Source organism: Pseudomonas sp. NPDC087185, from assembly GCF_044744955.1.
In the GTDB taxonomy this organism is placed as follows: Bacteria; Pseudomonadota; Gammaproteobacteria; order Pseudomonadales; family Pseudomonadaceae; genus Aquipseudomonas.
The window spans coordinates 393,562-448,899 of record NZ_JBIUZK010000001.1 but is presented as its reverse complement, the minus strand read 5'-3'; the positions used below and the strand labels follow the sequence as shown (position 1 = coordinate 448,899).

The window sequence follows — 55,338 nt, the reverse complement described above, 5'->3', positions numbered from 1 at the left end:
CAGGCGTGGGTCGGCGTCCAAAACCGAATCAAGCAGGTCTCGGAGACCTTCGAAGATTTCTCAAGGCAGTCTCAGGCAGTCTTCTCGATCGCGCAGAACTCTCAGTCGTCGCTGGACGCAACTGCGGAGCTCTACCAGCGCATCGCAGCGTCCTCCGGACAGCTTGGCGCAAGCCAAGAGAAGATCGCCCAGGTAACGCAGAACATCAGTAAAGCAATGTCCGCGAGCGGTATTTCTGCGGAAGCGGCCCAGGGCGCCTTGGTGCAGTTGGGCCAAGCATTTGCCTCCGGCGTGCTTCGCGGGGAAGAATTGAACTCTGTCCTTGAGCAGGCGCCAGGCTTGGCTCAGGCGATTGCAGATGGTCTTGGTGTCGCGCGCGAGTCTCTTCGCTCTATGGGTGAGGCAGGAAAGCTGACCTCCAAGGAGGTGTTCGCCGCGATCCTCAACCAGACCCGAGCGATTGATGATTCGTTTGCGCGATCGCAAACCACCATCTCCGGAGCCTTTCAGGTGATGGAGAACAGCGCAATCAAGGTCATTGGCACGCTTGACGAGTCGCTTGGCGTGACGAAGACCTTCGTAAGCGCAGTCCTTGAGCTATCCAAGGCATGGGACACCAACGGCGTTCAAACCTACACCCAGTTGCTGAAAACCGGGCTCTATGTGGCCCTGGCGCGCGTGGCTACCGGGTTCGTGAATTCCAGCGCTGCGAAATGGGCAGATTTCCAGGCCACAAAACAGCAGACTTACATGACATCGGTCGCCGCTGCCGGCGAGCTGCGCAGGGCCGAGGCAGTTCGTGCCGGGGCTGCTGCTGATGTGGAGGCTGCGGCGCGGGCCGTTGCCAGCGCGAAAGCTAGGGTCAGCGCCGATCGCCAGGTACTGGCCTCGGACGTTGCGAGACTGCAGTCGGTACAGGCAGCGTTGGCTGCTGAGAAAGTGCTGGAAGCCCAAAGGCTTCAGGCACAGATCACTGATGTTGGCCGTCAGCAGGCGGTGGCCAGGATGGTTGAGTTGAGGCTGGCTGAGGTTGCGATTACCAATCAGCTTGCAGCGGCAGAGGCAAAGCTGGCAGCCACGACGCTTGCAACATCCGCCCAGATGACTGCGGCGATCAACCAGCAAACGGTGGCCAAGGAAGCGCTGGCAGTGGCAACCACACAGGTTACCGTTGCCCAGACGGCATCGACTGTAGCAATGGGCGCATGGTTCTCGGCCGCAACCACAATGGGCGCTGCTCTCGTGACTCTGCGGACGGCCGGTGCAGCCGTATTGCGCATGGCCGCCGGATGGCCAGGCCTGATTCTGACCGTCGGAGCGCTGGCGCTCTCTTTCATCGACTTCGGCGATAAAGCAGAGGAGGGTGCCGGCAAGGCGGCGAACGCCTTCGAGGATGCCTCGACGCGCATTCGCCAGGCCTCCAGGTCGATGCTTCCGGAGAACCTGAGCACCCAGTCCTACGACCAACTGCAGGATCGGTTGAAGGGGCTGCAGGCCGAGCTCAAGGAAACCGAAAAGCTGCAGGAGCGCTTCCAGAAAGGCGTCGACGACAAGAGCGATGTTCCGTTCGAAACGTCGCTCGACGCCTCGAAGGAGAAGGCTGACGCGCTCAAGCTGGCCATCCAGTCGGTGCAGAAGGAGTTGAACAGCTCCCGCCTGGCGTCTGACAAGGAGGGCAGCACCTACCTCAAGAACCTCGAAAAACAGGCAGTTGTCGCGGGCAAGCTGACCGAGGTCGAGAAGCTGCGGGCGCAGATCGCCGCCGGCGCAATGAAGTTTTCGCCGGACGACGAGAAGAAGGCGTTGAACGCCGCTGCCGCGATTGACAAGGCAAACAAGGCCCTGAAGGAATCGAAGGCTGGAGACAAGGACAGCAAGGCGCTGAGCCGGCGCTTCGAGGAGATGGAGGAGGGGTATCAGCGGCAGATCGAGCTGATCAACACCTCAACCGACAAGCGCAAGAACGCCACCGAAGTGGAGAAGATGGCCTTCGAGGTCTCCACCGGCAAGCTGGAGGGCGTCAACGCTCAGCAGCGCAAGCGCCTGGAAGGACTGGCGGCTGAGCTCGACGCGCTGAAGAAGCTGAAGCAGGCCGAGGAGGATGCCAAAAAGCTTGCCTCCTTCCGCTCCAGCGTGAACGAGGACTACCAGACCGCGAAAAGCGGGTTCGATCAGGAACTTGCTGGCGCCGGCCGCGGCGATGAGTACAAGGAACGCTTGAAAGAGCGCCTGGCGATCGAGGAAGACTTCAACCGCCAGCAGCGCGAGCTGGTGCTGCAGCGCAACAGCGGCGATATCAGCCAGGACCTGTACGACCAGGAAACCCAGGTGCTGAGCGATGCGCTGGCCGAGCGCCTGGAGCTGCAGAACGATTACTACAGCCAGCTCGACGAAGCGCAGAGCAACTGGATGGATGGTGTCACCAGTGCCTGGGAGAACTTCGCGGATGCCGCGACGAACTATTCGGCCATTGCTGCGGATGCGACTACCTCGGTTCTTGGCAGCGCTAGGAGCGAGCTCGGATCGTTCTTGAGTGATGTGGCAACGGGGTCTGAGGATGCTGGTGATGCACTTATGGACATGGTCACCGGCTTCGCCAAGTCGATGATCGATACCCTGGCGGACATGGCCGCGCAGTGGCTGGTGTACCAGGCAGTGCAGTTGCTGGTCGGTAAGAGCACACAGTCGGTTGCAGCTATGGGCATGGTGGCCAACGCGCAGGCGACCTCGTTCCAGGCCCAGCTGGCTGCCTATGCGTCCACTGCCGCGATCCCTATCGTCGGTCCGGCCCTGGCGCCTGGTGCCGCGATGGCCGCAGCCATGGCCACGGCGCCGATGGTGGCCGGCGTGGCATCCACATCCCTCATGGGTATGGCTCACAACGGCCTCGACAACATTCCGCGAGAGGGTACCTGGCTGCTCGACGGCGGGGAACGGGTGCTGAACCCGAACCAGAACCAGGACCTGACCCAGTACTTGCGTAATGCGAACAACGCTGACACCAGCAGCGGAGGGGGCGGCGGTGTCACCATCAACGCCCCTGTCACTGTCCAGGCGCAGCCCGGCATGAGCGACGACGCCGCGCGCCGACAGGGTGAAATGATGGCCAAGGGGCTGGAGGAGCAAATGGAGCAGGCGATCTACAAGGCCACCCAGCAGGGCGGCATTCTCTGGAGACGGTGATGGCGGAAACGTTCAGCTTCTGCACCCGGGTGGGTGCGGCTGGTGAGATCAAGCAGCGGGTGTGGGAGAACGACTTCGGTGACGGTTACACCCAGGCCGGCGGCACCGGGATCAACACCAAGACCCAGGAGTGGTCGCACAAGGCCGTGGGCAGCCTCGACGCCGGCGAAGAACTGCGCCTGATGCGCGACTTCCTCGACCGTCACGAAGGCTACAAGTCCTTCCTCTGGACGCCGCCGGGCGGCACGCAGGGCCGGTACAAGGCCAACGGCTACAAGCTCGACCCGAAGGGTGCCGGGCTGTTTGAGATCAGCTTCACCATGAAGCAGACATTCACCCCCTACTGACCCCGCACTGCGGGGTCTTTCTTTTTGAGGCACCATGACATTCGAATCCGATATCCAGAAGCTCGAGCCGGGCAACCAGATCCGGCTGTTCGAAGTGGACGCGACGCGCCTGGGCGGCAACATCATGCGCTTCCACGGCCACGCCCAAGAGGCCGACATCATCTGGCAGGGCCAGCTGTACTCGGCGATGCAGCTGGAAGCCAAGGGCTTCGACATCCGTGGCGACGGACGGCCCGCCACGCCGACGCTGCAGCTGGTCAACGAAATCAACGGGGTGAGGGGCGCGGTCACCGCGCTGTGCCTGGCCCTGAAGGACCTGGTCGGCTCCAAGGTGAAGGTCATCGAAACCTTCCGGCACTTCCTCGATGCGGCCAACTTCCCCGACGGGAACCCGGAGGCGTCCAACCAGGCGCGGGAAAACCTCTGGTACATCGAGCAAAAGACCGATGAAGACCGCCAGCAGGTGACGTTCCAGCTGTCCAGCCCGCTGGATATGGGCGGCATCATGCTGCCGAGCCAGCAGATCACCAAGTTGTGCCGCTGGGCCTGCCGGGGTCAGTACCGGGGCGAGGCCTGCGCCTACACCGGCGCAGCCATGTACACCAAGCAGGACGAGCCCACCGACAACCCGGCGCTCGACCGCTGCCCGGGGCGGTGGAAGAGCTGCAAGCTCCGCGGCAACACCCGCCGCTTCGGCGGCTCCATGGGCGCGAGCCTGATCGCCAGTTCGAGGTAATCGATGCGCATCAACCAGACACTGCAGGCCGCGATCCGCGAGCATGCCGAACGCGAGTACCCGGCCGAAGCGTGCGGGGTGCTGATCAAGACCGACCAGGGCCGGACCTACGTGCCATGTCGCAACCTGGCGAAGACGCCGCGGGAGAACTTCCGCCTGCACCACGAGGACCTGGCGAATGCCGAAGACCAGGGCGAGTTGCTGGCGATCGTGCACAGCCACCCCGACGCCGCGCCCATGCCGAGCATGGCTGACCTGGTCAGCTGCGAGCTCCATGAGGTGCCGTGGGGCATCGTCGGCTGGCCCGGCGGCGATATGCAGTGGTTCAAGCCGTCCGGCTACCAGGCCCCGTTGCTGGGTCGCGAGTTCGCCCACGGCCTGCTCGACTGCTGGGGCGCCTGTCGCGACTGGTACGCCCGCGAGGCCGGGCTGTTGCTGCCCAACTTCGAACGGGATGACCTGTGGTGGGAGCAGGAGGGCGGCCCGAGCCTGTACGAGGCGAACTTCGCTGGCGCCGGTTTCTACCAGGTGGACGTGCCACAGCGTGGCGACATGCTGGTGTTCATGGTGCCATCGCCTGGCCGGCCGTGCTTCCACCCGAACCACGCGGCCATCTACCTGGGCAGTCAACCGGACCTTACCAGTGAGCCGGCGGCATCACTCGGTGGCAGCGGGCCATTCATCTACCACCACATGGCCGGCAGGGCGTCGACTCGCGAGGTCTACGGCTGGTCGATGGCCAGCCGCTGCCGGCTGATCCTGCGGCACAAGGACTACCAACCATGAAGCGCACGGTGAAGCTGTACGGCGTACTGCGCAAGCACTTCGGCCGCGAGTACGTTCTGGACGTGAACAGCACCCGCGATGCCATTCAGGCCCTTTGCAACATGGTCCCAGGCTTCGAGGAGTTCCTGTCCAACGGTGAAGAGCGGGGCCTGGTGTTCACCGTGTTCTCGGGCACTCGCAACCTCTCAGCGGATGATCTGGACCTGAAGGGCGACGACGCCGGCGATATCCGCATCGCGCCGATCATCCAGGGCAGCAAGCAGGCCGGTTTGTTCACGACCATCCTCGGTGTGGTGCTGATCGTCGCTGGCTACTTCACGTTCGGCACGACCTCCGCCTACGGCGTCGCCATGATCGCGGGCGGGGCGGCGATGGCCGCCTCCGGCGTCGTGCAGATGCTGTCGCCAACCCCAAAAACCGGTGGCTTGGACCGTAACGAGGACGGCAACAACCCCAGCTATGGCTTCGGTGGTGCGGTCACGACGATCGCCCAGGGCAACCCCTACCCGCTGTTGTACGGCGAGCGGGAGATCGGCGGGGCCGTCGAGTCCGGGGGAATTTACACGCAAGACCGGCTGTGATCGCCGGCAACACCTGACCCGCTTCGGCGGGTTTTTTCGTTTTTGGAGAGTGGAATGGGTCAAGCACTGAAGCGCGCGCCGCGGCGCGCCACTGCAGCGAGCAAGCGGCAGGTGGTCGGCAGCAAGGGCGGTTCAGCCAAGCAGAAACAGCCCAGCATCGCTTCCAATAGCGTTCCGTCGATCGCCACGGTGCGCATGCTCTATCTGTGGAGCTGGGGGCCGATCGTGGGCCCGGTGAACGGCCTGCGTTCTGTGAAGCTGGATGGCACGCCAGTCATGGCGGAAGACGGCACCCTGACTTACCCAGGCGTGAAGTGGCAGTTCCGCTCCGGCGAGCTGAACCAGGAGCGCATGACCGGGATCAGCGAGTCGAGCAACGAGATTGCCGTTGGGCAGCAGCTGCTCAGCACCACGCCTTACGTCTACACCATCACCAACTCCATGCTGGACGCCGTGCGCCTGCGGTTCTCGTGGCCACAGCTGCAGTCCCAGGATTCGGGCGGCAACATCGATGGCGTTCGTATCGAGTATGCGGTGGACGTTTCTACCGATAACGGCCCGTTCCAGCAGGTGCTGGCATCCGAGGTCAACCGGAAGAACGTCACCAAGTACGAGCGTTCCCATCGCATCGATCTGCCGACCGGCAGCCGCTGGGCGATTCGCGCCCGCCGGATCACGCCGGAGGCTAACAGCTCGCTGGTGCAGGATGGGATGTACGTCGAGGCCATCGCCGAGGTGGTCGACAGCGATCAGGAGTACCCGCTGACCGCCGTCAGTTGCGTGGAGTACGACGCCGAGCAGTTCGGTGGCGACATCGCCAAGATCGCCGTGCTGATGCGCGGGCGAATCGTGCGCGTGCCCATGAGCTACGACCCGGTGAACCGCACCTACGCCACCAGCGGCCCCGGCACCACCAACGGCGTTTGGGATGGCACCTTCAAGGAGGCCTACACCAACAACCCGGCCTGGGTGTTCTTCGACCTGGCCCTGCACCCGTACTACGGCCTGGGCGATCGCATCGACGCGACCATGATCAATCGCTGGTCGCTGTACCGCATCGGGCAGTACTGCGACCAGCTGGTGCCGGACGGCCTTGGCGGCCAGGAACCGCGCTTTACCTGCAACCTGTACCTGCAGAAGCAGGCCGAGGCCTGGGCGGTGCTGCAGGACCTGGCGGCCATCTTCCATGGCCTGGCCTTCTGGGACGGCAGCCAGATCACCGTCAACGCCGATATGCCGCAGGATCCGGTCTACAACTACACCCTGTCGCAGATCCTCGACGACGGCGCGGTCAAGTACACCGGCAGCAAGCTTCGCGATCGGCACAGCCAGGCCATGGTGTCGTTCGATGACCCAGATCGTGGCTACGACACCGACAAAGAGCCGGTCTTCGATGAAAGCGCCATTGCCGAGTATGGCGTGCGCGAGATTTCTGTGGAGGCTGTCGGCTGCACGTCGCGGGGCCAGGCCCAGCGCGCCGGCCAGTGGGCTCTCATGACCGAGCAGCTGCAGCTGCGCGGTGCCAGCTTCCGCGTCGGCCTGGATGGCTACATCCCGAAGCCGGGCAAGGTGGTCACCCTGTCCGACCCGATGCTGGCAGGCCGCGCCAATGGTGGCCGTATCGCCGCCGTGGCCGGGCGCGTCGTGACGGTCGACCGTGACATCGAGGTGCCGACTGGTGCCCGCCTGCTGGTCAACCTGCCCAGCGGCAAGTCCGAGGCGCGCCAGGTGCGTTCTGTGGCCGGCCGCCAGATCACTGTCATGGCGGACTTCAGCGAGGTGCCGCAGCCTGAATCCGGCTGGGTGCTGGACTTCGATGATCTGAAGCTGATGCAGTTCTACGTGCGCAACGTCACGCGCCCGGAATGGCACCAGTTCCAGCTGGAATGCATCCAGTACGAGCCGAGCAAGTTCGACGCCATTGACTACGGGACGGTGATCGATGACCGGCCGATCAGCGTGCTACCGCCAGGCGTGCAGGAGGCCCCGGCGCGGGTGCTGATCACCAGTCATTCCTCTGTGGACCAGGGTATGGCCGTCACCACCATGACGATCTCTTGGGATGCGGCGCCCGGGGCTGTGGCCTACGACGTTGAGTGGCGCTGGGGGGCGCGGGACTGGGTGAAGGTACCGAGGACTGGTGAGCTTGCTGTTGATATTCGTGGCGTGTACACCGGCCAGTACCTGGCTCGCGTACGCGCGGTCAGCGCCATGGATGTGTCGTCGATACCGGCCACCTCGGTGCTCACCAATGTGGCTGGCAAGACCACGCCACCACCGGCTTTAACGTTCCTGCGTACCAAGTCGGAGATTTTTGGAATTCGTCTGGAGTGGGGCTTCCCGGCGGGAGCTGAGGACGCTGCCTACACCGAGCTGCAGATGGCATCCGAGTACACCGGGCAGAATCCTGAGGCACTGGGCCTCCAGGCCTACCCCACGTCCGGCTACCTGCACAGCGGCATGGCTGCTGGGGTCATACGTTACTTCCGTGGGCGCCTAGTCGACCGCACCGGCAACATCGGCCCCTGGTCCGATTGGGTGTACGGCCAGTCCAGTTCCGATGCGAACGCAATCCTCGACTACATCACGGGGAAGATCACCGAGACCCAGCTGGGCCAAGACCTGCTCAAAGAAATCGAGAAGATCTCGGGCACGGGGCCTGGGTCGGTCAATGGGCGGCTTGAGGGTGTTGCCGAGAGCCTGGAGGAGCGAATCACGCTGGGCGACAACGCCCTGCAAAATCAGCTCGATTCCCTGCAGGCCCAGGTCGCTGACATCGCTGGCGCTCCGGACTGGGAAGCGAATAAGGCATACCTCAGTGGGTCACTGGTAAAGCTCGATGGCAAGATGTACAGGGCCAAGCAGGACGTTCCCGCGGGCACACCGGTAACGAACAACGCTTACTGGGAATACATCGGCGACTACGCCTCGATCGGCGATTTGGTCGCTGCGTTGGCTGTGCGGGTAGATGGAGTCGAAACCAGCGTCGAAGAGATCAACGGCGAGTTGGCGGCCATGGCCACCCGCGTGCTTGGGGTTGAGGCTCAGGTCAACCCAGACATGGCCGGTGGCAGTGAGTGGTTCGCCGGAGGCAAGGCTGTGAAGGCTGGCACCTGGACGGTGTACTCAGCCTTTGCCAATGGGGACATGGCCGTTGCCCGCCAGGTCGATGAGGTCAAGGTCTCCGTGGGCGACGTCGAAGCTTCTTTGTCCCAGGAGAGCTACGCGCGTGCCACTGGGGACGAAGCGCTCGCCCAATCGATCACCAAGCTCGGCGTAAAAGTGGACGACAACGCTGCGAACATCACGCAGGAAGCGGCCACCAGAGCATCGGCTGACGAAGCGATCGCGCAAACCATCACCCAAATGGGCGTAAGGGTAGGGGCTGCTGAGTCATCGATCACCGCCGAAGCGACCGCAAGGGCGAGCGCGGACAACGCGCTTACTCAACAGATCAGCGAGGCCAACTCACGGATCGGCGATGCCGAATCTTCGATCCGGACCGAGAGCAATACCAGAGCCACGGCAGATGAGGCGCTTTCCCAGTCCATCACTCAGATGGGATCACGGGTCGGCAGTGCTGAGTCTGCGATCAGCCAGGAGTCGCTAACCCGGGCGAACGCGGACGAAGCACTGACGCAGCAGGTCACGCAGGCTAACTCACGCATCGGCGCCGCTGAGGCCGCCATCTCCACGGAGGCCACCACCCGCGCAACAGCGGACCAGGCCCTTTCCACGTCTGTGACGCAGCTCAGCAGTCGGGTTGGCAGCACAGAAGCGCTGGTGCAGGACACGTCAGAGGCACTGGTAGACCTGGAAGGCAATGTGTCGGCCACCCGCAACATCAAGGTGGGCGTCGATGTAAACGGTCGCTACTTCGGCGCAGGGATGGGTATAGGGGTCGAGAACACGCCAGGCGGGATGCAGAGCATGGTGTTGTTCCTGGCTGACCTGTTCGCCGTGATGAACCAGCCTGGAGGCGTGCCGAAGTCAGTGTTCGCGATCCAGAACGGCCAGGTCTTCATGAACAGCGCGATCATCAATCAGGCCGACATCATCAACTTGATCGTCACCGGTGAGTTGCGTAGCGCCAACTACGTCGCGGGTTCTACCGGCATCAGAATCAACTTCGTGACCAACGAGTTTGAGATCAACGGAAACGTTGCCGGCCAGGGGCGCATGAACATCACAAACCAACTGGTGCGGATCTTCGATCCGGCGGGCGCCTTGCGGCTTCGAATGGGAATTTGGGGGTAAACCATATGCCAATTGGCTTGGAGATCTACGAGCCTGACGGCCAAACGCTGTTCATTGGCCAAAGGACTGGCCGGGTACTCGGGATGGTGACTACCGGGACAACCGATGGATCGTATGTCGATGCATCGCTGCTGGAAGGCTCGCCGTTTTACCAGATTGTTTCGACTGATTCGATTGGGTCTGGCCTCGATGTGTATGGCCCAGGGGTTTCCGTAAGCGGGAGCACTCTTCAGTGGCTCTTCGACCCTGGCACGCCGGGCGCCCGCAGACGCCCTGCAGTTATCGTGTACGGGGTGGCCTGATGCCTGCTGGGATTACGGTCTACAACCCTGGGTCGACGGTTCAGGTTGACGATAACTACAAAAATCTTGCCGTTAAATCGAGATTCACGAGGACTTCGGTTGAAGGAAGTCCGTATGTGCGCAGCTTCATAAGGGTGCAGTTCGCTTCGCCGTTCCCGTTCATCGCAGTGACGTGCGCATCGCCGATCACCTTGGTGAGTTCATCGCGGGTTTCGGCAACATCCTGGGCCTTCGATTTTGTGCTGGATGCGCCTATTGGCACCCCCGCCACGTTCTACACCTTCGGCGATCCCGGGACCGGCGGCACGCTTGGTCTGCAGCTGTTCAATGGGGCGACCCAGATGACGTTCAACTCGAACGAGGTGTACGCCAACATCATCGACTCGTTGGCAGCTGCAGACTATCTCTCGCTGGTGGGCACCAGGTCCTACAGCTCGTCTCAACTGGCGGTGGTCTTCGGCTGTCTGTCCGGCTGGTCGATGGCGGGCGCGAATGGGGCGCCAGGTTCTGACTTTTCGGTGTACGTCGAGGAGAAACAAGCCTTGGGTGCCAGAGTCTCGGGGGCAAGTGTTGTCTTAGCGGTTCAACCGTACTGGCTGTTCACCCAAGAGCAAGCCACTCCGCCGTTCCCCAACCAGTATTTCTACCAAAAGCGTGCACAGGTCATGGTCCTTGATGTGTCCAGGGCAAACGCAAAGATCCCGCTCACCTGATGAGGAGGCCTGATGGCCAAGCAGACAATCAACCTGGGCACGATCCCCAACGACGGCCAAGACGGTGATGACGCCCGCACAGCGTTCACGAAGGTCAATCAGAACTTCGCCGAGGTCTACAGCGCCCTTGGCGGAGAGGGGGGGACTGTTAGCCCGAAGCTGACCGCAATCGCTGGCATGGTGTGGGCCGCCAACGCCGTCTTGATGGCTACGGGTGCCGACAGCATCGGCACGCTGGCGACTGGCGCAAAAGGCCGCGAGTTGATGTCGGCCGCGACCGAAGCAGTGGCGCGGGCAGCGCTCAGCATCGGTAACGTGGACAACACGTCCGATGCCAACAAGCCGATCTCAACTGCCACTCAAACGGCCCTCAACGCTAAGCAGAACAGCAACGCGAAGCTGACGTCGATCAGCGGTCTGTCGATGGCCCCCAATGACCTACTCCTGGCCGCCAGCACCACGGCTTTCAACGTTCTCTCTACCGGAGCCGGCGGTCGTGCATTGCTGGCCACGGCGGGCCCAGAGGCTGTTCGAGCCTATATCGGCCTGTGGCAAGCGACCCTCCCGTTGACGGCCAACACCTCGGCCAACACCTTGACCAACGTCGACCAGACGTACTTTGTCCAGGGGGCCACCGTTACCGATATCCCGCTGCCCAACACCGGCTGGGTTAAATGCCAGGTAGCCGGTGACGGGCTTGGGGGGTCACAGCGCACCATCCAGTCATACACCCCTTATGAAGTGATTCCTGCTACTGGCCCGCGCCGGTGGGAGCGTTCTCGCAGCGATGGTGGTGTTTGGACTGCTTGGTACCGCACCGACATTGGCGCGCTTGATGCGACCATTGCTGGCAAGGAACCAACCATCGTAGCCGGCTCCAACACGCAGTTCTGGCGGGGTGACAAGTCTTGGCAAGACTTCGGCGGCATGACGCGTAGCCAGGCACTGACCGGACTGTCTACGGCGACCAGCTCGGCAATCACCGCTACGGATACTTTCATTGCAGCAATGGGCAAACTGCAAGCACAGATCACCACCAGCGACACCAACCTCCCGGTCAACGTCCGTGCCGCCCCGCTGACCGGCCTTTCGACTGCATCTGCGTCTACTGTGGTGGCTACCGACACGTTGCTGGCCGGCGTGGGTAAGCTGCAGGCCCAGATCAACACCACAAACACCAACCTGACGACTGCTAACACGAACCTGCAGACCAACGTCAGGGCCACGCCGCTCACCGGGTTGTCTACCGCAACGTTGGCGCGTATTGCAGCAACAGACACAGTGTTGGCGGCGATGGGTAAGCTCCAGGCCCAGGCTGATACCAACTACGGCGTGGGGCAGACGTGGCAACTGTTCGCCGATGGTAGCGGGCAGCGCGTAGTCGGCACGACATACACCAACACCACCGCGCGCCCCATCACAGTCAATTTCGCATGCCAAGTTACAACAGCCGGTCAGTTCCCGACGATACAGGTAGCAGGCGTCGCGATTTATGGCTCGTCGGCCGGTAGTGGTGGCACGGTAATGGCCGTCACCGCAATCGTTCCGCCGGGGGCCACTTACATGATTCTCAATAATGCCGGCGGTTCTGTCGTCGGCCCGGCATGGATGGAATTACGATGAAATACTACGTTGACGAAGATGGCATGACCTACGGCTTTGAAGACGATGGGTCTCAGGATTTCCTGATCACCGAAAGCATGCGACCTTTGACCGACCAAGAGCTTGATGCTCTCTTGAATCCACCCGTGGATTATGTGGCTATCGTCCAGGCGGAGATTCTCCGCCTCCGGTTTTCGGCCGATCAGGCGATCGCCCCGTTGCAAGACGCGGTGGAGTTTGGGCGCGCCGACCAAGCCAAGCAGGATCTGCTGCGCGCCTGGAGGAACTACCGCATCGACCTGAGCGAGGTGCCCGAGCAAGCCGGGTACCCCACCGATATCGACTGGCCCGCGCCGCCGGCCTGACCCACACCGAAACCACCGACCGCCCGCTGGCGGTATTTTTTTGCCTGGAGAAAAGCTCATGCCGTTCATCGTCATCAACCGCACCAATGCCCTGGACCCGATCCGCACCTTGGAGTACGCCACCGAAGTCGAAGCGGATGCTGCAGCCCGGGAGCTGCTGAAGAGCCAGCCTGGCGCCGAGGTGCTGACCGCGCAACTGATCAAACGCTATTCGGCGCAGGTCAGTGTCACCGTGCAGCAAGCTGAGGAAAGCGGCGCAATTGTTTCAGAAGAGGAGGCTCGCCAATGAGTACTCCACGCGGCGTTCGCAACCGCAATCCCGGCAATATCGACTTCAACCCTCGCAATGACTGGCAGGGCCAGATCGGCAAGGAGCCCGGTGGCCGCTTCGCCATCTTCGACACGCCGGAAAACGGCATCCGCGCTCTGGGTAAGCTGCTCATCAATTACCGGGGCAAGGACGGCATGCCTGGCGTGGGTGGGAAGGGCATCGACACGGTGCTCGAGACTATCAACCGCTGGGCGCCGAGCAACGAGAACGACACCCAGGCTTACGCCGGCGCCGTGGCCAAGCGGATTGGCGTGCGCACCACTGACCCGATCAACATTAAAGACCCGGCCACGCTGCGCGGGATGGTGGTCAGCATCATCATCCACGAGAACGGCGGCAATCCGTATCCGGCTGCGATCATCGATGAAGGTGTGCGGAGGGCGCTGGCATGACGATCAAGACGATCGGCCGCTGCCTGGGGCAGGCTGATGATGGTTCGCTGTGGTTCTTCTGCAGCGGGTGCAGACTTCCGCACAGCCTGAACGTAGGAGCGGGTTCCGGCCCTCGGTGGGGATACAACGGCAACGCCGAGGCGCCCACCTTTACGCCGTCCGTTTTGAGCCGCTACCGGATGGGCAGCAAGGAAACGGTCTGCCATTCCTTCGTCACCGATGGTCGCATCCAGTACCTGAGCGACAGCACCCATCCACTTGCTGGCCAGACGGTAGACCTACCTGACTGGGAGGCAGCATGGAACAACTGGTAGCAAAATACAGCGTGCCCCTTCGCTGCATTGCCCTGCTGCTGCTGTTGGCGTCCTACTTCGGTGTCTACCAGCATGGTCGGTCGGTAGAAAGGGCGGAAGCCTCCGCCGCTTCGGCAGAACGAGACAGCGGCGACCGTCTAGCCGAAGTGATCGGCGAGCGCGGCGCCCGCCAGGAAGAACATCGACGCGCCCAGGCGCAGGAGGAGGCGCGAGCCCATGCACAAGAAGAACGAACGATTGCTGATACTGGCGCTGCTGGCGCCGATGCTGCTGGCCAGCGGCTGCGCGACGAAGCAGGAAAGCTCGCCGCCACCGTCAGTTGCCCCGGCACGGATACCGCCGCTGTCGCCCGAGGCCAGGCAGCCACCCGCGCCGCCATGGTGCTCTCCGACTTGCTCGCACGGGCTGATGAACGAGCGGGAGAGTTGGCGAAAGCTTATGACCGTGCCCGAACAGCCGGGCTGACATGCGAAGCGGTGTATAATGCTTTGACTCACTGATCGGAGCACAGTGGCGGCACAACAAGCTGAGCAACTGCTTGCAGACTTCTTATTTGCTGTCTTCTTTCTTGAGTTGCTGTTGCGCCAAAGTGGCAGCCTCTTTAGGCGTAAAATTTCCCGATCCGATTAGCAGCACCGCCGAAAGCCCAGTGGCGCAAACAATAGTTATGGTATTGTTTGAGAACTTCTTGTGAATGGAGATGGTCGCTGTTGTGACAAAGATTAAGCCGATCACGAAAATAAAATTCAGGGTCTTGGCTGAGAGATCCTCGACATAGGCGAATGTTGCTAGGCACCCAACAAGAAATAAAATAGATATCGCCGTGCATACGATCGGAGTGTCCTTTAGGGTGTGCGTCCTTTCTGGAGTTGTTACCTCGGCTCGTAACAAAGATGTATCAAACCCTTGGCTTTGCGTGTAGTTCTGAATGGTTCTAATGTCGTCAGCCAGCTTTGAAATTTTTTGAGGGTCAAGTGGATTGTTCATTTTGAACTACTCGACAGAGCTCCGGAGACCACGCGGTCAACATCGGCCGATGCGGCATTCCCGCTCCATTGATCCTTGGAGTCCTCTCCTTTAATAACCAGTATTCTGTTATTTTCTAATGAAAGGCTGGTTCCTTTGAATCTTACGTTTCGCATGTCGCCGCCGACGATTTTCTGCGGTATGACATTAAGGATTTCCCCGACGGACTGATGCGGAGGCATTACTTCGACTTTGCCGTGGTCTTTCCCGTTGAGAGTGAATTCATATACCGCACCTTCTCCTGTAGATGGATATATTTTGGTGTGAATAGATATTCCGTTTGCGAGGTATTGCTTGAGTCTGGATTCGAATAGCTCTGCATACTTTTTAAGCTTGCCGGTCTGGTTCATGGTAGCGCTCGCAAGTATGAGTTAAAAGTTCATATTGTTTATGAATGGTAGCAGCGTAACTATAGCTGGGCCAGATAATTTTGCCGCACTTTCGGTTAGCTGAATTGTTTCATTAATGTTGGCAATTAGCTCGAATACAGATTTCATAAATCCTTTCGAGTTGTCGTCAACTTGATCTCTGAGTTGAGGGCTGTGGCGAGATAATGCCCCTATCACTCTGTCTACTTCGTCTTCTAGACCTTGAACGCCTGAGATTTTGTAGGAAATTAACGCCTGCCGGAGAGATTCAAGATTTTTTTGGAAGAGCTTCTTCAGCTCAGGGGGCAGGGTAGAGCTGATGCAGTCGCGAAGTAAATGTTCAAGCTTTTCGATAAACTCAATGCATTGCTCAGAACTCAACCGAAACTTTCCATGCTTGGGCTCTAGCACATGGTTACCAAAAGCCAGGGCGTTCAAAGTGGCGTCGTCCAGAAGCAGCTTAGAATTTGTCCATCTGACACTGAGGTCAATTTTTGCAAAAAGTTGGTCGATCTTTTGAAAGGGTGCCAAGTAAATAGTCTGATCGCCTTCAATGCCCTCTTTGATCGCCTGCTTGGCCTGTTCTTGCAGGTGGATCACATCTGCTATCCGCCTGAGCAGCGCGCCAGTGTCACCTAGCGGGGCATCCAGGACCACACGCCAGACCTCATGGACAAAAGCGCTTTCCTTGTGGCCACGCGCCTCACGGAGAACGTCGTGCAGTCGACCTACTGGATTATTCTTGATTTCCATTGCTTTCTCTAGCGCAAGCCTTTCTAGGATCTGTCGTCAGGGGGAGTGCAAGAGCATGCCCTCGCCGCCCCTCTTTGCGGTGTTGAAATGCTATCAAAGATCTTGGGGGAATTTTGGGGGAATGGATCCCCCGAATGGTGTGGAATTCTGTTGCGTCACCTTGCGTTGAACTCACTGATTTAATTGCATTTTACAAAATTCACCCGAAAAAATAAGAGGCCAAAAACGGATTCGAAATCCGTTGTACTGGCAACAGTACCTAGGGTTCAAATCCCTATCTCTCCGCCATACAAGATGAAGCCCCTGGAAGCGAAAGCTTTCAGGGGCTTTTTCGTTTTCGGCACCGATGAAGCCGTGTGACGCATCCGCTCCGATGCAGGCCACCGCCAGCGGCGGGGCCTGTGGGCCGGCTCAGAATGCCAGGCCAACCTTCACACCAAACTCGTCCCGCTTGAGTTTGGTGTTGTCAGCAACCGGTGAATCCTCGTCGAGCTTGTACTCGGTGCGTGTGTAGTACACACCCGCCTGGATCGGCATGCCGCCCTGCTGGTTCATCAGCAGCGTCACCTCCGCATAGGGGTTGGTGCGGTCCTTCATATCAACGCTGTCGCTGCCGAAGTCATCGACTTTCAGGCGTGCACGACCATCGATGGTATGACGGGCACCGACTTCCACTCGCAGGGTGGACGCATCAAACTGGTGGTTGTAGCCCAGCGCTGCCTTGGCGAACGGCGACTTGTAAGTGAGCTTGGTGTCCAGATCATTGATCTCGGGCTCGAAGCGGGTCCAGCTGTAGCCACCGCCGACGATGACGTCGACGAAGTTGCGCGCATCCAGCGCGGCGCGCCAGCCGAGGTCGAGATCGGCCTGGGCCTCCTTGAGCTTGTTGTCGTTCTTCTTGCCGTATTTGGCTTCAGCACCCATCTGGTAAACGAAGCCGGATTCAGCGGTCATCTTGTTGCCGAAGTTCGCAAACACGCCGCCTTGGCCCAGATGCTCCTTGTCGGAGTCGCTTCCGCCTTCGAACTTGAACGTGTCGTAGGAGCCCAGCAGGCCGAAGGTGAAGAGGGGGTCCGTGCTTGGGGCAGCCAGTGCGGCCAGAGGAGTGCTGAGCAGCACCAGGGCGCAGGTATGACGCAGCATTTTTGCAGTGAACATTCGCGAAATGTCTCCATGACATGTGAAAAAAGAGTCAACGGCGATTTCGAGACGACTTATTTCGCGAAAGTTCAGAAAAATGAGGATTTAGCGCATCGCCGCCAGCTTGATCCCGAACCCCACCAGGCAAGCCCCCGCCAACCGCTCGAACAGATTGGCAATCCGCGGATTGGCGCGCATGCGTTCGGCCAACTGATGCGTCAGCACCACCGCAATCAACCCATAAATGAATGTCACCACCGCTACGGTCGCGGCCAGGAAGCCGAAGGTCACCAGCCCCTGGTGCTTCACCGGGTCGACGAACAGCGGGAAAAACGCCATGTAGAACATGATCGCCTTGGGGTTGAGCAGGGTGATCATCATGGTCTGGCGCAGGTACTGGCCATGGTCCATGCGGCTGGCGCGCGGGGCGCCGCCGGGTTTGCTCAGCAGCATCCGCAGGCCCAGGTAGGCCAGGTACGCGGCGCCCGCCCACTGCACTACGTGAAAGGCGGCGGGGTAGGCGGCCAGCAGGGTTGCAACACCGGCCACGGCCAGCCACAGCAGCACCTGGTCGCCCAGGATCACCCCGCAGGTCGCCGCCATGCCGGCCTTGATGCCGCCCTTTCCGGTGGCGGTGATCAGGGCGAAATTGCCGGGGCCGGGGATGGCCAGGACGATGATGAAGGCGATGACGAATGCGCCGTAGTCGGTGACGCCGAGCATGGGGGAACTCCTGTAAAGGCAGTGCGAAGGCAGGACCGTAGACTATCGCGCTTTCACTTCACCGTCAGGTCAGAAGATCAAACCCATCAGGGCCGCAGAGCGGCCCTGATGGCAACTTCAGCGGCTCATTCCTTGATTTCGCGGGTGAGCCTGGAAGACCAAGGGCACCAGTGCCCGCCAGGCAGGAAGGCCCCGCCAGCTTCGTCCAGGTGGTCTTCAACGTATTGCGTGGTTGCATCGCAGACTTCGATGGCCATTTCGAAGAAGTTGATGGTGTCCGGGTCCAGGTAGAAGCTCCAGCGTGGGTTGTAGGGTTGCTGCCGCTTGATCAAGCGGCCATGGACGTGGATCTTGTGTTGTTCCTCGCCAGAGAGGATTTTGCGCGCCTCGGCAATGCGCCCTTCATTGGTCAACCTGAAGATAAACTCCGGTGCGTTATCGTCGGTGGTCAGTGCGAAAAAGGCTTCCATGCAACGTCTCCTGAGTACGGGGGGCCGAAATGGCGTGTTTGCGCACTCAGGTATAGAGGTGGGGGCGCAGATCGCAACACCCCACGTTGAGAGGTTCACGTTTTCAGCAGCCCGGTATCCCGCCTTTGTGAGGGACTTCACGACCACGACGCATTTTGTCGATTTACCCCTACAGCTTGGATCCAATGCCCCGGTTCTGTATCATCCCGCGGCCATCAGAATGATGGCTGATGATTCATTTAAAGGACTGAGTAATGAAAAAGCTGTTCAAGGCCACCGTAGCCGTTGCTGTCGTTTCGGGCGTTGCCCTGCTGTCCGGTTGCACTGGCCAAGTCTACAACCAGCAGAAAAACTGCTCGTACGACTACCTGTTCCACCCTTCGGTTTCCATCTCCAAGGTCATCGGTGGCTGCGGCCCGATCGACAAGCTGCCTCAGCCGCAGTGATCTTGGTGGCTCCCTGATCGCGTCGCTTGCGACCTGATCCAAGGCCCCCAGCCATGCAGATGGCTGGGGGTTTTTGTTTCTCAAGCGTGACAACCTGCCGCTGGGACAACCTGCCGCCTTGCCTCGGCCCACGCAATTTGTTTGTGCTGGCATTTCATATACAATCAGCGAAACGATTCAGCCCTGTCGAGTCAATTCGACAAAAGCCTGGGTCGTTTTCTGGTTCTTTAAGCCGCTGAACAATGATCACAACAAGCCTGCGCGGAAGAACACGAAGCACCTGGGCCAGCCACAGGCCCTACCTCCGTTCTACTGACTGGAATTGATCAATGTTCAAGAAAGCTGGCAAGACCTTGCTGGGTCTGGCTGTCGCTGCGAGCTTCATGCAAGCGCACGCCGCAGAAACCAAGAAAGTCGATGTGCTGCTGGTCGGCGGCGGCATCATGAGCTCCACCCTGGCCGTGTGGCTGCACGAGCTGGAGCCAAGCTGGTCGATGGAGATGGTCGAGCGCCTGGACGGCGTCGCCGAAGAAAGCTCCAACGGCTGGAACAACGCTGGTACCGGCCACTCTGCGCTGGCCGAGCTGAACTACACCCCCGAAGACAAAGACGGCAACGTCAACATTTCCAAGGCCATCGAAATCAACGAAGCCTTCCAGATCTCCCGCCAGTTCTGGTCGTGGCAGGTCCGTCAGGGCGTGCTGAAGAACCCGCATTCGTTCATCAACACCACCCCGCACATGAGCTTTGTCTGGGGCGATGACAACATCAAGTTTTTGAAGAAGCGTTACGACGCGCTGCAGGCCAGCCCGCTGTTCCGCCCGATGCAGTACTCCGAGGACCACGCGCAGATCGCCAAGTGGGTCCCGCTGATGATGGAAGGCCGCGACCCGAACCAGAAGCTGGCGGTGACCTGGACCCCAATCGGCACCGACGTCAACTTCGGCGAGATCACCCGCCAGTTCGTTGGCCACCTGAAGACCCAGGACAAGTTCACCCTGCAACTGTCCAGCGAAGTCCAGGACATCACCCGCAACAAGGACGGCTCCTGGCACGTCGAGTACAAGAACCTGAAGGACGGTACCGAATCGGCCACCGACGCCAAGTTCCTGTTCATCGGTGCCGGCGGCGGCGCGCTGAAGCTGCTGCAGAAGTCGGGCATTCCTGAAGCCAAGGAATACGCAGGCTTCCCGGTGGGCGGCTCGTTCCTGGTAACCGAGAACCCGACCATCGCCATGCAGCACATGGCCAAGGCCTACGGCATCGCCTCGACCGGCGCGCCACCCATGTCGGTACCGCACCTGGACACCCGCGTGCTGGATGGCAAGCGCGTGATCCTGTTCGGGCCATTCGCCACCTTCTCGACCAAGTTCCTGAAGAACGGTTCGTACCTGGACCTGCTCAGCAGCACCACCCTGCATAACGTATGGCCGATGACCAAGGTCGGTATTGAGCAGTACCCGCTGGTCGAGTACCTCGCTGGCCAGCTGATGCTGTCGGATGACGACCGCTTCGAAGCGCTGCGCACCTACTTCCCGGACGCCAAGAAGGAAGACTGGAAACTGTGGCAGGCCGGCCAGCGCGTGCAGATCATCAAGCGTGATGCAGACAAGGGCGGCGTGCTCAAGCTGGGCACTGAAGTCGTCGCTTCGCAAGACCGCACCATCGCTGGCCTGCTGGGCGCATCGCCAGGTGCCTCGACCGCAGCGCCGATCATGCTGAACGTGCTGGAAACCGTGTTCAAAGAGAAAGTTGCCACCCCTGAATGGCAAGCCAAGATCAAAGAGATCGTGCCTAGCTACGGTACCAAGCTGAACGATTCGGCTGCTGCCACCCAGAAAGAGTGGAACTACACCGCTGAAGTCCTGCAACTGGAGAAGCCGCCGGTGATCGACCAGAGCGTCGGTACCACCACGGGCGTGAGCCAGCCGGTTGAAAGCAAGCCTGAGAACGACATGGCGCTGTAAGCGGTAGTGTTGTGATCGAAAGCCACGGGGGTGACCTCGTGGTTTTTTTTTGCCTGTGCCGGCCGCTTCGCGGGTGAACCCGCGCACACAGTATTGTGGCGAATTTGAAGGGAGCGCTGGGCCTGTGGGACGGCCTTACCCGCGCAAGGGCCGGCGCTGAATCAATGCTGACTCAGGATGCAGGCCAGCAACCCGGGGAACCGTTCGTCGAGCATTTCGCTGCGCAGTGAATTCATGTGGGTGGTGCCGACATTGCGTGTATGCACCAGCCCTGCATCGCGCAACACGCGAAAATGATGGGACATGCTCGATTTAGGCCGGCCGCCGTCAAGCTCGCCACAGCTGGCTTCGTGGACGCCCGCCAGGTGGCGCACGATTTCCATGCGCACGGGGTCGCTCAAGGCGTACAGCAGGCGCTCGAGGATCAGGTCTTCAGGGTTGGGGTGTTTGTAGGCTCGCATGGTTGCCATGATAACGGGGGTTTCATTAATTGCCATAGTTCGATTATGATCGAACTATAGTATTCAGATGAACCCGGAGTTTTCCCATGTCCGCACTGTTCGAACCCTACACCCTCAAAGACGTCACCCTGCGCAACCGCATCGCCATCCCGCCGATGTGCCAATACATGGCCGAGGACGGCGTAATCAACGATTGGCACCAGGTGCATTACGCCGGCCTGGCCCGTGGCGGTGCCGGCCTGCTGGTGGTCGAGGCCACTGCGGTGGCGCCGGAAGGGCGCATCACCCCCGGTTGTGCCGGTATCTGGAGCGACGCCCACGCCCAGGCCTTCGTGCCGGTGGTGCAGGCGATCAAGGCCGCAGGCTCGGTACCGGGCATCCAGATCGCCCACGCCGGGCGCAAGGCCAGCGCCAACCGCCCGTGGGAAGGTGACGACCATATCGCCGCCGACGACGCGCGCGGCTGGGACACCATCGCCCCGTCGGCCATTGCGTTCGGCGCCCACCTGCCGAAACAACCGCGTGAAATGACCTTGGGCGACATCGCCCGGGTCAAGCAGGACTTCGTCGATGCCGCACGCCGTGCGCGGGATGCCGGGTTTGAGTGGATCGAGCTGCACTTCGCCCATGGCTACCTGGGCCAGAGCTTCTTCTCCGAACACACCAACCAGCGCACCGACGCCTACGGTGGCAGCTTCGAAAACCGTAGCCGCTTCCTGCTGGAAACCCTGGCAGCGGTGCGTGAAGTCTGGCCGGAAAACCTGCCGCTGACGGCGCGCTTTGGTGTGCTGGAATATGACGGTCGCGACGAGCAGACCCTGGATGAGTCCATTGAGCTGGCGCGCCTGTTCAAAGCCGGTGGTTTGGACCTGCTGAGTGTCAGCGTCGGCTTCACCATCCCGCAAACCAATATTCCATGGGGCCCGGCGTTCATGGGGCCGATTGCCGAGCGCGTGCGCCGCGAGGCCGGAATTCCGGTGACCTCGGCATGGGGCTTTGGTACGCCGCAGCTGGCGGAAGGGGCGCTGAAGGCCCATCAGCTCGACCTGGTGTCGGTGGGGCGTGCGCATTTGGCCGACCCGCACTGGGCGTATTTCGCGGCCAAGGAGCTGGGCGTGGAGAAAGCCTCCTGGACCTTGCCAGCGCCTTACGCTCATTGGCTTGAGCGTTATCGCTGATGCTGGAAGGGGCCGCACAGCGGCCCCGTCTCAAAACCTGTCTAAGCGATACGCCTTCAATTCGGCATGAAGCTCCCGGTCAGCCAGCCTACCCACCCATTGCGCCGTCACCGCCGCCTGGGTCAGCCCCAAGTGCTGATGCCCGAACGCAAGCAGTACCCGCCCATCGCACACCCGGTCGATCACTGGCAACGAATCCGGCAGCGAAGGCCTGAAGCCCATCCACGGCGTCGCCCCTTCGGCACTCAAGTCTCGCTGGAACAAGCCCTGGCTCAACCGGTGCAGCTGCCACGCCCGCTGCATGCTCGGTGGTGCATCGAGCCCGGCGAATTCCACCGTACCGGCCAGGCGCAAGCCGTCGGCCATCGGCGTCATGATGAACTTGCGCTCCAGCGAGGTGACGGCGAACGGCAAGCGTTGTTGCTCGCCAGGCAGCATCAGGTGATAGCCACGCTCGGTGTCCAGCGGTACGCGTTTGCCGGTCAGCGCTGTGGTCAGTGGCCGGGAGTGCGCGCCACCACTGATCAGCACCTGGCGCGCATGGAACGTACCTTGATCGCTGAAGAGCTGCACCCCATTGCCATTCAGTTGCCCGCCATCGACCTGCGCCTGGACGAAGCGCACGCCATTGGCCTTGGCCGCTTCGAACAGTGCGCAGACCACTTGGTAGGGGTCGATGAAATGCCCTGTGCGGGGGAAGAACAAGCCGCCCTGGATCGAGGTACTCAGCTGCGGCGCCGCAGCACGCACGGTGTCGGCCGACCAGAAGTCCACCTGCACGTTCTGCTGCTGCATGCGTGCACGCAGGGTGTCCAGCGCTGCACGCGACTCGGCGCGTTCAAACACCAGCAACGAGCCATCTTCCTTGAACAGGTCGCTGCGCCCGAGTGAACCGAGCAGGCGTTGCCAGGCGCCGAGGCTGCCTTCGTTCAGCGCCCGAATGCCGGCCACACTGCGCTGGAACGGCGCCGGGCGCAGGTTGAGCAGCAGCCGGGTGAACCAGGGCAGCGCCTTGGGCAAGTATTTCCAGTCCAGGCGTAGCGGGCCCATCGGGTCCAGCAGCATGCGCGGCAGCCGTTTGAGGATCGACAGGTCGGCAATCGGGAATACCTGCTCGGTGGCCAGGTGCCCGGCGTTGCCGTAGGAGGCTCCGTGGCCCGGTGGCTGGCGGTCGATCAGCAGCACACGGCGGCCTTGGCGGGCCAGTTGCAAGGCGCAGGCGACGCCGACAATGCCGGCGCCGACCACGGCGATATCGGTCTCAGGGGAGGCATCGAGCATCATTCAGCGTTCCCGTTTGCCGTCGAGCAAGCGCCGCAGCTGCAGCGGGTTGCCGTGTTTCAACGCCTGCGGCAGCAAGGCGTCGGGGAAGTCCTGATAGCACACCGGGCGCAGGAAACGCAGGATCGCCGCCGTGCCCACCGAGGTGCTGCGGGCGTCGGAAGTGGCCGGGAACGGCCCGCCGTGGACCATCGCGTCACACACTTCCACCCCGGTCGGCCAGCCGTTGACCAGGATACGCCCAGCCTTGCGTTCGAGCGTCGGCAGCAGGCTGCGGGCGCTGTCGAGGTCGCCATCGTCCAGGTGCAGCGTGGCAGTCAGTTGGCCTTCCAGGTGCTCGGCGACCCGGCGGACCTGCTCATCGCTGTCGCAGGCGACCACCAGCGAGGCGGCGCCGAACACTTCGGCCTGCAACGTGGCATCGGCAAGGAACGCACTGGCCTGGGTGACGAACAGCTGCGCCTGGCACTGGTTCGGGCCTTGTGGAGGTTGGCCACTCGCCGCGGCCTGGGCATTGGCGTTCTCGGCCAGCGCACCGACCCCGGCTTCATAGGCACTGAAGATGCCGGGGGTGAGCATGGTCTGCGCCGCTGCTTGGCGCACATGCTCGCTGGCGGCCTTCACGAAGCGTTGCAGCGCAGTGCTTTGGCGGGCGATCACCAGGCCGGGGTTGGTGCAGAACTGGCCGGCGCCCTGGGTCAGCGAGGCGACGAAGCCTTGCGCCAGTGCTTCGCCACGGGCCTGCAACGCCGCATCGAACAAGAAGACCGGGTTGATCGAACTCATTTCGGCATACACCGGTATCGGCTCCGGGCGTGCCTGGGCCGCCTGACACAGGGCGATGCCGCCGCTGCGTGATCCGGTAAAGCCGACCGCCTTGATACGCGGGTCGCTGACCAGGGCAATGCCAACGTCGTGGCCGGCGCCATACAGCAGCGAGAACACGCCCTCCGGCAGGCCGCACAGCTGCACGGCGCGAGCGACGGCCTGGCCGATCAGTTCACCGGTGCCTGGGTGCGCACTGTGCGCCTTGACCACCACCGGGCAGCCGGCCGCCAGGGCCGAGGCGGTGTCGCCACCGGCCACCGAGAAAGCCAGGGGGAAGTTGCTGGCGCCAAACACCGCCACCGGGCCCAGGGCCACCTGGCGCTGACGCAGGTCGGCGCGTGGCAATGGCTGCCGCTCGGGCAGCGCGTTGTCGACCCGCACATCCAGCCATTCGCCGTTGCGTACCACGCGGGCGAAGGTACGCAGCTGGCCGCAGGTGCGGCCACGCTCGCCCTGGATGCGTGCCTTGGGCAGGCCGCTTTCGGCGACGGCGCGGTCGATCAGGGCATCGCCCAGCGCTTCGATCTGCTCGGCGATGGTGTCGAGAAAGGTGGCGCGTTGCTCCAGCGAGGTTTCGCGGTAACGGTCGAACGCTGCCCAGGCCAGTGCGCAGGCCTGGGCCACCTGTTCGCCGGTGCCTCCGGCGTAGGCGGGTTCGAGCGCCTGGTTGCTGGCCGGGTCGATGGCGCGGATTGCTTCGCGGCTGCCGGGTACGGCGGTTTGGCCGATCAGCAGGTTGCCTGTCAGGGTCATGGAGCCTCCTTCGGAATCTGGTTCAAATACTCAAGGGCACCCCATCTCCCGTGGGAGTGAGGTGCCCTTGGCCCGGTATCAGGCCAGGTTCTGCTCGGCCGACCAGCTGGCGTACCAGGTGCGGAACAGCGCGTACTGCTGCTCGGCGTAGTTGCGCTGGGCATCGGTGAGCGCGTCGGTTTCGTTGAAGTGCAGGGCGTATTCACGGTCACCGTTGAGCACCATCAGGTGCTTGTAATACAGCACCAGGTCGCAGCCTTCATCGAACGACGACAGCACCGCCAGCGCCGACTCCAGCTCACGCGCCAGGCGTCGGGCCCGGGCGTCGCCCTTGGCGGCCTGCTTGCTCAGGCTTACCAGTTGCAGCACTTCACGCGGCAGGGCGTTGCCGATGCCGGTGATGGCGCCGGTGGCATTGCAGTTGACGAAGCCGTGCACCACCTGGGTGTCGACGCCGACCATCAGGGTCACGTCGTCGTCCTTGGAGGTGATGTGCTCGGCGGCGTAGCGCAGGTCGGCGCCGCCGCCGAATTCCTTGAAGCCGATCAGGTTCGGGTATTCGCGGCGCAGCGCGAAGAACAGGTCGGCGCGGGTGGCGAAGCCGTAGTACGGGCTGTTGTAGATCACCGCCGGCAGCTTTGGCGCGGCCTGCAGAATGGCCGCGAAGTGGTGCTTCTGGGCGATCAGCGAAGCGCCGCGCGACAGCACGCGGGGGATGACCATCAGGCCGGCGGCACCGACCTTGGCCGCGTGGGCGGCGTGGGCCACGGCTTCACGGGTGTTCACCGCGCCGGTGCCGACGATGGTCGGGATGCCGGCTGCCACCAGGCGCGCCACGCCTTCCTGGCGCTCGGCCTCGGTCAGCAACGGCCAGTCACCCATCGAGCCGCAGTACACCACCGCGCTCATGCCGGCTTCGATCAGTTCGCGGCCCTTGCGCACCAGGGCGTCGAAGTCCGGCTTGCGCTCGGCGGTGCACGGGGTCATCAGGGCGGGCATGCAACCGGTGAAGATGTTGTCGGTCATTGTTGTCACTCCTTGCAATGTTCAGTCGAAAAAAGGCGGGGTCAGATGCCCCAGGCGAAAGGGTCTTGTTCGTCGATCAAGAGGGTGCTGTCAGCGGTCATGTAGGCGCGGCCGGTGATGAACGGGCGAATGCGCTCGCCGTCACGCGTGTAACGGCCATGGAACTGGCTGCCGGTGATGCTCGCCTGCACCCAGGTCTGGCCCTCGGCAAGCTTGCCGTCGGCGGCCAGGCAGGCCAGCTTGGCGCTGGTGCCGGTGCCGCAGGGCGAGCGGTCGTAAGCCTTGCCGGGGCACATGACGAAATTGCGGCTGTCGGCGTCGGCGTCGGCGGCAAACAGCTCGACGTGGTCGATGGGGGCGCCGTGTTCGCCGGTGATGCCTTGGGCTTCGAGGGCCTTGAGCATCGCCCAGGTGTACTCGGTGAGGGCCTCGCGGTTGTCCAGCTCGATGCGCTGGCCATGCTCGGCAACCAGGAAGAACCAGTTGCCGCCCCAGGCGATGTCGCCGTGCACCACGCCATGGCCTGGCACCTCGACCGGCACCTGCTGGCGGTAACGCCAGGACGGCACATTGCCGACGGTGACCGCGCCATCTTCATGCAGGGTGGCGCTGACCTGGCCGACCGGGGTGTCGATCTGGTGCACGCCCGGCGCGATCAGGCCCAGGTGCTGCAGCGAAGCGATCAGGCCGATGGTGCCGTGGCCGCACATGTTCAGGTAGCCGGCATTGTTGAAGAAGATCACCCCGCAGGTGGCGCCTGGCGACACCGGCGGGCAGTACAGCGCGCCGACCAGCACATCGTTGCCGCGGGGCTCCAGCAGGCAGGCACGGCGCCAGGGGTCGTGCAGCTCGCGCAGTTCGTCCCGTTGTTCGGCCATGCTGCGGCCGTGCAGTTGCGGAAAGCCTTTCATCACCAGGCGGGTCGGTTCGCCGCCGGTATGCGAGTCGATGACGTGAACGTGTTTCATGGGCATGTCCATTGGCTAAGGGTCAGGAGGCGACGGCGGCAGGGCGCTGGCCGCTGAAGGTGGCGTCGGCGGCTTCGCTTTCGTCCTCGCCCTCCAGGCGCACCAAGTGGGCGGGCACACCGGTGGCGGCGCCCCAGTAGTAGATGCCCAGGGCGCAGGCTGCGACGACCACGGTGTCGAACGGGTGGCCGATGACGCCCAGGCCACCGAAGTTGCCGAGCCAGGAAAGCAGGATGGTCACGGCGTAGAAGCCGATCAGCCAGGCCGACGAGCGCACCTGCTGGGCCAGTGACAGGTGTTCGGTCGGCACGAACCGGCGGCACAGCAGGTACAGCACGAACATCACGATCTGCAAGGCCAGCAGCCACGACACGGTGTTCCAGCCGGACCAGTAGACGATCAGCGCGGCGATGATGAACGACAGCGGGCCGAGCACACCCATGCCCTTGACCCGGAACGGGCGTGGCATGCCCGGCGCATTGCGGCGCAGGGCGGCGACGGTGACCGGGGCCACGGCGTAGCTCAGTACCAGGGCAGCCGATACCACGTTGATCAGCGCTTCCCAGGAAGGGAACGGCAAGGTCCAGAACACCGACAGGCCAAAGGTCAGCCACAGCGCCGGGCGCGGGATGCCGGACTGTTCATCGATGCGGGTGAAGTACTTGAAGAAGGTGCCGGTCTGCGCCCAGCCGTAGATCACACGCGGGGTGGCGTTCATGTAGATGTTGCCGCAACCGCTGGGCGAGATCACCGCATCGGCGACCACCAGGTAGGCCAGCCAGCCCACGCCCAATGCCAGGGCGATGTCACGGTAGGGCAGGGCCAGTTCCTTGGTCACCGCCGCCCAGCCGTTGCTGAGCATTTCGGTCGGCACGCTGCCGAGGAAGGCCAGTTGCAGCAGGGCATAGATGGCGGTGGACAGCAGCACCGAGAGGATCAGCGCGATGGGGATGGTGCGCTGCGGGTTCTTCACTTCACTGGCCACCGAGATGATCGGCGTCAGGCCCAGGTAGGCAAAGATGATGCCGCCGGCCGACACCGCCATTTCCACGCCGGACATGCCGAACGGGGCGAAGCCGTGGACCTCGAAGTTCTCGGGTTTGAAGAAGGTGAACAGCACACCGATCACCAGCAACGGCACGATGAACTTGAACACGCTGACCAGGTTGTTGGCCTTGGCGAAGGTCTTCACGCTGCGGTAGTTGAGCACGAAAAACAGCCCCAGCAGGGCAAACTGCACCACCCAGCCGAGCACGGTCGGGTCGCTGGAGCCCGCCTTGGTCAGCCCGGGAAACCACGCGGCGGCGTATTGGCGCGAGGCGACCACTTCGATGGCGATCAAGCTGGAAAAGGCGATCAAGGTGATGAAACCCATCAGGTAGCCCAGCAATGGGCCGTGCGAATACACCGGGTAGCGCACCACGCCGCCGGCGCGCGGTAGCGCGGCGCCGAGTTCGCAGTAGACGATGCCCAGCAGCAGCACGGCAAAGCCGCCGAGGAACCAGGACAGAATGCCGGCCGGGCCGGCGATGGCCGAGACGTGGCTGGCGGCGAACAGCCAACCGGAGCCGAAGATGGCGCCGAGGCCGATGAAGGTGAGGTCGAGCAATGACAGCTGTTTCTTGAATTTGCCTGACATGGGTGCGCCTTTTTGTAGGTTTTGGATAGGCAGGTCTGATGTCACGTGATGCGGCTTTTCGGGCCGCGCTCTTGTAGGGATCGGGCGGCTTGCGTGGGGCATAGAGTGGACCGATCGGGGGCGACGGTTCTTGATGGTTTTCTGCAAGGGGGATGACGAAATCGGCACAGTTGTGCAAAAGGCTGGCGGAGGGTCGGGGCAGGTGGATAGGCTGAAGGCCACAGCGGGTGTGCACGCTAGAGGTGTATTGAATTTGCCCGCGAAGGGGCCAGTAGCCTCGCCATGGAGAATCGAGATGACACAAGACCCGCTGGGAACGCTGTTCCAGGCCCTGGACCAGCACCGCCCCGCAAGCCTTGAGGCGCTGTTGGCTGGCGTCTCCCTGCTGCTGCCCATCCTCGACGCCATCCCCAACGCCGCAATCTTCATCAAGGACCCTGACGCCCGCTACGTGTTGGCCAACACCACCCTGGTCCAGCGCTGCGGCCTCAAGCGCCTGCAACCCTTGCTGGGCAAGACCAGCGCCGAAGTCTTTCCGGCGCAATTGGGCCCCGGTTACACCGAGCAGGACCGCCGCGTGCTCAAGGATGGCCTGGTACTGGAAGACCAGTTGGAACTGCACCTGTACGGCAGCCGCGAACCGGGCTGGTGCCTGACGCACAAGCGCCCGCTGTACGACCCGGCAGGCCGGATCATCGGCCTGGTGGGCATTTCGGTAGACCTGCAGTCAGCCGCCGACACCCACCCCGCGTACCAGCGCCTGGCCGCGGTGGACGAGCACATTCGCCGGCATTTTCACCAGCCGATCAGCATGGGCGAGTTGACCCGCATCGCCGGGATTTCCGTGGCGCAACTGGAGCGCTACTGCAAGCGGGTGTTCCACCTCACGCCCCGGCAGATGATCCACAAGGCGCGCCTGGAGCATGCCCACCGCTTGCTGCATAGCGATGTGCCGATCACCGAGGTGGCGATGCAGTGCGGCTACACCGACCACAGCGCCTTCAGCCGCCAGTTCAAGCAGCTGACCGGTTTTACGCCCAGGCAGTACCGTCAGGCGACGGCGAATCAGCTGGGCTGAAACAGTGACTTCGCCTCGTCGAAACACTGCTCGGCGATCGCCGAACGCGGCTCGCTGCGGCGCAGCAGCAGGCCGACCGGGCTGTGGATGCTGGCGTCGGCGATGGGGATGATGCGCATATGGTCGCTCAAGTCTTCCAGCCCGCAACCGAGCGGCATGATCGCGCAGCACACGCCGGTGTTGATCGCCTGCACCAGCTGGAAGCTGGAGTCGCTTTCCAGCACGGCGTTCGGCTCCAGGCTGCGGCTGCGCAAGCTCAGGTCCAGCGATTGTCGGTAATGCATGCCTTTGCTCAACAGGCCCAGCGGAATCTCGCCGAGTTCTTCCCAGCGCAGGGTGTCGGCCTCGAACTGGAAATGCCGGGTGTCGTGCAGCAGGCCCATGGTGGTGGTGCCCAGTTCGATCACTTCGAAGAAATTGGCGTTGACCTGGTCGAGGTAGCAGATGCCCAGGTCGAGCTGGTTGCGGCTCAGGCCATCCATGATCTGCTCGGTGCTGTGCGAGCTGAGCTGGAACTGCAGCTCGGGGTATTTTTCGCGCAGCGGCAGCAGCAGCTGCATAGGGTTGAAACTGGCCAGCGGCACCGTGCCCAGGCGCAGGCTGCCGACCACCTGGCCACGGCAGCTGGCAGCCTCGGCCTGCAGGCCATCGTGGGCGGCGAGCAGGGTGCGGGCCCAGGCCAGGATACGCTCGCCGGCTTCGGTGAAGCCCTCGAAGCGCTGGCCGCGCTTGACCAGCATCAAGTCCAGCTCGTCTTCCAGGTTGCGCAGGCGCATGGACAGCGTTGGCTGGGTGATATGGCACAACGCCGCGGCCTGGCCGAAGTGGCGGGTCTGGTCGAGGGCGATGAGGAACTTGAGCTGCTTGATGTCCATGGGAGTGCCTGGCGTCTGGTTATGCCGACCTTAACCAAGTCAGCGATAGATGTCATTGATCGGGCAGTACGCCATATCGATTGGACGCTGCCGAGTCGTGCCCTTAGCGTGGCGCTACTGCCACTCAAGGAGCCACACCGTGCGCGTCAAATCCGACGCGGTCTTCGTACCGCTCAACATCGCCGTCCTGACGGTCAGCGATACCCGCACCTACGACAACGATACCTCCGGTGAGCTGCTGGCCAGCCGCTCGGTGCAGATCGGCCACCGCCTGGTGGCGCGCGCGCTGCTCAAGGATGACCTGTACAAGATCCGCGCCCAGGTTGCGACCTGGATTGCCGATGACCAGGTGCAGGTGGTGCTGATCACCGGCGGCACCGGCTTTACCGGGCGCGACAGCACGCCGGAAGCCGTGGAGTGCCTGTTCGACCGGCGCATCGACGGCTTCGGCGAACTGTTCCGCGCGCTGTCGATCCTCGATATCGGTACCTCGACCGTGCAAAGCCGGGCGCTGGCCGGCATGGCCAATGGCACTCTGGTGTGCTGCCTGCCGGGTTCGACCGGTGCCTGTCGCACGGCGTGGGAAGGCATCCTGGTGGAGCAGCTGGATGCGCGGCACCAGCCGTGTAACTTTGTCAAACACCTGAAGCCGATCGAGGCCTGCGAAAGCCGTGGCTGACCAGTGCCGGCCTCTTCGCGGGCTTGCCCGCGAAGAGGCCGGCACTGGCACCATCAATGTTCAACTCAATACATGCTCCACCGGCAGCAATGCCGGTGGCAGCGGCTGCACCCCCAATGCACTCAGCACATCGCGCTCGACCGTGCGCACCAGGGCATCGGTTGGCAGGTCGTTCTCGTCCCGCCCGAACGGGTCCTCCAGCTCATTGCCGATCGCATCCAGCCCGAAGAACGTGTAACTCACGAGGGTGGTGAACAGCGGTGCCAGCCAGCCCAGCGGCTCGGCCAAGGCGAACGGCAACAGCAGGCAGAAGATGTAGATGGTGCGGTGCAGCAGCAGGGTATAGGGGAATGGCAACGGCGTGCCCTTGATGCGCTCGCAGGTGGCCTGCACCTCCGTCAGCCCGACCAGGCGTTGCTCCAGCAGGCTGTAGCGCCAGTCGCTGATCTGCTGCTGCTCGGCCAGGCGCGAACACTGCCCACCCACTTCACGCAAGATACCGTCACAGACATTGTGCGCGCTGATCGCGGCAGGGTTGGCCAGCCACGGTCGCGCGGCCGCCACATCATCCTCGTACCGCAGCCGCGCATTCAGTGCATGGGCAAAAGCGCACAGGCTGCGCAGCAACTCGGCACGCAGCGCTTCGTCGGCAATCACCACGCTTTCACGGGCGAACGAGCGGGTCTCGATGATCAGCTTGCCCCAGGCCTTGCGTCCCTCCCACCAGCGGTCGTAGCAGGCGTTGTTGCGAAAGCTCATGAAGATCGACAGTGACAGGCCGAGCAAGGTGAAGGGCGTGGCGCTGACCGGGTAGAAAAACGCCGGGTAGTGGTGCTCGACCAGCACGATCAGTGCGGCCAGCAAGGTGACCATCAGGCAGCGCAAGGCAATGCGCTTGACGATCGACCCCTTGAGGGTGAACAGCACGCGCAGCACATCGGGGCGGGAGTGGACGATCATGGAAGTCCAGAGGCGGCCGATCAGCCGCCGGTCATGTTCATGAAGCGCAGGATCTGCACATCGCCACCCACCTCGAAGTGGTGGCGGTAAGGCTTGAGGTGCAGCGAGGCGCGGATGGCTTTTTCCAGCCGTTCGGCATCACCCGGGTGCGCGCGCAGCACCTGCTTGAGGTCCATCGAGTGCTCGTTGCCCAGGCACAGCAGCAGGCGGCCTTCGACGGTCAGGCGCACGCGGTTGCAGGTGGCGCAGAAGTTGTGGCTGTGCGGCGAAATGAAGCCGACGCGGGTATTTTCCGCTTCCGCCAGGCGCCAGTAACGGGCCGGGCCTTGCGAGGACTCGGTCGATTCGACCAGGGTGAACTGCTCGGCCAGGCGTGCGCGGACCTCGTCGCTGGAGCAGAACGACTCGCCACGCTCGTGCTCGCTGATCACGCCCAGCGGCATTTCTTCGATGAAGGTGATGTCCAGCTCGCGGTCGATGGCAAAGCGCACCAGGTCGACCAGTTCGTGGTCGTTGCGGCCCTTGAGCACCACGCAGTTGAGCTTGATGCGCTGGAAGCCCGCGCGGCGGGCGGCGTCGATGCCGGCGATCACCTGAGCGAGGTCGCCAGTGCGGGTCAGTTGCTTGAAGCGCTGGGTATCGAGGCTGTCGAGACTGATGTTCAGGCGCGACAGCCCGGCGTCGAACAGCGGTTGGGCCAGCCTGCCGAGTTGCGAGCCGTTGCTGGTCATGCACAGTTCACGCAGGCCAGGAAGGGCGGCGATGCGCCCGCACAGGTCGACGATGCCCTGGCGCACCAGCGGCTCACCACCGGTGAGGCGAATTTTGCGGGTACCCAGGGCGACGAAGCGCTCGGCCACCTGGAACAGTTCTTCAAGGCTGAGGATCTGCTGGCGTGGCAGGAACTGCATGTCTTCGGCCATGCAGTAGACGCAACGGAAGTCGCAGCGGTCCGTGACCGACATCCGCAGGTAGTCGATTTTCCGATTGAAGCCGTCGATCAGGGCCCGGCTGTTCTGTTCCACGTTCGCGCTCGGCAGGGAAGGGGTACTAGGTCCACGCTATAACCTGCAGTGCTCCCCGTCAAATTGCTTTCCCCGACTGCTTGATCAATCTCCTCTATCACGACCGCAGCCCGCATCTTTAAAGGGCCTAAAGTATCTCGGCCCTCCATGATCGAAACGGCTTATCACCCCGTAAGGCATTTCGATTGGACGGCCCTATGCCGGCATCCATAGGCTGGAAACAAGCACCGGACGACACGATCCGCTGCACCTTTTCGATGCCCGCGTGAGGATTGACCGCATGAGCCAGGACCAACACATCAGGGACTACAAGGGGCCGGCCGCCGGCTGGGGCGCGCTGAAAAGCGTGACCAAGAGCTGGCTGGGCAGCGACAACGCCTTCAAGAACCTGCGGGCCATGCTCAAGACCAACCAGAACGGCGGCTTCGACTGCCCGGGCTGCGCCTGGGGTGAGTCGCCGGAAAGCGACATGGTCAAGTTCTGCGAGAACGGCGCCAAGGCGGTCAACTGGGAAGCCACCGGCCGTTCGGTCGACCCCGCGTTCTTTGCCAAGTACAGCGTCAGCGCCCTGGCCGAGCAGACCGACTACTGGCTCGAATTTCAGGGCCGCCTGACCCATCCGATGCGCTACGACGCGGCTACCGACCACTACGTCGAAACCTCCTGGGAGGAGGCGTTCGCCCTGATCGCCAAGCACTTGCGCGCGCTCGAATCGCCCGACCAGGCCGAGTTCTACACCTCGGGCCGGGCCAGCAACGAGGCGGCGTTCCTCTACCAGCTGTTCGTCCGCGCCTATGGCACCAACAACTTCCCCGACTGCTCGAACATGTGCCACGAAGCCAGCGGCGTGGGCATGTCGCAGACCCTCGGGGTGGGCAAGGGCACGGTGGTGTTCCATGACCTGGAGCTGGCCGACGCGATCTTCGTCATCGGCCAGAACCCCGGCACCAACCACCCGCGCATGCTCGAACCGCTGCGCGAAGCGGTCAAGCGTGGTGCCCAGGTGGTGTGCTTCAACCCGCTCAAGGAGCGTGGCCTGGAGCGCTTCCAGCACCCGCAGCACCCGTTCGAGATGCTCAGCAACGGCTCTGAACCTACCACCAGCGCGTACTTCCGCCCGGCCCTGGGCGGCGACATGGCAGCGCTGCGCGGCATGGCCAAATACCTGCTGCAGTGGGAGCGCGAAGCCCAGGCCAAGGGTGAACCTGCGGTCTTCGACCATGCCTTCATCGCGCAACAGACCAGCGGTGTCGATGACTACCTGGCGGCGGTGGATGCCACCTCGTGGGCGCACATTGTCGACCAGTCCGGCCTGACCCTGGCCGAGATCGAACTGGCTGCGCGCATGTACCGCAAGGCCGAGCGGGTGATCATGTGCTGGGCCATGGGGGTTACCCAGCACCGCCATTCGGTGCCGACCGTGCAGGAAATCGTCAACCTGCAGCTGTTGCGTGGCAACGTCGGCAAGCCGGGTGCCGGGCTGTCGCCGGTGCGCGGCCACAGCAACGTACAGGGCGACCGCACCATGGGCATCGACGAGAAGCCCAAGGCGGCGTTGCTCGATGCGCTGGAAAAACGCTTCCACTTCCGCGTGCCACGTGCCCACGGGCATAACGCCGTGCTGGCGATCAAGGCCATGGAAGAGCAGCGTGCCAAGGTGTTCATCGGGCTGGGCGGCAACTTCGCCCAGGCCACCCCGGACACCCCACGTACCCACGCGGCGCTGCGTAACTGCGCGCTGACCGTGCAGATTTCCACCAAGCTCAACCGCTCACACCTGGTCACTGGCCGCGATGCACTGATCCTGCCCTGCCTGGGCCGTACCGAGATCGACCTGCAGGCCGGCGGGCCGCAGGGCGTGACCGTGGAAGACACCTTCAGCATGGTGCATATCTCCCATGGCCAACTGCGTCCGCGCTCGCCGCACATGCGGTCGGAGCCGTGGATCGTTGCCGGCATGGCCAAGGCGACGCTGGGTAACCAGCCAATCGACTGGGAGTACGCGGTGGCTGACTACAGCCGCATTCGCAGCATGATCGCCGATGTCATCCCAGGTTTTGCCGACTTCAACGAACGCCTGCAGCACCCGGGGGGGTTCCACCTGGGCAACAGCGCGGCCGATCGCAACTGGCGCACGGCGACCGGCAAGGCGCGTTTCAGTGCCAGCCAGCTGCCTGAGCAACTGGTCAACGCCCAGGTGCTGGCGCGGGGCGAGAAGCCCGACCTGATCCTGCAGACGATGCGTTCGCATGACCAGTACAACACCACGCTGTATGGGCTCGACGACCGCTACCGTGGGGTGTTCGGGCTGCGTGAGGTGGTGTTCGTCAGCGAGGCGGACATCCGCCGGCTGGGCTTCGAGCCGGGCGAGCAGGTGGACCTGGTGTCGCTGTGGGAGGACGGTGTAGAGCGGCGGGTGTCAGGGTTTCGGCTGGTGGCATACGACATCCCCGATGGGCAGGCGGCGGCTTACTATCCGGAGACCAACCCGTTGGTGCCGCTGGAGAGTTATGGCGAGGGGACCTATACGCCGACTTCGAAGTTCGTGGCGATTCGGTTGGAGAAAGCCAAGGCTGACAACCGGATCGAGGCGGTGCTGGCGGCGGATTGATCGTTTGCCTTCCCCGGCCTTATCGCGGATGAAACCGCGATAAGGCCGGCACCGATCAGGATCTATACACCGGATACGCCGTGGTGTACTTCATCTGCTCCATGGCAAAACTGGAGGTGATATTGGACAGCCCCTCGGTGCGGGTGATCAGCTTTTTGTAGAACCGGTCATAGGCCGCAATGTCGCCCACCACCACTCGCAGCATGTAGTCCCAATCCCCGGACATGCGATAGAACTCCATCACTTCCTCGAAGCCCTGCACGGTCGCGGCGAACTGCTCCAGCCAGGCGCTGTCGTGGCGCTGGGTCTTGAGCTGGACGAACACCGTCAGGCCAAGGCCCAGGCGCTCGGGGTCGAGCAGGGCGACGCGGCCGAGGATGTAGCCGTCTTCTTCCAGGCGCTTGACTCGTTTCCAGCACGGTGTGGTGGACAGGTTGACGGCTTCGGCCAGGTCCTTCAGCGAGATCGCTGCGTCGCGCTGGAGCAGGGTAAGAATGTGCTGGTCGAAGCTGTCCATATTGGTCACGGGCCGGTCAGAAAATTATTCCCCCAGAGTACCCCAGCGGTAGAAAAATTTCCTGCAACACCAGGCATTGCCGCGCCGCGTGATTGTGCGATAGTTGCGCCCTTACATCTGCCAATGGGCCCGACCATGTCCGACAAGCCGCGTAATTTCGCCACCCGTACCATCCACGCCGGTGAGCAGTTCAGCGTCGCCGACAACGCGATCTTCCCGCCGATCTACACTGCCAGCTCGTACATCAAGCGCAGCCTCGACGACAACCCCGAGTACGCCTACAGCCGCGTCGGCAACCCGACCCGGCATGCCTACGAAAGCTGCGTCGCGGCGCTGGAAGAAGGCGTTGGCGCGGTGGCCTGCGCCTCCGGGGTCAACGCTACGGCCACGGTGCTGGAATTGCTGCCCAAGGACGCCCACGTGGTGGTGATGAACGGTGTCTACGGCGGCACCTTCCGCATCCTTGAAGACTACCGCGCGCGCACTTCGGGCCTGACCACCACGTACGTCGACCTCAACGATATCGAGGCGGTGGCGGCGGCCATCAAGCCCGAAACCCAGCTGATCTGGATCGAGTCACCGACCAACCCGTTGCTGCACCTGGTCGACATCAAGGCCGTCTGCGACCTGGCGCGGGCGCGTGGCATCCTCACCTGCATCGACAACACGTTCTGCTCGCCCTGGAATCAGCGGCCGATCACCCTCGGCGTCGACCTGGTGATGCACTCGGCCAGCAAGTACATCGGCGGCCATTCCGACCTGACTGGCGGTGTGGTGGTGGCGGCCAATGACGCCCTGCTGGCGCGCCTGCGCAAGATCAGCATGGCCGTGGGGGCGATCCAGGGGCCGTTCGACTGCTACCTGGCCCTGCGTGGCCTGAAAACCCTCGACGTGCGCATGGAGCGCCAGTGCGCCAATGCCCTGCAGGTGGCGCGCTTTCTCGAAGGCCACCCGCAGATCGAGCAGGTGTATTACCCAGGCCTGGAGAGTCACCCGCAGCATGAGCTGTGCAAGCGCCAGATGCGCGCCGGCGGTGCCGTTGTCGCGATGAAGGTCAAGGGTGGCGATCGGGCAGCGCTGAACCGTCTGGTCGAAGCCTTGCAGGTATTTGTCCTGGCTGACTCGCTGGGCGGTGTGGAAAGCATGATCAACCACTCCTGGAGCATGTCGCACAACTCCCTGAGCCCGGAGCAGAAGGGTGTGATGGGCATCACTGAAGGCCTGCTGCGGCTGTCGATCGGGATCGAGGATTACCGCGACCTGATCGAAGACCTGGAGGGGGCATTGAGGGCTTCGGCTGCGGTGTAAAAGCGGGTGGCCCTATTGCCGGCAAGCCGGCTCCCACAAAGTTGTGCGGTACTTGTGGGGGCCTGCCAGCCGGCGATAGGGCCGGTTGATTCAGCACGAATTCATTAAGATTTCGGCGGATGAATGATCCGTTCGATCTTGTCCTTGATCAGCAGGCGCTCCTTGCGCAGGCGGTTGACGGTGTCGTCGTTGGTACCATTGCCTTCGGCGGCGACCACCTCCTTGTCCTTGGCGTTGTATTCCTTGTGCAGCGCATGCAGCGTCTGGTCCTTGTCTATCAGTGCCTGGAATGCATCAGCGGTAACGTGCAAGTCAGCGAGCAGATCATGCGGAACTGGCATTTCTTCACCTCTGTCAGGGTTGTCGTTAAGGTCCTGACCTTTGAGGATAGCCGCCTTTGCGCGGGTAGGGGACTGGGGGTAGGCTGTCGATCTCCCCAACGCCTGGAACCTGTGCCATGCCTCACCTGAACCTGGAATACAGCGACAACCTGCGCGAACTCAACGTCGACGTGCTGCTGCTGCGCCTGAACCACGCCCTGTTTGGCAGCGGCCAGTTTGGCGACGAGGCGGACATCAAAAGCCGCGCCCAGGCATTCAGCCATTACCGGGTTGGCACCGGCCTGGGTGAGCGGGCGTTTGCCCATGTGCGCCTGGCCATCCTCAGCGGGCGCTCGCACGAGGTGAAGCAACAATTGTCAGCCAGCTTGCTTGAAGTGTTGCGTGAAGCCGTCCCGCAGCAGGAGGGCGTGGACCTGCAGCTGTGCGTGGAAGTCCTCGATATCGACCGCGAGCCCTATGCCAAGGCAAGCATCGGCTCGGGCCGAGCTTGACGAGTGCCGGGGGCAACAACCGCCCCCGACCCTTCAGTAACTGCCGCGCAGGGTCAGCATGAAGTTGCGTGGTTCGCCGTAGTAGTTGCCATAGGTCGAAGTGCCCACAGTCTCGTAGTACTTCTTGTCGAACAGGTTATTGCCGTTGAGCGTCACGTCCCAGTGGTCGTCGATGCGGTACTCCACCAGGCCATTCCAGATCGCATAGCCGGCCTGGGCATAGTCGAACGGTACCGAGGCGGCGATCACCTTGCCGGTGCTGTCGACGCTGCTGGCGGTGCCGCTGACATACGTGGCGCTCTGCACCTGCACGCCGCCACCAACCTTGAAGTCGTTCAGCACGCCTGGCAGGCGATAGGTGGTGTAGAGCTTGAACAGGTGCTTGGGCATGACCGTGTTCAGCGCCGAGCCCGAGGTGCGGTTGCGGTTGAGGTTGAAGGTGTAGCCGCCGATCAGCATCCAGTCCGGCAGCAGCTCGCCGGAGACTTCCAGGTCGACACCCTTGCTCACTACCTTGCCGCTGGCCTGGTAGCAGCAGCTGCCGGAGAACAGCGCGCTCTGTTGCGGGTAGGCGAGGTCCTGCACGGCCTCGTTTTCACGGGTGGTGTAGTACAGCGCGAGGTTGGTGCTCAGCGCGCCGTCGAACAGTTCGCCCTTCAGGCCCGTCTCGTAGGTCTTGCCGGTCATCGGTTCGAGGGTGTTGCTGCTGCTCTGCGGGCCGGCCAGGCGGTTGGACTGCGGCTTGAAGATTTCCGAGTAGCTGGCGTAAGCCGACCATTGCTCGTTCACGTCATAGACCAGGCCACCGAACGGCGTGACCTTGGTGCCGATGCGCTGCTCAGGGTTGGAAACGGTGTTCCAGTTGCCATTGCTGAGTGTGCGGTAGGTCTGCCAGAAGTGGTAGCGCTGGGCGCGGCCGCCGACGACCAAGTGCAACGGCTCGGCCAACTGCAGGCGCAAGCTGGCATACAGACCGTATTGGCGCTGGGAGTTGGGGCTGTAGTCGCGGGTGTAGTTGCGCGCACTGGACTGGTCGGGGAACGGGCTGCTGTCGGGGTCGAACACATTCGCCGGGCTGCCTGCGTCGGCGTGCGCCGCAGTGCCCAGCCAGCGGCTGTCGATTTTCTGGTAGTCGGCGCCCAGTGTCAGCTCGTGGTCCAGGCCAAAGGCCTGGAAGTGCCCGGCCAGGTTGCCGTCCCACAGGTGCTGTTCATTCTCCTGGCGGCTGAGGGTGCCGTACCAGGTCGCGCCGGTGCCGGTCACCGGGTTGACCGCGTTCAGCGTGGAGGCGGTCTTGAACAGGCCCAGGTCCCAAATGTTGGTGTAGCTGAGGTTGAGCTTCCAGTCATCGTTGAAACGGTGGTCGAGCTTGGCGAAGTACTCGCGCGCCGTCACGTCGATGTAGGACCAGTTCTGGGTCAGGCCGGTATGCCGTGGCAGGCCCAGGTCGGCGCCGTTGGCGTAGCGCGGCACAGAACTCTGGGTGCCGGTTTCGTGGGCCTTGTTGTAGCGCACGCCGAAGGTGAGCATGGTGTCGTCGGTCACATCGGCTTCGAACACGCCATACACCAGCGGCTTTTCGCTGGCGCGGTTGTCGATGAAGTACTGGCGGTCGGTGTTGGCCACCACCAGGCGTCCGCGCAAGCGGCCATCCCAGCCCAGCGGGCCGGACAGGTCGATCTCCTGGCGGTAGTTGTCCCAGCTGCCGGCGGACAGGGTGAATTTGAACTGGTTGTAGGCGGTAGGGCGCTTGCGCACCAGGTTGATCATGCCGCCCGGGTCGCCGGTGCCGCCGAACAGCGCGCCAGCACCGCGCAGCACCTCGACGTGGTCGAACTCGGCCAGGTCGAAGATGTTCGAGGAGTAGAACGAGCCCATCGACGTGCCCAAAGACTGCGGCGCGGCGCCGTCGATCTGCAGGTTCTGGATTGAGAAGCCGCGCGAGATGAAGTCCTGGGTGCGCACGGTGGTGCTCTGGGTGATGATCCCCGGGGTCACCTTCATCGCCTGGTTGATGTCGGTGAGCTGCTGGTCTTCGATCAGCTGGCGGGTCACCACCGACACCGATTGCGGCGTCTCGCGCACGCTGATGGGGGTCTTGGAGCCGACGCTGATCAGCCCCGGGGCGTAGGAGCGAGTGTTCTCGGTGCTCTCGCCCATGCCCTGGCCGGCCACCGTGGTCGCGGTCAGCTCCATTACCCTGGCCTCTGCCGCCTGCGGCTCGGCCACCAAGCGGTAACCGTTGGCGCTGCGCGCGCTGCGGTAGCCACTGCCGGCCAGCAGCACGGCGAAACCGCTGTCCACCGAATACAGGCCGTGCAGGCCTTCGCTGCGGCGACCCGCCAGGTCCTGGGGTTGCAACACCACGGCCACGCCGGATTGCTGGGCGAAGCGATTCAAGGCTTCGGCCAGGTTGCCGGCGGGCACGTCGTAATGCTGGCGGGCTTCGTCCTGGGCCAGGGCAGGGGCAACCAGCACCGGCGCGGCCAGCCCTGCGCAAGCGAGGCGCAGGCACAGCGGTAGCGGGCTGAGGAGGGGGCGGCCAGGGAATCGGCGCATGGTGGTGTGGCTCCTTTCTTGATCTGTTGGCCTGTTGATTGACGGGCCACGCGCAAGAAGCGGAACCACGGCGATTCAATGTGTGCTGTGCACGCGCTCGACCGTGGTCCACCAGGGGCCGAGCCGCTTGATGCGAATCGGCAGGGCCTCGGCCAGCAGTTGCAGTGCACGCTGGCTGTCATCCAGCGGCAGCACGGCCGACACCGTGATGCCGTGCAGTGTCTGGCGGTCGTAGCGCAGCAACCCACTGCGCTGCGCGGCCAGGGCATCGAGCACCTGGTCCAGGGGCATGCCATCGGCCACTAGCTGGTGTCGCTGCCAGGCCAGTTCGATGCGTTGTGGGTCGATGGCCGGCAGCGGCCCGACCCGTTCGCGCTCGACCCAGGCCCGCTCGCCGGGGCCGGCTACCAGATACCCGCCAGCCTGGGCGCTGCGTGCTTCGACCTGCGATGCGAGCATGGTCAGTTCGCTGCGTCCGCTGCCCTGGCTGACCACGAAACGCGTGCCCAGCGCACGGAAGCTGCCTTCGTCGGTCTGCACCACGAACGGCCGCGCCGTGTCGTGGGCGACATCCACTAACACTTGGCCACGCAACAGGCGCAGGCGCCGCTCGCCGGCGGTGAAGTGCACGTCGATCGACGAATTGCCGGCCAGGGTAAGGCGAGAACCGTCCTCGAGGGTTTCACTGCGCCATTGCGCGGGCGCGGTGTGCAGGTCTGCCAGCCAGTCCCCGGGTTGCCAGCCATCGACACGCAGGCCCCCGAACAGTAGCCCGGCCAGGGCCAAGCCCAACAGCGTGCGCCTTGCCATTGCTGTGCGCCGCACCGTCGGCCTGCCCGTGGCCAGCGCTGCAGCCGCCGGGCCGCGCTGTTCGCGCAGGCCCTGCAGCTGGCTGATGACACTTTGCATGCGCTGCAAGGTTGCGCGGTGGCGGGGGTCGGCCAGCAGCCAAACGTCCAGCTCGCGCTGCTCGTCTGCGCTCAGTGGCTCCTCGCCCAGGCGCAGTACCCACTCCGCTGCCTGCTCCTCGATCGAGGCCATGCTCAACCCTCGCCGAGGTCCAGCGCCTGGTGGCAATGCACCAGTGCCTGGGCGAGGTGCTTGCGCACCATGCGTGGCGAGATGCCCAGGCGTTCAGCGATCTGCGGCTGGCTGAGTTCGTCCAGGTAGTAGCCGACGAAGGCCTGGCGGGTATTGTGGTGCAGGCCTTCGAGCAGGAAGGCGATCTGCTCAAGCGCTTCGAGGGTGACCAGGATACGTTCTGGCGACTGATGCCCTTCGAGGGCATCGACGGTCAAGGCAAGCTCCGCCAGGTAAGCGCTCTCGATCTGCTGGCGACGCGCCTGGTCGATCATCAGCCGTCGCGCCGTGGTGCTCAGGTAGGCTCGCGGCTCGCGCATGCCCAGCAGGGCGTCGCGCGAAGCGAGAATGCGCACGAAGGTGTCCTGCATCAGGTCCGCCGCGCGGTGCGAACAGCGCAACTTGCGCCGCAGCCAGCCGAACAGCCAGCCATGGTGCTCGTTGTACAGCTGTTCTAGCGGGTACGGGCTGGGTGAGTCGGCGGAGTGCATGGGATACCGGCGCGTAAGTGAGAATCGTTACCGGATGTTAGCCAGTCGGGATACCGTTGCGCAACTGGCGGTTTATTCGTCGGTTTCCTGAATGGCCGCTGAACTGATTGCAATCCGTTCATGAAAATGGCCGTTTCGGACTAATTGTCACCTAATTTTTCACAAAAATTTGAGGAGCCGGTTTCTACAGTTGCGCCAACTTTCCCACGGTGCCAAACGGCCGAGGGTTGATAAACACTCTGGATTAAACACCCATGTTGAACTTCAAATCCCTGCGGACTGAATGGGTCACGCTGCTGGCCAGTGTTTACCTGCTGATTGGCTTCAACGTGTTTTTGTGGGAGCACCTGCAGCAGGTGGTGCCGGCCGGTTTGCCTGGGCTGTGGCTGAGCCTGGCGTTCGCCGCGTTGATGTTGTTCGCGTTCAATCTGGTGTTGACGCTGTTTGCTTTTCGTTATGTATTGAAACCGCTATTGATCGTGTTGTTCATGAGCGGTGCCGGTGTCGCTTACTTCATGAATCAATACGGCGTACTTATCGATGCCGGCATGTTCCGTAATCTGGCCGAAACCAATGTAACGGAAGTGCGCGATCTGCTCGCTTTCAAGTTTGCCGCTTATATAGTATTGCTCGGTGTACTGCCGTCACTGTTACTGTGGAAAGCCCCCATCGCCTACCGGGCCTGGCACCGTGAAGTGCTCGGCAAGCTGGTGGTCAGCGGTGCCTGTGTGGTGGCATTGGGCTCGGTGGCGCTGGTCAACTACCAGGGGCTGTCTTCGCTGTTTCGCAATCACCATGAACTGCGCCTGATGCTCACGCCGAGCAATATCGTGGGGGCTTCCATCGGTTATGTCGGTGAGCGGGTGGGTACTGCAGCCAGGCCGTTCCAGAGTTACGGTACCGATGCCCGGCGTGATGCCGCCTGGCAGCATCATGAGCGCAAGTCGCTGACGGTGCTGGTCGTGGGTGAAAGTGCACGGGCGGACCATTTCGGCGTGCTCGGGTATGGCCGTGAAACCACCCCCAACCTGGCCAGGCAACAGGGCTTGCTGGCGTTCTCCGATGTGCGCTCCTGCGGGACTGAAACAGCGGTTTCGGTGCCGTGCATGTTCTCCGGCATGCCGCGCAAGGACTACGATGCCCGCGTGGCGAAGAACCGCGAAGGCTTGCTGGATATCCTTCAGCGCGCCGGCCTGGCCGTAGAGTGGCGTGACAACCAGTCAGGCTGCAAGGGCACCTGTGACCGCGTGCAGTTCGTCGATGTCAGCAACCTCAAGGACCCGGCGCTGTGCGCCAACAGTGAGTGCCACGACGAAATCCTCCTGCAGGGCCTGGGCGAGCTGATCGACAACCTCGACAAGGACACTGTGCTGGTGCTGCACCAGATGGGCAGCCACGGCCCGGAGTACTTCAAGCGCTACCCCAGCGGCAGCGAACGCTTCACCCCGGTGTGCCAGAGCAACGCCCTGAACCAGTGCAGCGAACAGGAAATCATCAACGGCTACGACAACACGCTGGCCTATACCGACAAGGTGCTGGCTTCGTTGATCGACACCCTGCGCAGCAAACAGGACAAGGTCGACACGGCGATGATCTACCTCTCCGACCACGGCGAGTCGCTGGGGGAGTACAACCTGTTCCTGCACGGCACCCCGTACGCCATTGCCCCCGACCAGCAGAAACACGTGCCGCTGCTGACCTGGTTCTCCGACAGCTACAAGGAAGACTTCGGCCTGGACACCGATTGCCTGGCCAAGCTCAGCGATGCGCCGCTGTCGCAGGACAACTTGTTCCACTCCATGCTGGGCCTGCTGCAAGTGCATACCCAGGTCTACCAGCAGTCGCTGGACATATTTGCCAGCTGCCGCCCATGGCTGGCGGCCAAGCGCTGATCGATTACGCTTTCAATATCCGCGAGGGCACGGCGGTCGCCAGGTTTCACCCGCAGTGCCCGCGCCGTATATACTGCGCGCCAATGTTTGTGGGAGAGCCTCGTGGCCATCGAAATACACTGGATCCGTGACGACCAGACCCTGGCCGAACTCTGCCAGAAGTGGCGCAAGCTGCCCTTCGTGGCGCTCGACACCGAATTCATGCGGGTCGACACGTTTTACCCGAAAGCCGGCCTGATCCAGATCGGCGACGGCGAGCGGGCTTTCCTCATCGACCCGTTGCTGATCGGCGACTGGCGGCCGCTGGGCGAATTGCTCGACGACGCTGGCGTGGTCAAGGTGCTGCACGCCTGCAGCGAAGACCTTGAGGTACTGCTGCGCCTGACCGGCAAGCTGCCGCAGCCGCTGTTCGATACGCAGCTTGCCGCGGGCTACCTGAACCTGGGCTTCTCCATGGGCTATTCGCGCCTGGTGCAGGAAGTACTGGGCCTGGAGCTGCCCAAGGGCGAGACCCGCTCGGACTGGCTGCAGCGTCCGCTGTCGGACACCCAGGTCAGCTATGCCGCCGAAGATGCCGTGCACCTGGCCGAGCTGTTCGAGGCCCTTCGCCCACGGCTGTCCGACGACAAGTACGCCTGGGTGCTGGAAGACGGCGCCGAGCTGGTCGCGGCCCTGCGCCGTGAAGTCGAGCCCGAGAGCCTGTACCGCGATGTCAAGCTGGCCTGGAAGCTGCGCCCCCAGCAACTGGCGGTGCTGCGCGAACTGTGCGCCTGGCGCGAGCGTGAAGCCCGTAGCCGCGATGTGCCGCGCAACCGCATCCTCAAGGAGCACTCGCTGTGGCCCATGGCCAAGGGTCAACCGGACAACCTGTCGGCGCTGGCCAAGATCGAGGAAATGCACCCGCGCACCATCCGTCAGGACGGCGCCGTGCTGATCGAGCTGATCAAGCGTGCGGCCAGCCTGGCGCCTGAACAATGGCCGGCCACGCTGCCCGAGCCGCTGCCGATCGAAGCCGCCGGCATTCTCAAGCGCCTGCGCGCCATCGGCCAGGCCGAAGGCGAGCGCCTTGGCATCGCCCCGGAGCTGATGCTGCGCAAGAAAGCCCTGGAAGCCCTGCTGAAAAGTGGCTACCCCAACGGCCCCTATCAACTGCCCGATTCGCTGCGCGGCTGGCGCCGTGAGCGGATGGGCCAGGCCCTGCTGGACGACCTGGCAGGCGCCGGAGAGACCCGATGAAACGTATCTGCTCGATCTACAAGAGCCCCCGCAAAAACGAAATGTACCTCTACGTGCTCAAGGCCGAAGGCCTGGAGCGCGTGCCTGAGGCGCTGCTGCCGTTCTTCGGCAAGCCCGTGCACGCCTTCGACCTGGTACTGACCCCCGAACGCACGCTGGCCCGCGAAGACATCGTCAAAGTGCTGGATAACCTGGAAACGCAGGGCTATCACCTGCAGATGCCGCCGGCCGAAGACGAGTACATCGAGCACCTGCCCGAAGAGCTGCTGCGCCGCAACGACCCGGTCTGACCCAGGCCCGGTCCCCTCATATACCCAGGTGGCCCGCATGGCGGGCTGCTTTCGTTGTCTGCCAAGGTTGTCACTTTGATGCGCGTTCTGATCGCTGAACAGGATCATGCCACCTACGCCCGGCTGTTGGGCGAAGCTGCCCCGGAGTTGGAAATCCTGACCAGCGGCGACTCCGCCGAACTGGCCCGGCAGGCCCCGCAGTGCCAGGTCTGGCTGGGCCAGCCGGACCTGCTGGCGAGCCTGCTGCGCCAAGGCCACCAGCCGGCCTGGATGCAATCGACCTGGGCCGGCATCACGCCGTTGCTGGCCGAGGGGTTGCCCAGGGATTATCGGCTGACCCGTGCGGTTGGCATCTTCGGCCAGGTGATGGCCGAGTACATGCTCACCTACATGCTGGGGCACGAGCGGGAAGTGCTGTCGCGGCTGGTCAGCCAGGTCGAGCGCCGTTGGGACGACCGCCCGGGGCGCACGCTTGAAGGGCGCAAGGTGCTGATCGTCGGCACCGGTGATATTGGCCAGTGCGTGGCCGAGTTCCTGCAGCCGTTTGGCGTAACCCTGTATGGCATCGCCAGCACGGCCCGTGAGCAGGCGCCGTTTGTGGAAGTGGCCGGGTTGGCGGAGTTGCCGCGCATGGTCGGGCAGGCTGACTACGTGCTCAACCTGCTCCCGGATACGCCCGCCACCCATGACCTGTACGACGCCGCGTTGTTCAAGTGCTTCCAGCCCAGCGCACTGTTCATCAATGCCGGGCGCGGGGTGGCGGTGGTCGATGCCGACCTGGTCGAGGCCCTGAAAGAGGGGTACCTGGCAGGCGCGGTGATCGATGTGTGTCGGCAGGAGCCGCTGCCGCAGCGCCACCCGTTCTGGACGGCCTGGGGCTTGCTGCTGACCGGGCACAGCTCGGCGCCCACCTCGCCGGCAGCGATGGTGCGGTTGTTTGTCGAGAATGTGCGCGAGTATCAGGCCGGGCAGGGGTTGCGTGGGGAAGTGGATTTCGCTCGGGGTTATTGATTAAAAGGTGGCTGTGCTGGCCTCTTCACGGGGCAAGCCCGCTCCCACAGAGGCCAGGGTATACAACACTGTTTACAGGCTGAAATCCCCCTCAGCTGCCAGCTCGCTCAGCGGCCGGCGCGGGCTTGGCACTTCGCGCGCCTGCAGGCCTTCGTCCAGGCTCGCCTTGTCGCCCAACTTGCCGATCGCCACCATGGCATGCAGCACGTACCCATCAGGAATCTTCAATTCCTTGCGTGCCAGCTCCTGATCGAACCCGGCCATGCCATGGGTATGCCAGCCGCTGATGCTCGCCTGCAGCGCCAGGTGGCCCCAGGCGGAACCGGTGTCGAAGGTGTGCCACAGGGCCGGCTTTTCTTCGCTGGCGCCCGGGGCGGCGAAGGTGGTTTTGGAGATGATCAGCACCAGCGCCGAGGCCTGCTGCGCCCAGCTGCGGTTGAACGGCACCAGCAGGCTCAGGTAACGCTCCCAGCTCGGCGTGTCGCGGCGCGCGTAGAGGAAGCGCCACGGTTGCGAGTTGTAGGCCGACGGCGCCCAGCGGGCGGCTTCGAGGAAGCTCAGCAGGGTTTCTTCGCTGATCGGCTCGGCGGTAAAGGCACGTGGCGACCAGCGATTGATGAACTGTTCGTTGATGGCGTAATCGGCGATGCGGGGGTTGGCGCTCATGGCTGTTCCTGCAACTGAGGGGAAAGAGCGCACGCTACTGCGTCCGCTCGGTACTGACAAGCGGTCTGGCGTTGCCGAAGGCCAGGCTCTAGACTGGCGCCGCCGCGCGCCGCGGCCTCAAGATGACTGCAGGAAACCCGTGTGATGATCGCTGAAAGTGCGCCGTTCTGGCGGCGCAAGACCCTCGAACAACTCGACCCGCAAGAGTGGGAGTCGCTGTGTGACGGCTGTGGCCTGTGCTGCCTGCAAAAACTCGAGGACGAGGACGACAACAGCGTCTATTACACGCGCATCGCCTGCAAGCTGCTGGACCTGAACACCTGCCAGTGCAGCGACTACCCCAATCGCTTCGCCGAGGTGCCCGACTGCATCCAGCTCACCCCGGGCAAGGCCGACCAGTTCAAGTGGTTGCCGAGCACCTGCGGTTATCGCCTGGTCAGCGAGGGCAAGGACCTGCCGGCCTGGCACCACCTGGTCTGTGGCGATCGCCAACAGGTGCATGAACAGCGCATTTCCCAGTCGGGGCGTATGCTCAGGGAGCAGGATGTGGACGAAGACGACTGGGAAGACCACCTGATCTTTCGCGCCAGCTGAGCGGCGCGGGCCGTCGCCTCTGGGGAACAAGGAGTTTCTGTATGCGTTGCCAGTTGTTGCTGCTCCTGGGCCTCATGGCCAGTCAGCCGGCCTGGGCGAAAAAAGTCGACCTCGACTACCAGGTCCGCCTGCTGCCCGCCAATGGCCAGGCCGAAGTACGCTTGACCCTGGCCGAAGGCAGCGCCGTGCGCAGCCTCGACTTCGACCTGGGCAAGGTGGGTGCCTACAGCGGCTTCCAGGCTGACGGCCAGTGGCAGGTGCAGGGCGAGCGCGGTGTGTGGCACCCGGCGGCGGGCAAGACCAGTCTCAGCTACCGGGTGAAGCTGGACCAGAAGCTGCGCAGCGGCGCCTATTCCTCGCGCATTACGCCGCATTGGGCGTTGTTCCTTGGCGACCAGCTGGTGCCACCGGCACGGCTTGACCAGCAAGACGGCACCGAGCTGGTGGCGCGCCTGTCGGTCGACCTCCCCGAAGGCTGGAAGAGCATCGAAACCTCCTGGCCGCGGGTTGGCAAGGACAAGTTCCGCATCGACAACGTCTCGCGCCTGTTTGATCGCCCGACAGGCTGGATGCTCGCGGGTGACCTGGGCAGCCGCCGCGCCCGCCTGGGCGAAACCGATGTGACGGTGGCGGCACCGGTGGGGCAGGGCATGCGGCGGATGGACAACCTGACCTTGCTGACCTTCGTCTGGCCGCACTTGCAGGCCGTGTTCCCGCGCAACCCGCCCAAACTGCTGCTGATCGGTGCCCGGGATGGCATGTGGCGCGGAGCGATGTCGGCACGCGGTTCGCTGTACGTGCACAGTACACGGCCCATGGTTAGCGAAAATGGCAGCAGCCCGTTGCTGCGCGAACTGGTGCAGCTCTTTGCGCAGATCCGCGTGAGTGCCGACAGTGAGTGGCTGGGCCAGAGCCTCACCGATTATTACGCCAATGAACTGCTGCGTCGGGCCGGGGGCGTGAGCGATGACCGTTACCAGGTGTGGCAGGCGCGTTTGCAGAAGCAGGGCGCTAAGGTCACCCAACTGCGCGGCGAGCATGCAAGCCCGGCCCAGGTGGCGCGTGGGGTGTTGCTGTTGCAGGCGCTGGACAAGGAAATCCGCATCCACACCCAGGCCAAGCGGTCGTTGGACGATGTGACGCAGGCATTGATGCGCTTGCCCAAGGTCAGTACCGAGGAGTTCGTGCAGATCAGCGAGAACGTGCTGGGGCGGCGGTCCGAGGTGTTGCAGAGCAAGGCACTTCGCTAGTGCCCCTGGTGCCAGTACTGGCCTCTTCGCGGGCGGGTGCCGCGAAAGGGCCAGTACAGGCAACCCCTCAACTACCGGTGAGCGGATCTTTCCCCGTCACCGTCACCCCGCGCGTCGCCGCATCGGCACTGCGCTTGAGTGCCTGCAACTCTTCTGCGCTGCGCTCGATGTCCGAACGCAAGCGGTGATATTCCTGACGATGCTGCTGCCACCAGGTCTTGGTCGCGCAATGCCCGCTGACGCCGCGCGCCACCGCGATGCCGCCCACCACCATCTGCAGCAGCCCGATCAGGCCGCCGTGGCGCAGGCCCTTGCTGAACATCAGCGCGCCGCCGGCCAGTGAACCGACCCGCTCCAGGCCCTGGACATTGTGTTCCGGTGATGCCGATGTGGAATGAATATCGAGCATGGCAAGCCCTCCCTGTGAAGTGTAAGCAGCTGACTCGCCCGCAGCCCGCGCCGTTCAGTCGATGTGCCGAGCGGTAGCGCGATAGGCGGTGAAGGCTGCGCAGCGCGACGTCTTTGCCTCGGCCAATGTCAGGTCTGGTCAAATGCGTGGCGGATTGGGGCAACATCGTGTTCGCCCGGGGCCCCTGTTCGTGATGCCGCAGCATCGCATGGAGGTGTCGCTGACCCTGGCGTTGGCGCGCGCTTCGTGCGCAAGTGTCTTGTCTGGATAATTACCTGTCCGGTTTGGCAATGCAGCTTCAAGGGTGTTTAATCTCACCTTAAATCTCGCTCGAGCCCTTTAAATCAGGGGCTTCCAGCAATTTCACCGTTCATCGAAAATGCTGTAGACACATTGTCTAACAGTGCCCTATAGTCGTTATACAAATAGTAGACACAGCGCTATGACAACAAAGAAGGCCGCCATGAATGCCACCGTTCAACCGATCAGTGCAGAGGTGCCGCAGGACCGCAAGGCCGTCCTCGCCGAAGCGCTGCGCCGCCGAATCCTCAGCATGGAACTGGCCCCTGGCGCGGTAGTGGACGAACTGGCGCTGTGCGACGAGTTCGGCCTGTCGCGCCCCCCGGTGCGTGAGCTGCTGCGCCAGATCGCCGCTGAAGGCTACATCGAGCTGGAAGCCAACCGCGCACCGCGGGTTGCCGCGATGAACCACGACTCGCTGCACAGCTTCTTTGTTGCCGCCCCTCTCATTTACATCGCCACTACCCAACTGGCCGCCACTTACGCCAGCGAAGCCGAAATCGAAGTGCTCAAGGCCATCCAGGCGCAGTTCCGCCAGGCTATCGAAGAGCGCGATGTGGAAAACCGCGTGCTCTACAACGACGCCTTTCACCTGGAAATTGGCAAGATGGCGCACAACGACTACCTGATGCCGAGCCTGCGTCGCCTGCTGATCGACCATACCCGGCTGGGCAAGATCTTCTATCGCCACCCGACCACCGATGACATGCAGCGCGACCTCGAGGCCGCCTGCGATCAGCACGACCAGATGATCCAGGCCATCGAGCGCCGCGACCCGCAGGCCGCCGGGCAACTGGTGCGCGAGCACTTCGAGCTGTCGCGTCGGCGCATGGCCGAATACGCCGCCCCGCAAGGGCTGGATGTACCTCTTCAACTATGAGTTCACCAGGTCTCGCCGCTGGCGCTGACCGCTCGTCAACAACACGATCCAGGTTAGTGACATGACAAGAATAAGTTCGTTACCTGCCGATGATGCCACCTGTGGCTGGTATCACCTGAGCGAACCGCGCACACCGCGCCCGGCCCACAATGGCCATAGCCAGGCGCGCTGGGTGGTGGTCGGCGCCGGCTTCACTGGCCTGGCTGCGGCGCGCCAGCTGGCAACGAACTTCCCGCATGACGAGATCATACTGATCGAGGCCCAGGAGGTCGGTTTCGGCACTTCCGGGCGCAATGCCGGTTTTGCCATCGACCTGCCCCATGACATCGGTGCCGAGGACTACATTGGCGACATCGGTATTGCCAAGACTGTACTCAAGCTCAACCTGGGCGGGCAGTCCTACCTCAAAGAGCTGATCGAGCGCCATGACATCGAGTGCCAGTTTCGCCACTGCGGCAAATACCAGGCAGCCATCGAAGACCGCGGCATCGCCGTGCTGGATGCCTACCGCCGCGGCCTGGACAAGCTCGGCCAGCCTTACGAGGTAATTGAAGGGCGCGACCTGCCGGAGCACATCGGCACGCACTTCTACCGCAAGGGCCTGTTCACCCCCGGCACAGCGCTGCTGCAGCCCTCGGCGCTGGTGAAGGGCCTGGCCGACAGTTTGCCGAGCAACGTCTCCCTCTATGAAAACACCCCGATCACCGACGTCGAGTACGGTGACAAGGTGGTGCTGCGCCACGCCAACGGTTCGATCACGGCCGACAAGCTGGTGCTTACCACCAACGCCTTCGGCATGAGCTTCGGGTTCCTCAAAGGCCGCATGCTGCCGGTGTTCACCTACGCCAGCATCACCCGCCCGCTGACCGAGGAAGAACAGGCTCGCCTGGGAGGCAAGGCGCACTGGGGCGTGATCCCGGCAGACCCGTTCGGCACCACCCTGCGCCGCACCGTCGACAATCGCCTGCTGATCCGCAACAGCTTCAGCTACAACCCCGATGGGCGCAGCAACCGTAAATACCTTGCACGCTTCGTCGAGCGTCATCGCGATTCGTTTGCCCGACGCTTTCCGATGTTGCCCGAGGTGAACGTCGAATATACCTGGGGCGGTGCGCTGGCACTGTCGCGCAACCACATGGGCTTCTTCGGCAAGTTGGCGCCGAATGTAGTGGGCGCACTGTGCTGCAATGGCCTGGGTGTTACACGTGGCACGGTCACCGGTAAGTTGCTGGCCGATTGGCTGGCGGGGGACAAGCACGAACTTATCGAATTTCTGCTCAATGCCCCCGGACCTTGCGCGAATCCGCCGCAGCCTTTGGTTTCCTTGGGTTTGAACGCCAACCTGATGTGGGGGCAAATGCGCGCGGGCAAAGAAAGCTGATCGTTTATATACGTTAGGCCATTGAATATTTGACGTCGGTCGTATTTGACCGATACGGGCTCCCTTTGCCCGAACTTGATGATCGAGATGCGCAGTCCGGTCACCCGAAGTTGAAGAAGTTTTCAGTTTCGCGGGTGCGCTCGCCTTGAAAACGTGCAGGCAAATGATGGGTAGGAACAATAATGACAAGTCCGAATATTTCGATTGAAGATGTACCGATCAACCGCTTTCACCAGTTGCTGACGCTGCGGTCCGGCGGTGGTTCGTTCGTCGATGGCTATGTGTTGAGCATCATCGGCGTGGCCATGGTGCAGATGTCTGCCGGCCTCAACCTGACCAGCTTCTGGCAGGGCATGATTGCCGCCTCGGCGCTGATCGGCATTTTCTTTGGCGGCTTCTTCGGCGGTTGGCTCACCGACCGCTTCGGCCGCAAACGCGTGTTCTTCGTCGGGCCGACCCTGTTCATTCTGTCCTCGGTCGCGCAATTCTGGGTGGAGTCGGCGCTGGCGCTGTTCATGCTGCGCTTTGCCATCGGCATCGCCGTGGGCATCGAATACCCGGTGGCGACTTCGTTGCTGGTGGAGTTCCTGCCCAAGAAGAACCGCGGCCCACGCCTGGCCACCCTGACCGTGCTGTGGTTCGCCGGCGCGGCTACCGCCTATGTCATCGGTCAGGCCATCCTGTTGCACGGCGGTGACGATGCCTGGCGGCTGGTGCTGGCCAGTGCCGCCGTGATCGGTGCGTTGCTGTTCGCCATCCGCCTGGGCACCCCGGAGTCGCCGCGTTGGCTGATCAGCAAGGGCCGTTCGGCCGAAGCCGAGCAGGTGATCAAACGGGTCTACGGCAACGACTTCTGCTTGGGCAACCTGCCGGAGGAGCCGAAGGCCCGCAAACTGTCGTTCTTCAGCCTGCTGCACTCCGGCTACGGCAAACGCATGTTGTTCGTCACCATGTTCTGGACCTGCTCGGTGATCCCGGTGTTTGCCGTCTATGCCTTTGCCCCGAGGGTGCTGGGCGCGCTCAACCTCAAGGGCGACTGGGCGTCGATCGGTTCGGTCGCCATCACATTCCTGTTCGTGGTCGGCTGCATCATCGGTACTCGCCTGCTCAATACCATTGGCCGGCGTACCACGCTGCTGCACAGCTTCTTCTGGTCGGGGCTGGCGCTGCTTGGGCTGGGGGCCTTCAGCAGTGGCAACGAGATGCTCATCCTGGTGCTGTTCGGTGCCTATGCGCTGTTCATCGGCGGTGCCCAGGTGCTGCAACTCGTCTACCCCAACGAACTGTTCCCCACCGAAATTCGTGCCGGCGCCGTGGGCGTGGGCACCTCCATGTCGCGGGTCGGTGCAGCGGTCGGTACCTGGCTGGTGCCCATCGCCCTCGACAACTATGGCATCGGCGCAACCATGTATGCCGCCGCTGCCGTGACCTTCGTCGGCCTGGCCTTTTCCATCGCCCTGGCCCCGGAAACCCGCTCGCTGAACCTGCAACAGGCCGCTTCGCTGGGCTGAACCCATGACACCCGCCGCCGCGTCGATCCGCGGCGGCCTCTACTGATCAAAGCACTGGAGAACTCACCGTGAAATTCGAAGGCATCTACACCCCGGCAATCACTCCGCTGGCTGCGGACGGCTCGATCGACAAGGCAGCGTTTGCCGAGGTCCTCGAATACCTGGTCGAATCGAAAATCCACGGCGTCATCATCGGTGGGTCCACCGGTGAGTACTACGCGCACACCACCCAGGAGCGCATCGAGCTGGCCGCCCAGGCCAAGGACGTGCTCAACGGCCGCCTGCCACTGATCGTCGGCACCGGTGGCATCCGCACCGAAGATGCCGTGGCCTTCGCCCAGCACGCCAAGGAAATCAAGGCCGACGCGCTGCTGGTCGGCACCCCGCCTTACGCACTGCCGACCCAGCAGGAAATCGCCCTGCACGTCAAAGCCGTCGACGCCGCCGCTGGCCTGCCGATCATGCTCTACAACTACCCAGGCCGCATGAGCGTGAGCATGGGTGAGGAGTTTTTCGATGCCGTGGCTGATGTGAAGAACATCGTCGCCATCAAGGAAAGCTCCGGTGACATGGCCCAGCTGCACCGCCTTGCCATCCACCGCCCGAACATCCAGCTGTCGTGCGGCTGGGACGACCAGGCCCTGGAGTTCTTCGCCTGGGGCGCACAGAGCTGGGTGTGCGCCGGCTCCAACTTCATCCCGCGCGAGCACGTGGCCCTGTATGAAGCCTGCGTGATCGAAAAAGACTTCGACAAAGGCCGCAAGATCATGGCCGCCATGATGCCGCTGATGGACTTCCTTGAAGGTGGCAAGTTCGTCCAGGCCATCAAGAACGGCGTAGCCCTCAACGGCCTGAGCACCGGTGGCGTGCGCAAGCCGCTGTACGACCTGGATGCCGCCGAGAAGCAAGCGCTGGCGCGGGTCGTCAGCGAACTCAAGCGCACCATCGCACAGATCACAGGAGGTGC

At 63.0% G+C, this 55,338-nt stretch carries 53 protein-coding genes (2 of these 53 cut by a window edge); 31 read left to right on the top strand and 22 right to left on the bottom strand.

Translation table 11 applies throughout. The features are described 5' to 3' along the window. From ACIPIJ_RS02065 to ACIPIJ_RS02005, 13 genes are all read left to right on the top strand, one after another. Positions 1-3,183 carry the 3' portion of a phage tail tape measure protein gene (locus tag ACIPIJ_RS02065; RefSeq protein ID WP_401072247.1) on the top strand. 219 nt of this gene lie to the left of the window's left edge, so the window shows 3,183 of its 3,402 coding nt (coding positions 220-3,402); the start codon falls outside the window, past its left edge; the stop codon is at positions 3,181-3,183. Continuing rightward, positions 3,183-3,530 carry a phage tail protein gene (locus ACIPIJ_RS02060; RefSeq protein ID WP_103446294.1) on the top strand — a complete coding sequence of 116 codons (348 nt, stop codon included), beginning with the start codon at positions 3,183-3,185 and terminating at the stop codon, positions 3,528-3,530. Before ACIPIJ_RS02065 ends, ACIPIJ_RS02060 begins: the two co-directional genes overlap by 1 nt. A gap of 34 nt (positions 3,531-3,564) precedes the next feature. Further along, a complete protein-coding gene (locus tag ACIPIJ_RS02055) occupies positions 3,565-4,266 on the top strand; it encodes a phage minor tail protein L (RefSeq protein ID WP_029885683.1) in 702 nt (233 codons plus the stop codon). Between the two features lie 3 nt (positions 4,267-4,269). Further along, entirely contained in the window at positions 4,270-5,052 is a 783-nt protein-coding gene (locus ACIPIJ_RS02050; RefSeq protein WP_401072245.1) for a C40 family peptidase, read from the top strand. Then, a complete protein-coding gene (locus ACIPIJ_RS02045; protein ID WP_060489882.1) occupies positions 5,049-5,633 on the top strand; it encodes a tail assembly protein in 585 nt (194 codons plus the stop codon). Before ACIPIJ_RS02050 ends, ACIPIJ_RS02045 begins: the two co-directional genes overlap by 4 nt. Positions 5,634-5,687: 54 nt before the next feature. Beyond that, on the top strand, positions 5,688-9,890 hold the full coding sequence (locus ACIPIJ_RS02040; RefSeq protein ID WP_401072243.1) for a phage tail protein: 4,203 nt from the start codon (positions 5,688-5,690) through the stop codon (positions 9,888-9,890). 301 nt (positions 9,891-10,191) lie between these two features. After that, complete coding sequence (locus ACIPIJ_RS02035; protein ID WP_401072241.1) at positions 10,192-10,905, top strand: hypothetical protein; 714 nt, start codon at positions 10,192-10,194, stop codon at positions 10,903-10,905. Between the two features lie 12 nt (positions 10,906-10,917). Beyond that, positions 10,918-12,528 carry a hypothetical protein gene (locus ACIPIJ_RS02030; protein ID WP_401072239.1) on the top strand — a complete coding sequence of 537 codons (1,611 nt, stop codon included), beginning with the start codon at positions 10,918-10,920 and terminating at the stop codon, positions 12,526-12,528. Beyond that, the gene (locus ACIPIJ_RS02025; RefSeq protein WP_401072237.1) at positions 12,525-12,872 is read left to right on the top strand and encodes a tail fiber assembly protein; all 348 of its coding nucleotides are present in this window, start codon (positions 12,525-12,527) and stop codon (positions 12,870-12,872) included. Before ACIPIJ_RS02030 ends, ACIPIJ_RS02025 begins: the two co-directional genes overlap by 4 nt. A gap of 58 nt (positions 12,873-12,930) precedes the next feature. Then, positions 12,931-13,161, top strand: coding sequence for a hypothetical protein (locus ACIPIJ_RS02020; RefSeq protein ID WP_401072235.1), 231 nt, complete (start codon positions 12,931-12,933; stop codon positions 13,159-13,161). After that, positions 13,158-13,595: a structural protein P5 gene (locus ACIPIJ_RS02015; protein ID WP_401072233.1), complete on the top strand. Its 438-nt coding sequence runs from the start codon at positions 13,158-13,160 to the stop codon at positions 13,593-13,595. Before ACIPIJ_RS02020 ends, ACIPIJ_RS02015 begins: the two co-directional genes overlap by 4 nt. Further along, on the top strand, positions 13,592-13,909 hold the full coding sequence (locus ACIPIJ_RS02010; RefSeq protein WP_401072231.1) for a DUF6527 family protein: 318 nt from the start codon (positions 13,592-13,594) through the stop codon (positions 13,907-13,909). The genes ACIPIJ_RS02015 and ACIPIJ_RS02010 overlap by 4 nt, the downstream gene beginning before the upstream one ends. Then, on the top strand, positions 13,894-14,409 hold the full coding sequence (locus ACIPIJ_RS02005) for a DUF2514 domain-containing protein (protein WP_401072229.1): 516 nt from the start codon (positions 13,894-13,896) through the stop codon (positions 14,407-14,409). Before ACIPIJ_RS02010 ends, ACIPIJ_RS02005 begins: the two co-directional genes overlap by 16 nt. 49 nt (positions 14,410-14,458) lie before the next feature. Here the strand turns inward: ACIPIJ_RS02005 and ACIPIJ_RS02000 are convergent, their stop codons facing one another. The 6 genes from ACIPIJ_RS02000 to ACIPIJ_RS01975 form a co-directional block, all read right to left on the bottom strand. Further along, on the bottom strand, positions 14,459-14,896 hold the full coding sequence (locus tag ACIPIJ_RS02000; RefSeq protein WP_401072227.1) for a hypothetical protein: 438 nt from the start codon (positions 14,894-14,896) through the stop codon (positions 14,459-14,461). After that, complete coding sequence (locus tag ACIPIJ_RS01995; RefSeq protein WP_401072225.1) at positions 14,893-15,285, bottom strand: hypothetical protein; 393 nt, start codon at positions 15,283-15,285, stop codon at positions 14,893-14,895. The genes ACIPIJ_RS02000 and ACIPIJ_RS01995 overlap by 4 nt, the downstream gene beginning before the upstream one ends. A 21-nt stretch (positions 15,286-15,306) precedes the next feature. Next, positions 15,307-16,056 carry a hypothetical protein gene (locus tag ACIPIJ_RS01990; protein WP_401072223.1) on the bottom strand — a complete coding sequence of 250 codons (750 nt, stop codon included), beginning with the start codon at positions 16,054-16,056 and terminating at the stop codon, positions 15,307-15,309. Between the two features lie 411 nt (positions 16,057-16,467). Beyond that, a complete protein-coding gene (locus ACIPIJ_RS01985) occupies positions 16,468-17,223 on the bottom strand; it encodes an outer membrane beta-barrel protein (protein ID WP_401073402.1) in 756 nt (251 codons plus the stop codon). Between the two features lie 78 nt (positions 17,224-17,301). Next, complete coding sequence (locus tag ACIPIJ_RS01980) at positions 17,302-17,919, bottom strand: LysE family transporter (protein ID WP_401072221.1); 618 nt, start codon at positions 17,917-17,919, stop codon at positions 17,302-17,304. A gap of 125 nt (positions 17,920-18,044) precedes the next feature. Further along, positions 18,045-18,389: a hypothetical protein gene (locus ACIPIJ_RS01975; RefSeq protein ID WP_401072219.1), complete on the bottom strand. Its 345-nt coding sequence runs from the start codon at positions 18,387-18,389 to the stop codon at positions 18,045-18,047. A gap of 254 nt (positions 18,390-18,643) precedes the next feature. Here ACIPIJ_RS01975 and ACIPIJ_RS01970 point away from each other — a divergent pair, with 254 nt between their 5' ends. Then, complete coding sequence (locus ACIPIJ_RS01970; RefSeq protein ID WP_008097338.1) at positions 18,644-18,835, top strand: DUF4223 family protein; 192 nt, start codon at positions 18,644-18,646, stop codon at positions 18,833-18,835. 329 nt (positions 18,836-19,164) lie between these two features. Next, a complete protein-coding gene (gene mqo / locus ACIPIJ_RS01965) occupies positions 19,165-20,802 on the top strand; it encodes a malate dehydrogenase (quinone) (RefSeq protein ID WP_401072217.1) in 1,638 nt (545 codons plus the stop codon). A 161-nt stretch (positions 20,803-20,963) separates the two neighbouring features. On the opposite strand, the gene ACIPIJ_RS01960 is transcribed toward mqo, so the two are convergent. Next, positions 20,964-21,299, bottom strand: a complete 336-nt coding sequence (locus ACIPIJ_RS01960; RefSeq protein WP_401072215.1) for an ArsR/SmtB family transcription factor — start codon at positions 21,297-21,299, stop codon at positions 20,964-20,966. Positions 21,300-21,349: 50 nt separating this feature from the next. Between ACIPIJ_RS01960 and xenA the strand changes: the two genes are divergently transcribed. Next, entirely contained in the window at positions 21,350-22,441 is a 1,092-nt protein-coding gene (gene xenA / locus ACIPIJ_RS01955; RefSeq protein WP_401072213.1) for a xenobiotic reductase XenA, read from the top strand. Between the two features lie 30 nt (positions 22,442-22,471). Here xenA and ACIPIJ_RS01950 read toward each other — a convergent pair whose 3' ends face one another. From ACIPIJ_RS01950 to ACIPIJ_RS01930, 5 genes are all read right to left on the bottom strand, one after another. Continuing rightward, positions 22,472-23,722, bottom strand: coding sequence for an NAD(P)/FAD-dependent oxidoreductase (locus ACIPIJ_RS01950; protein ID WP_401073399.1), 1,251 nt, complete (start codon positions 23,720-23,722; stop codon positions 22,472-22,474). A gap of 3 nt (positions 23,723-23,725) precedes the next feature. Continuing rightward, on the bottom strand, positions 23,726-25,303 hold the full coding sequence (locus ACIPIJ_RS01945; protein WP_401072211.1) for an aldehyde dehydrogenase (NADP(+)): 1,578 nt from the start codon (positions 25,301-25,303) through the stop codon (positions 23,726-23,728). 78 nt (positions 25,304-25,381) lie between these two features. Beyond that, on the bottom strand, positions 25,382-26,329 hold the full coding sequence (locus tag ACIPIJ_RS01940) for a dihydrodipicolinate synthase family protein (protein ID WP_401072209.1): 948 nt from the start codon (positions 26,327-26,329) through the stop codon (positions 25,382-25,384). A 41-nt stretch (positions 26,330-26,370) separates the two neighbouring features. After that, on the bottom strand, positions 26,371-27,297 hold the full coding sequence (locus ACIPIJ_RS01935; protein WP_401072207.1) for a 4-hydroxyproline epimerase: 927 nt from the start codon (positions 27,295-27,297) through the stop codon (positions 26,371-26,373). 22 nt (positions 27,298-27,319) lie between these two features. After that, on the bottom strand, positions 27,320-28,936 hold the full coding sequence (locus ACIPIJ_RS01930; protein WP_401072205.1) for an APC family permease: 1,617 nt from the start codon (positions 28,934-28,936) through the stop codon (positions 27,320-27,322). Positions 28,937-29,231: 295 nt separating this feature from the next. On the opposite strand from ACIPIJ_RS01930, the gene ACIPIJ_RS01925 reads away from it, so the two are divergent. Then, positions 29,232-30,014, top strand: coding sequence for a helix-turn-helix domain-containing protein (locus tag ACIPIJ_RS01925; RefSeq protein ID WP_401072203.1), 783 nt, complete (start codon positions 29,232-29,234; stop codon positions 30,012-30,014). Here ACIPIJ_RS01925 and ACIPIJ_RS01920 read toward each other — a convergent pair. Then, positions 30,002-30,889 (bottom strand): LysR family transcriptional regulator, encoded by an 888-nt coding sequence (locus ACIPIJ_RS01920; protein WP_401072201.1) that lies wholly within the window; start codon positions 30,887-30,889, stop codon positions 30,002-30,004. The genes ACIPIJ_RS01925 and ACIPIJ_RS01920 overlap by 13 nt on opposite strands. Before the next feature lie 139 nt (positions 30,890-31,028). Here ACIPIJ_RS01920 and moaB point away from each other — a divergent pair, with 139 nt between their 5' ends. Continuing rightward, positions 31,029-31,568, top strand: coding sequence for a molybdenum cofactor biosynthesis protein B (gene moaB, locus ACIPIJ_RS01915; RefSeq protein WP_401072199.1), 540 nt, complete (start codon positions 31,029-31,031; stop codon positions 31,566-31,568). 60 nt (positions 31,569-31,628) lie between these two features. Here the strand turns inward: moaB and ACIPIJ_RS01910 are convergent, their stop codons facing one another. After that, entirely contained in the window at positions 31,629-32,528 is a 900-nt protein-coding gene (locus tag ACIPIJ_RS01910; RefSeq protein ID WP_401072197.1) for a bestrophin family protein, read from the bottom strand. A 20-nt stretch (positions 32,529-32,548) separates the two neighbouring features. Then, a complete protein-coding gene (moaA, locus tag ACIPIJ_RS01905; RefSeq protein WP_401072195.1) occupies positions 32,549-33,553 on the bottom strand; it encodes a GTP 3',8-cyclase MoaA in 1,005 nt (334 codons plus the stop codon). Positions 33,554-33,833: 280 nt separating this feature from the next. On the opposite strand from moaA, the gene ACIPIJ_RS01900 reads away from it, so the two are divergent. Beyond that, a complete protein-coding gene (locus ACIPIJ_RS01900) occupies positions 33,834-36,164 on the top strand; it encodes an FdhF/YdeP family oxidoreductase (RefSeq protein WP_401072193.1) in 2,331 nt (776 codons plus the stop codon). Between the two features lie 55 nt (positions 36,165-36,219). On the opposite strand, the gene ACIPIJ_RS01895 is transcribed toward ACIPIJ_RS01900, so the two are convergent. After that, positions 36,220-36,681, bottom strand: a complete 462-nt coding sequence (locus ACIPIJ_RS01895) for an Lrp/AsnC family transcriptional regulator (RefSeq protein WP_401073397.1) — start codon at positions 36,679-36,681, stop codon at positions 36,220-36,222. 123 nt (positions 36,682-36,804) lie between these two features. On the opposite strand from ACIPIJ_RS01895, the gene ACIPIJ_RS01890 reads away from it, so the two are divergent. After that, complete coding sequence (locus ACIPIJ_RS01890; RefSeq protein ID WP_401072191.1) at positions 36,805-37,989, top strand: trans-sulfuration enzyme family protein; 1,185 nt, start codon at positions 36,805-36,807, stop codon at positions 37,987-37,989. A 104-nt stretch (positions 37,990-38,093) separates the two neighbouring features. On the opposite strand, the gene ACIPIJ_RS01885 is transcribed toward ACIPIJ_RS01890, so the two are convergent. Further along, positions 38,094-38,330 (bottom strand): YdcH family protein, encoded by a 237-nt coding sequence (locus tag ACIPIJ_RS01885; protein WP_012315725.1) that lies wholly within the window; start codon positions 38,328-38,330, stop codon positions 38,094-38,096. 116 nt (positions 38,331-38,446) lie between these two features. Here ACIPIJ_RS01885 and ACIPIJ_RS01880 point away from each other — a divergent pair, with 116 nt between their 5' ends. Continuing rightward, positions 38,447-38,821, top strand: a complete 375-nt coding sequence (locus ACIPIJ_RS01880; protein ID WP_401072189.1) for a 5-carboxymethyl-2-hydroxymuconate Delta-isomerase — start codon at positions 38,447-38,449, stop codon at positions 38,819-38,821. A gap of 33 nt (positions 38,822-38,854) precedes the next feature. Here the strand turns inward: ACIPIJ_RS01880 and ACIPIJ_RS01875 are convergent, their stop codons facing one another. The 3 genes from ACIPIJ_RS01875 to ACIPIJ_RS01865 all read right to left on the bottom strand — a co-directional run bounded on the left by ACIPIJ_RS01875 (position 38,855) and on the right by ACIPIJ_RS01865 (position 42,951). Further along, the gene (locus ACIPIJ_RS01875) at positions 38,855-41,380 is read right to left on the bottom strand and encodes a TonB-dependent siderophore receptor (RefSeq protein WP_401072187.1); all 2,526 of its coding nucleotides are present in this window, start codon (positions 41,378-41,380) and stop codon (positions 38,855-38,857) included. A 75-nt stretch (positions 41,381-41,455) separates the two neighbouring features. Continuing rightward, positions 41,456-42,421 (bottom strand): FecR family protein, encoded by a 966-nt coding sequence (locus ACIPIJ_RS01870; RefSeq protein ID WP_401072185.1) that lies wholly within the window; start codon positions 42,419-42,421, stop codon positions 41,456-41,458. A 2-nt stretch (positions 42,422-42,423) separates the two neighbouring features. Further along, a complete protein-coding gene (locus ACIPIJ_RS01865; RefSeq protein WP_401072183.1) occupies positions 42,424-42,951 on the bottom strand; it encodes a sigma-70 family RNA polymerase sigma factor in 528 nt (175 codons plus the stop codon). A 254-nt stretch (positions 42,952-43,205) separates the two neighbouring features. Between ACIPIJ_RS01865 and ACIPIJ_RS01860 the strand changes: the two genes are divergently transcribed. The 4 genes from ACIPIJ_RS01860 to ACIPIJ_RS01845 all read left to right on the top strand — a co-directional run bounded on the left by ACIPIJ_RS01860 (position 43,206) and on the right by ACIPIJ_RS01845 (position 47,380). Then, complete coding sequence (locus tag ACIPIJ_RS01860) at positions 43,206-44,843, top strand: phosphoethanolamine transferase (RefSeq protein WP_401072181.1); 1,638 nt, start codon at positions 43,206-43,208, stop codon at positions 44,841-44,843. 102 nt (positions 44,844-44,945) lie between these two features. Further along, positions 44,946-46,079, top strand: coding sequence for a ribonuclease D (gene rnd / locus ACIPIJ_RS01855; protein WP_401072179.1), 1,134 nt, complete (start codon positions 44,946-44,948; stop codon positions 46,077-46,079). Then, positions 46,076-46,369 carry a YcgL domain-containing protein gene (locus tag ACIPIJ_RS01850; protein ID WP_401072177.1) on the top strand — a complete coding sequence of 98 codons (294 nt, stop codon included), beginning with the start codon at positions 46,076-46,078 and terminating at the stop codon, positions 46,367-46,369. The genes rnd and ACIPIJ_RS01850 overlap by 4 nt, the downstream gene beginning before the upstream one ends. A 78-nt stretch (positions 46,370-46,447) precedes the next feature. Next, the gene (locus ACIPIJ_RS01845; protein WP_401072175.1) at positions 46,448-47,380 is read left to right on the top strand and encodes a D-2-hydroxyacid dehydrogenase; all 933 of its coding nucleotides are present in this window, start codon (positions 46,448-46,450) and stop codon (positions 47,378-47,380) included. 72 nt (positions 47,381-47,452) lie between these two features. On the opposite strand, the gene ACIPIJ_RS01840 is transcribed toward ACIPIJ_RS01845, so the two are convergent. Continuing rightward, positions 47,453-48,046, bottom strand: a complete 594-nt coding sequence (locus ACIPIJ_RS01840; RefSeq protein ID WP_401072173.1) for a nitroreductase family protein — start codon at positions 48,044-48,046, stop codon at positions 47,453-47,455. Between the two features lie 144 nt (positions 48,047-48,190). Between ACIPIJ_RS01840 and ACIPIJ_RS01835 the strand changes: the two genes are divergently transcribed. Next, a complete protein-coding gene (locus ACIPIJ_RS01835) occupies positions 48,191-48,640 on the top strand; it encodes a YcgN family cysteine cluster protein (protein WP_401072171.1) in 450 nt (149 codons plus the stop codon). Between the two features lie 41 nt (positions 48,641-48,681). Then, positions 48,682-49,890 carry a hypothetical protein gene (locus ACIPIJ_RS01830; RefSeq protein WP_401072169.1) on the top strand — a complete coding sequence of 403 codons (1,209 nt, stop codon included), beginning with the start codon at positions 48,682-48,684 and terminating at the stop codon, positions 49,888-49,890. A 67-nt stretch (positions 49,891-49,957) separates the two neighbouring features. On the opposite strand, the gene ACIPIJ_RS01825 is transcribed toward ACIPIJ_RS01830, so the two are convergent. Beyond that, a complete protein-coding gene (locus tag ACIPIJ_RS01825) occupies positions 49,958-50,299 on the bottom strand; it encodes a DUF2892 domain-containing protein (RefSeq protein ID WP_401072167.1) in 342 nt (113 codons plus the stop codon). Between the two features lie 463 nt (positions 50,300-50,762). On the opposite strand from ACIPIJ_RS01825, the gene ACIPIJ_RS01820 reads away from it, so the two are divergent. The 4 genes from ACIPIJ_RS01820 to ACIPIJ_RS01805 form a co-directional block, all read left to right on the top strand. After that, the gene (locus tag ACIPIJ_RS01820) at positions 50,763-51,479 is read left to right on the top strand and encodes a GntR family transcriptional regulator (RefSeq protein WP_401072165.1); all 717 of its coding nucleotides are present in this window, start codon (positions 50,763-50,765) and stop codon (positions 51,477-51,479) included. 61 nt (positions 51,480-51,540) lie between these two features. Continuing rightward, positions 51,541-52,860: an NAD(P)/FAD-dependent oxidoreductase gene (locus tag ACIPIJ_RS01815; RefSeq protein WP_401072163.1), complete on the top strand. Its 1,320-nt coding sequence runs from the start codon at positions 51,541-51,543 to the stop codon at positions 52,858-52,860. Between the two features lie 182 nt (positions 52,861-53,042). After that, on the top strand, positions 53,043-54,371 hold the full coding sequence (locus ACIPIJ_RS01810) for an MFS transporter (RefSeq protein ID WP_401072161.1): 1,329 nt from the start codon (positions 53,043-53,045) through the stop codon (positions 54,369-54,371). A 68-nt stretch (positions 54,372-54,439) separates the two neighbouring features. Further along, positions 54,440-55,338: the 5' portion of a dihydrodipicolinate synthase family protein gene (locus ACIPIJ_RS01805; RefSeq protein ID WP_401072159.1), read on the top strand. It continues 4 nt past the right edge of the window; 899 of the gene's 903 nt are visible here — the first part of the coding sequence; the start codon lies at positions 54,440-54,442; its stop codon lies off the right edge, out of view.

Coding starts and splice junctions, on each gene's coding strand:
- ACIPIJ_RS02035 (WP_401072241.1), top strand. CDS start 10,192: ATGCCTGCTGGGATTACGGTCTACAACCCTGGGTCGACGGTTCAGGTT.
- xenA (WP_401072213.1), top strand. CDS start 21,350: ATGTCCGCACTGTTCGAACCCTACACCCTCAAAGACGTCACCCTGCGC.
- ACIPIJ_RS01820 (WP_401072165.1), top strand. CDS start 50,763: ATGAATGCCACCGTTCAACCGATCAGTGCAGAGGTGCCGCAGGACCGC.
- ACIPIJ_RS01860 (WP_401072181.1), top strand. CDS start 43,206: ATGTTGAACTTCAAATCCCTGCGGACTGAATGGGTCACGCTGCTGGCC.
- ACIPIJ_RS01930 (WP_401072205.1), bottom strand. CDS start 28,936: ATGTCAGGCAAATTCAAGAAACAGCTGTCATTGCTCGACCTCACCTTC.
- ACIPIJ_RS01910 (WP_401072197.1), bottom strand. CDS start 32,528: ATGATCGTCCACTCCCGCCCCGATGTGCTGCGCGTGCTGTTCACCCTC.
- ACIPIJ_RS01935 (WP_401072207.1), bottom strand. CDS start 27,297: ATGAAACACGTTCACGTCATCGACTCGCATACCGGCGGCGAACCGACC.
- ACIPIJ_RS01950 (WP_401073399.1), bottom strand. CDS start 23,722: ATGCTCGATGCCTCCCCTGAGACCGATATCGCCGTGGTCGGCGCCGGC.
- ACIPIJ_RS01975 (WP_401072219.1), bottom strand. CDS start 18,389: ATGGAAGCCTTTTTCGCACTGACCACCGACGATAACGCACCGGAGTTT.
- ACIPIJ_RS01945 (WP_401072211.1), bottom strand. CDS start 25,303: ATGACCCTGACAGGCAACCTGCTGATCGGCCAAACCGCCGTACCCGGC.
- ACIPIJ_RS01960 (WP_401072215.1), bottom strand. CDS start 21,299: ATGGCAATTAATGAAACCCCCGTTATCATGGCAACCATGCGAGCCTAC.
- ACIPIJ_RS02005 (WP_401072229.1), top strand. CDS start 13,894: ATGGAACAACTGGTAGCAAAATACAGCGTGCCCCTTCGCTGCATTGCC.
- ACIPIJ_RS01890 (WP_401072191.1), top strand. CDS start 36,805: ATGGGCCCGACCATGTCCGACAAGCCGCGTAATTTCGCCACCCGTACC.
- ACIPIJ_RS01895 (WP_401073397.1), bottom strand. CDS start 36,681: ATGGACAGCTTCGACCAGCACATTCTTACCCTGCTCCAGCGCGACGCA.
- mqo (WP_401072217.1), top strand. CDS start 19,165: ATGTTCAAGAAAGCTGGCAAGACCTTGCTGGGTCTGGCTGTCGCTGCG.
- ACIPIJ_RS01980 (WP_401072221.1), bottom strand. CDS start 17,919: ATGCTCGGCGTCACCGACTACGGCGCATTCGTCATCGCCTTCATCATC.
- ACIPIJ_RS01850 (WP_401072177.1), top strand. CDS start 46,076: ATGAAACGTATCTGCTCGATCTACAAGAGCCCCCGCAAAAACGAAATG.
- ACIPIJ_RS02010 (WP_401072231.1), top strand. CDS start 13,592: ATGACGATCAAGACGATCGGCCGCTGCCTGGGGCAGGCTGATGATGGT.
- ACIPIJ_RS01940 (WP_401072209.1), bottom strand. CDS start 26,329: ATGACCGACAACATCTTCACCGGTTGCATGCCCGCCCTGATGACCCCG.
- ACIPIJ_RS01865 (WP_401072183.1), bottom strand. CDS start 42,951: ATGCACTCCGCCGACTCACCCAGCCCGTACCCGCTAGAACAGCTGTAC.
- ACIPIJ_RS02025 (WP_401072237.1), top strand. CDS start 12,525: ATGAAATACTACGTTGACGAAGATGGCATGACCTACGGCTTTGAAGAC.
- ACIPIJ_RS01925 (WP_401072203.1), top strand. CDS start 29,232: ATGACACAAGACCCGCTGGGAACGCTGTTCCAGGCCCTGGACCAGCAC.
- ACIPIJ_RS01885 (WP_012315725.1), bottom strand. CDS start 38,330: ATGCCAGTTCCGCATGATCTGCTCGCTGACTTGCACGTTACCGCTGAT.
- ACIPIJ_RS01880 (WP_401072189.1), top strand. CDS start 38,447: ATGCCTCACCTGAACCTGGAATACAGCGACAACCTGCGCGAACTCAAC.
- ACIPIJ_RS02015 (WP_401072233.1), top strand. CDS start 13,158: ATGAGTACTCCACGCGGCGTTCGCAACCGCAATCCCGGCAATATCGAC.
- ACIPIJ_RS01835 (WP_401072171.1), top strand. CDS start 48,191: ATGATCGCTGAAAGTGCGCCGTTCTGGCGGCGCAAGACCCTCGAACAA.
- ACIPIJ_RS01900 (WP_401072193.1), top strand. CDS start 33,834: ATGAGCCAGGACCAACACATCAGGGACTACAAGGGGCCGGCCGCCGGC.
- ACIPIJ_RS01920 (WP_401072201.1), bottom strand. CDS start 30,889: ATGGACATCAAGCAGCTCAAGTTCCTCATCGCCCTCGACCAGACCCGC.
- ACIPIJ_RS01825 (WP_401072167.1), bottom strand. CDS start 50,299: ATGCTCGATATTCATTCCACATCGGCATCACCGGAACACAATGTCCAG.
- ACIPIJ_RS01970 (WP_008097338.1), top strand. CDS start 18,644: ATGAAAAAGCTGTTCAAGGCCACCGTAGCCGTTGCTGTCGTTTCGGGC.
- ACIPIJ_RS01830 (WP_401072169.1), top strand. CDS start 48,682: ATGCGTTGCCAGTTGTTGCTGCTCCTGGGCCTCATGGCCAGTCAGCCG.
- ACIPIJ_RS02055 (WP_029885683.1), top strand. CDS start 3,565: ATGACATTCGAATCCGATATCCAGAAGCTCGAGCCGGGCAACCAGATC.
- ACIPIJ_RS01840 (WP_401072173.1), bottom strand. CDS start 48,046: ATGAGCGCCAACCCCCGCATCGCCGATTACGCCATCAACGAACAGTTC.
- ACIPIJ_RS01810 (WP_401072161.1), top strand. CDS start 53,043: ATGACAAGTCCGAATATTTCGATTGAAGATGTACCGATCAACCGCTTT.
- ACIPIJ_RS01815 (WP_401072163.1), top strand. CDS start 51,541: ATGACAAGAATAAGTTCGTTACCTGCCGATGATGCCACCTGTGGCTGG.
- ACIPIJ_RS01870 (WP_401072185.1), bottom strand. CDS start 42,421: ATGGCCTCGATCGAGGAGCAGGCAGCGGAGTGGGTACTGCGCCTGGGC.
- ACIPIJ_RS02020 (WP_401072235.1), top strand. CDS start 12,931: ATGCCGTTCATCGTCATCAACCGCACCAATGCCCTGGACCCGATCCGC.
- ACIPIJ_RS01990 (WP_401072223.1), bottom strand. CDS start 16,056: ATGGAAATCAAGAATAATCCAGTAGGTCGACTGCACGACGTTCTCCGT.
- ACIPIJ_RS02040 (WP_401072243.1), top strand. CDS start 5,688: ATGGGTCAAGCACTGAAGCGCGCGCCGCGGCGCGCCACTGCAGCGAGC.
- ACIPIJ_RS01845 (WP_401072175.1), top strand. CDS start 46,448: ATGCGCGTTCTGATCGCTGAACAGGATCATGCCACCTACGCCCGGCTG.
- ACIPIJ_RS01995 (WP_401072225.1), bottom strand. CDS start 15,285: ATGAACCAGACCGGCAAGCTTAAAAAGTATGCAGAGCTATTCGAATCC.
- ACIPIJ_RS01875 (WP_401072187.1), bottom strand. CDS start 41,380: ATGCGCCGATTCCCTGGCCGCCCCCTCCTCAGCCCGCTACCGCTGTGC.
- ACIPIJ_RS02060 (WP_103446294.1), top strand. CDS start 3,183: ATGGCGGAAACGTTCAGCTTCTGCACCCGGGTGGGTGCGGCTGGTGAG.
- ACIPIJ_RS02030 (WP_401072239.1), top strand. CDS start 10,918: ATGGCCAAGCAGACAATCAACCTGGGCACGATCCCCAACGACGGCCAA.
- ACIPIJ_RS02050 (WP_401072245.1), top strand. CDS start 4,270: ATGCGCATCAACCAGACACTGCAGGCCGCGATCCGCGAGCATGCCGAA.
- ACIPIJ_RS02045 (WP_060489882.1), top strand. CDS start 5,049: ATGAAGCGCACGGTGAAGCTGTACGGCGTACTGCGCAAGCACTTCGGC.
- ACIPIJ_RS02000 (WP_401072227.1), bottom strand. CDS start 14,896: ATGAACAATCCACTTGACCCTCAAAAAATTTCAAAGCTGGCTGACGAC.